The 49,862-nt window shown below is 60.5% G+C and carries 34 protein-coding genes; 22 read left to right on the forward strand and 12 right to left on the reverse strand.

Annotated elements, in window-relative coordinates:
- Positions 1-356: 356 nt before the first annotated feature.
- Positions 357-1,361 (reverse strand): AraC family transcriptional regulator, encoded by a 1,005-nt coding sequence (locus tag ACWKWM_RS10985; protein ID WP_483846167.1) that lies wholly within the window; start codon positions 1,359-1,361, stop codon positions 357-359.
- A 138-nt stretch (positions 1,362-1,499) separates the two neighbouring features.
- Between ACWKWM_RS10985 and ACWKWM_RS10990 the strand changes: the two genes are divergently transcribed.
- Positions 1,500-1,811: an Mpo1-like protein gene (locus ACWKWM_RS10990; protein WP_483846168.1), complete on the forward strand. Its 312-nt coding sequence runs from the start codon at positions 1,500-1,502 to the stop codon at positions 1,809-1,811.
- A gap of 21 nt (positions 1,812-1,832) precedes the next feature.
- Here ACWKWM_RS10990 and ACWKWM_RS10995 read toward each other — a convergent pair whose 3' ends face one another.
- The 5 genes from ACWKWM_RS10995 to recQ form a co-directional block, all read right to left on the reverse strand.
- Positions 1,833-2,645 carry a UDP-2,3-diacylglucosamine diphosphatase gene (locus ACWKWM_RS10995; RefSeq protein WP_483846169.1) on the reverse strand — a complete coding sequence of 271 codons (813 nt, stop codon included), beginning with the start codon at positions 2,643-2,645 and terminating at the stop codon, positions 1,833-1,835.
- A gap of 205 nt (positions 2,646-2,850) precedes the next feature.
- The gene (locus ACWKWM_RS11000) at positions 2,851-3,150 is read right to left on the reverse strand and encodes an Rdx family protein (RefSeq protein WP_483846274.1); all 300 of its coding nucleotides are present in this window, start codon (positions 3,148-3,150) and stop codon (positions 2,851-2,853) included.
- A complete protein-coding gene (locus ACWKWM_RS11005; RefSeq protein ID WP_483846170.1) occupies positions 3,147-5,471 on the reverse strand; it encodes a FimV/HubP family polar landmark protein in 2,325 nt (774 codons plus the stop codon). Before ACWKWM_RS11005 ends, ACWKWM_RS11000 begins: the two co-directional genes overlap by 4 nt.
- 145 nt (positions 5,472-5,616) lie before the next feature.
- Positions 5,617-6,051, reverse strand: coding sequence for a MarR family transcriptional regulator (locus tag ACWKWM_RS11010; RefSeq protein WP_483846171.1), 435 nt, complete (start codon positions 6,049-6,051; stop codon positions 5,617-5,619).
- 265 nt (positions 6,052-6,316) lie between these two features.
- The gene (gene recQ / locus ACWKWM_RS11015) at positions 6,317-8,446 is read right to left on the reverse strand and encodes a DNA helicase RecQ (RefSeq protein ID WP_483846172.1); all 2,130 of its coding nucleotides are present in this window, start codon (positions 8,444-8,446) and stop codon (positions 6,317-6,319) included.
- Between the two features lie 212 nt (positions 8,447-8,658).
- Between recQ and ACWKWM_RS11020 the strand changes: the two genes are divergently transcribed.
- Both ACWKWM_RS11020 and ACWKWM_RS11025 read left to right on the forward strand, forming a co-directional pair.
- Complete coding sequence (locus ACWKWM_RS11020; RefSeq protein WP_483846173.1) at positions 8,659-9,246, forward strand: UPF0149 family protein; 588 nt, start codon at positions 8,659-8,661, stop codon at positions 9,244-9,246.
- A 10-nt stretch (positions 9,247-9,256) separates the two neighbouring features.
- Complete coding sequence (locus ACWKWM_RS11025) at positions 9,257-9,673, forward strand: YbaN family protein (RefSeq protein WP_483846174.1); 417 nt, start codon at positions 9,257-9,259, stop codon at positions 9,671-9,673.
- Between the two features lie 109 nt (positions 9,674-9,782).
- Here ACWKWM_RS11025 and ACWKWM_RS11030 read toward each other — a convergent pair whose 3' ends face one another.
- Entirely contained in the window at positions 9,783-15,689 is a 5,907-nt protein-coding gene (locus tag ACWKWM_RS11030; protein ID WP_483846175.1) for a retention module-containing protein, read from the reverse strand.
- Positions 15,690-16,111: 422 nt separating this feature from the next.
- On the opposite strand from ACWKWM_RS11030, the gene ACWKWM_RS11035 reads away from it, so the two are divergent.
- From ACWKWM_RS11035 to ACWKWM_RS11045, 3 genes are read left to right on the forward strand one after another with little or no spacing between them, the layout of a single operon-like run.
- Entirely contained in the window at positions 16,112-17,467 is a 1,356-nt protein-coding gene (locus ACWKWM_RS11035; protein ID WP_483846176.1) for a TolC family outer membrane protein, read from the forward strand.
- 24 nt (positions 17,468-17,491) lie between these two features.
- A complete protein-coding gene (locus ACWKWM_RS11040; protein WP_483846177.1) occupies positions 17,492-19,648 on the forward strand; it encodes a type I secretion system permease/ATPase in 2,157 nt (718 codons plus the stop codon).
- Positions 19,649-19,660: 12 nt separating this feature from the next.
- A complete protein-coding gene (locus tag ACWKWM_RS11045) occupies positions 19,661-21,013 on the forward strand; it encodes an HlyD family type I secretion periplasmic adaptor subunit (RefSeq protein WP_483846178.1) in 1,353 nt (450 codons plus the stop codon).
- Between the two features lie 503 nt (positions 21,014-21,516).
- Here the strand turns inward: ACWKWM_RS11045 and pap are convergent.
- Positions 21,517-23,019 carry a polyphosphate:AMP phosphotransferase gene (gene pap / locus ACWKWM_RS11050; RefSeq protein WP_483846179.1) on the reverse strand — a complete coding sequence of 501 codons (1,503 nt, stop codon included), beginning with the start codon at positions 23,017-23,019 and terminating at the stop codon, positions 21,517-21,519.
- A 214-nt stretch (positions 23,020-23,233) separates the two neighbouring features.
- Here pap and mnmC point away from each other — a divergent pair, with 214 nt between their 5' ends.
- The 8 genes from mnmC (at position 23,234) to ACWKWM_RS11090 (ending at position 36,619) form a co-directional block, all read left to right on the forward strand.
- Complete coding sequence (gene mnmC / locus ACWKWM_RS11055; protein ID WP_483846180.1) at positions 23,234-25,210, forward strand: bifunctional tRNA (5-methylaminomethyl-2-thiouridine)(34)-methyltransferase MnmC2/FAD-dependent 5-carboxymethylaminomethyl-2-thiouridine(34) oxidoreductase MnmC1; 1,977 nt, start codon at positions 23,234-23,236, stop codon at positions 25,208-25,210.
- Positions 25,211-26,620: 1,410 nt separating this feature from the next.
- Positions 26,621-27,289 (forward strand): ABC transporter ATP-binding protein, encoded by a 669-nt coding sequence (locus tag ACWKWM_RS11060; RefSeq protein WP_483846181.1) that lies wholly within the window; start codon positions 26,621-26,623, stop codon positions 27,287-27,289.
- A 1-nt stretch (position 27,290) separates the two neighbouring features.
- Positions 27,291-29,771 carry an ABC transporter permease gene (locus ACWKWM_RS11065; RefSeq protein ID WP_483846182.1) on the forward strand — a complete coding sequence of 827 codons (2,481 nt, stop codon included), beginning with the start codon at positions 27,291-27,293 and terminating at the stop codon, positions 29,769-29,771.
- Positions 29,761-30,849 (forward strand): lipocalin-like domain-containing protein, encoded by a 1,089-nt coding sequence (locus tag ACWKWM_RS11070; RefSeq protein WP_483846183.1) that lies wholly within the window; start codon positions 29,761-29,763, stop codon positions 30,847-30,849. Before ACWKWM_RS11065 ends, ACWKWM_RS11070 begins: the two co-directional genes overlap by 11 nt.
- 486 nt (positions 30,850-31,335) lie before the next feature.
- Positions 31,336-33,108, forward strand: coding sequence for an N-acetylglutaminylglutamine amidotransferase (locus tag ACWKWM_RS11075; RefSeq protein ID WP_483846184.1), 1,773 nt, complete (start codon positions 31,336-31,338; stop codon positions 33,106-33,108).
- 3 nt (positions 33,109-33,111) lie between these two features.
- The gene (ngg, locus tag ACWKWM_RS11080; RefSeq protein ID WP_483846185.1) at positions 33,112-34,860 is read left to right on the forward strand and encodes an N-acetylglutaminylglutamine synthetase; all 1,749 of its coding nucleotides are present in this window, start codon (positions 33,112-33,114) and stop codon (positions 34,858-34,860) included.
- 139 nt (positions 34,861-34,999) lie between these two features.
- The gene (locus tag ACWKWM_RS11085) at positions 35,000-36,190 is read left to right on the forward strand and encodes an osmoprotectant NAGGN system M42 family peptidase (RefSeq protein WP_483846186.1); all 1,191 of its coding nucleotides are present in this window, start codon (positions 35,000-35,002) and stop codon (positions 36,188-36,190) included.
- Positions 36,191-36,388: 198 nt separating this feature from the next.
- Positions 36,389-36,619 carry a YheU family protein gene (locus ACWKWM_RS11090; protein WP_483846187.1) on the forward strand — a complete coding sequence of 77 codons (231 nt, stop codon included), beginning with the start codon at positions 36,389-36,391 and terminating at the stop codon, positions 36,617-36,619.
- Between the two features lie 15 nt (positions 36,620-36,634).
- Here the strand turns inward: ACWKWM_RS11090 and csrA are convergent, their stop codons facing one another.
- From csrA to ACWKWM_RS11110, 4 genes are all read right to left on the reverse strand, one after another.
- Complete coding sequence (gene csrA, locus ACWKWM_RS11095) at positions 36,635-36,847, reverse strand: carbon storage regulator CsrA (RefSeq protein ID WP_483846188.1); 213 nt, start codon at positions 36,845-36,847, stop codon at positions 36,635-36,637.
- A 190-nt stretch (positions 36,848-37,037) separates the two neighbouring features.
- Complete coding sequence (locus ACWKWM_RS11100; protein WP_483846189.1) at positions 37,038-37,370, reverse strand: YnfA family protein; 333 nt, start codon at positions 37,368-37,370, stop codon at positions 37,038-37,040.
- Between the two features lie 83 nt (positions 37,371-37,453).
- Positions 37,454-38,269: an SDR family oxidoreductase gene (locus tag ACWKWM_RS11105; RefSeq protein WP_483846190.1), complete on the reverse strand. Its 816-nt coding sequence runs from the start codon at positions 38,267-38,269 to the stop codon at positions 37,454-37,456.
- Between the two features lie 104 nt (positions 38,270-38,373).
- On the reverse strand, positions 38,374-38,751 hold the full coding sequence (locus tag ACWKWM_RS11110; protein WP_483846191.1) for a DUF2784 domain-containing protein: 378 nt from the start codon (positions 38,749-38,751) through the stop codon (positions 38,374-38,376).
- 295 nt (positions 38,752-39,046) lie between these two features.
- Between ACWKWM_RS11110 and ACWKWM_RS11115 the strand changes: the two genes are divergently transcribed.
- From ACWKWM_RS11115 to ACWKWM_RS11150, 8 genes are all read left to right on the forward strand, one after another.
- Positions 39,047-39,205 carry a DUF3309 family protein gene (locus ACWKWM_RS11115; RefSeq protein ID WP_020290439.1) on the forward strand — a complete coding sequence of 53 codons (159 nt, stop codon included), beginning with the start codon at positions 39,047-39,049 and terminating at the stop codon, positions 39,203-39,205.
- A 233-nt stretch (positions 39,206-39,438) separates the two neighbouring features.
- The gene (locus ACWKWM_RS11120) at positions 39,439-40,230 is read left to right on the forward strand and encodes an HpcH/HpaI aldolase family protein (RefSeq protein ID WP_483846192.1); all 792 of its coding nucleotides are present in this window, start codon (positions 39,439-39,441) and stop codon (positions 40,228-40,230) included.
- A gap of 11 nt (positions 40,231-40,241) precedes the next feature.
- Positions 40,242-42,347: a TonB-dependent receptor family protein gene (locus ACWKWM_RS11125; protein ID WP_483846275.1), complete on the forward strand. Its 2,106-nt coding sequence runs from the start codon at positions 40,242-40,244 to the stop codon at positions 42,345-42,347.
- 75 nt (positions 42,348-42,422) lie between these two features.
- The gene (locus tag ACWKWM_RS11130; RefSeq protein WP_483846193.1) at positions 42,423-43,622 is read left to right on the forward strand and encodes an ATP-grasp domain-containing protein; all 1,200 of its coding nucleotides are present in this window, start codon (positions 42,423-42,425) and stop codon (positions 43,620-43,622) included.
- The gene (locus tag ACWKWM_RS11135) at positions 43,619-45,400 is read left to right on the forward strand and encodes an IucA/IucC family protein (protein WP_483846194.1); all 1,782 of its coding nucleotides are present in this window, start codon (positions 43,619-43,621) and stop codon (positions 45,398-45,400) included. Before ACWKWM_RS11130 ends, ACWKWM_RS11135 begins: the two co-directional genes overlap by 4 nt.
- The gene (locus tag ACWKWM_RS11140) at positions 45,385-46,527 is read left to right on the forward strand and encodes an MFS transporter (RefSeq protein WP_483846195.1); all 1,143 of its coding nucleotides are present in this window, start codon (positions 45,385-45,387) and stop codon (positions 46,525-46,527) included. The genes ACWKWM_RS11135 and ACWKWM_RS11140 overlap by 16 nt, the downstream gene beginning before the upstream one ends.
- Positions 46,524-48,284, forward strand: a complete 1,761-nt coding sequence (locus ACWKWM_RS11145) for an IucA/IucC family protein (RefSeq protein WP_483846196.1) — start codon at positions 46,524-46,526, stop codon at positions 48,282-48,284. Before ACWKWM_RS11140 ends, ACWKWM_RS11145 begins: the two co-directional genes overlap by 4 nt.
- Positions 48,281-49,465 carry a type III PLP-dependent enzyme gene (locus ACWKWM_RS11150; RefSeq protein ID WP_483846197.1) on the forward strand — a complete coding sequence of 395 codons (1,185 nt, stop codon included), beginning with the start codon at positions 48,281-48,283 and terminating at the stop codon, positions 49,463-49,465. The genes ACWKWM_RS11145 and ACWKWM_RS11150 overlap by 4 nt, the downstream gene beginning before the upstream one ends.
- Positions 49,466-49,862 lie beyond the last annotated feature (397 nt).

Consider the following 49,862-nt stretch of genomic DNA (forward strand, 5'->3'; position numbering starts at 1 on the left):
TGGCGAGCCAGACGCTGCGGTGTGTCAGGCAAACCGCCTCGCGAACAAGTTCGCTCCTACAGAATTGCGCCGTGCACGCACTCTGTAGGAGACAACTTGTTGGCGAGCCAGACGCTACGGTGTGCCAGGCACGCCGCCTCGCGAACAAGTTCGCTCCTACAGACTTGAGCCGTGCACGCACTCTGTAGGAGACAACTTGTTGGCGAGCCAGACGCTGCGGTGTGCCAGGCACGCCGCCTCGCGAACAAGTTCGCTCCTACAGAATTGCGCCGTGCACACGCTCTGTAGGAGACAACTTGTTGGCGAGCCAGACGCTACGGTGTGTCAGGCAAACCGCCTCGCGAATAAGTTCGCTCCTACAGATTCAACCGCGCCCGGTACTCACCGGGCGTCTCATCGAACCAGCGTCTGAACGCGCGGAAGAAGTTGCTGGGGTCGGCGAAACCTAGCAGATACGCGATTTCCAGCAGAGTCATTTTCGGTTGGGCGAGATATTGATGTGCCAGTTCTCGGCGGGTGTCGTCGAGGAGCATCTGGAAGCTGGTGCCCTCTTCCTGCAAACGCCGCTGCAACGTGCGCTGGGACAGGTGCAGGCTCCGCGCGACGGCTTCACGTTTCGGCTCGCCTTGGGGTAGCAGCCGGCAGAGTACCTGTCGCGCCTGGTGGGTAACTCGATTGCTGGCGAAACGTGCGAGAAACTCCCCGGCGAATCGGTCGTGCAGCTTGGCCATTGCCTCGTCTGCGGTGGGCAGCGGGGCTTCCATGTCGGCACGCTCGAACACCAACGCGTCATAGGGCGCATTGAAGGTCAGCGGTGCGTGGAAGAATTTTTTGTAGGGTTCGACGTTTTTCGGTTGGTCACCCTGAATCATCACCGAACGGGGCTGCAACGGTCGCCCCGTGAGCCAACCGCAGAACGCCAGTGCAAAAGCCAGCGACGCTTCAGCGCTCTGTCGTGTCGGGGGGAGATGGTCGCCGTGCACGGTGAGAATCAGCGCATAACCTTCGGGCAGCAGACGAAAACTCAAGTCAGCACTGTCGGCAATGATGCGCTGATAACGCACCAGTCGCTCGAAGCCTTCTTTGAGTGTGCGCGACGACATCAACGCGTAACCGGCGACGCTGAAAGAAGCGGGCCTCACCACCCGGGCCATGTTCAGCCCGACCGCCGGATTACCGGACAGCTCGACAGCACGTTGCCACAACCGGGTCATGGAATCCTGAGGAAAGCGCGCATCCGGATTTTCCAGATCGGCGTACACCAGCCCCAACTCCTTGAACAACGCCCGGCAATCCAAACCATCCATTTCCAGCGATTTGACGATGCCCATCGCCCAGCTGGAAGAAGTCGTTCTTTCCATGCGCACGTCTTCTTGTTTTCACCCGCCGCCCCCTGCGGCAGATAGCCGAAGGATACTACGTTGGCACCCAATGTCACTGATTGTGTCGAGGGCTCGGCTAGACTGATAGTACGTCATATAAAAAACAGAGATGAGCCTGTGGATAACGTCAAAACCTTTCAGCGTTTCGCCGATTTCTACCCGTATTACCTGAAGGAGCACAGCGACAGCACCTGTCGCCGCCTGCACTTCATCGGTACTACACTGGTCATCCTGATTCTGGCAGTGGCGTTGTTCAGCGCCAGTTGGATGTGGCTGTGGATATTGCCGCTGGCCGGCTACAGCTTTGCCTGGGTCGGGCATTTTTTCTTCGAGAAAAATCGCCCTGCCACCTTCAAATACCCGTTCTACAGCCTGCTTGGAGACTTTGCGATGTACCGCGACATGCTGCGCGGCAAGGTGCCGTTTTAACTCATCGCTAACTCACAGGGTTCACGCGGTCGCCTGTTCCGCCTCTTGACGCGCCTTGGCGCTGATGTGCGCATCGGCCAGTCTGAACAGCTCGATGTGGCCGTCCCAATGCTCGATCAGCGCTGTGCAGGATTCGACCCAATCACCGCAATTTAGATACTCCACCTCACCGACCTTACGGATTTCGGCGTGGTGAATGTGCCCGCAGACCACCCCATCCAGCCCGCGCTTGGCGCATTCGTGGGCGATGGCTTCTTCGAAATCACTGATGAAACTGACGGCAGTCTTGACCTTATGCTTCAGGTACGCCGACAGAGACCAATAGCCATACCCGTAGCGAGCGCGCCAGTGATTGAGCCAGCGGTTGAGCGTCAGAGTGAATTCATAGGCTGAGTCGCCCAGGAACGCCAGCCAGCGGTGGTAGCGGGTGATGACATCGAATTGATCGCCGTGAATCACCAGCAACTGGCGTCCATCGGCCGTGGTGTGGATGGCTTCGTCGACCAACTGGATGTTGCCCAGAATAAGTTTCGAGTAGCGCCGCAGGAACTCATCGTGATTGCCGGTGATGTAGATCACTTCGGTGCCGCGCTTGCTCATGGTCAGCAAACGACGAATGACGTTGGTATGCGCTTGCGGCCAATACATGCCGCCGCGCAATTTCCAGCCGTCGATGATGTCGCCGACCAGATACACCTTGTCGGCATGATATTGCTTGAGAAAACTCGATAAATGCTCGGCCTGACAATCCCGAGTGCCGAGGTGGACGTCGGATATCCATAAGGTTCTGACACGTTGCTTACGACTGGGGCGGGCGTTTTCAGCAATGCTCATGGACACACTCCGTCTGGTTTCAATGAGACTGAACCGGGACGGTTAACTGAACATGACAACTCTATGGCGAAGTGATGACAGCCGGGTATGAAACCTGTGGGAGCGGACCTGTCCGCGAATATTGAGCGTCAGGCCCCAGAAATGTATCGGCTGTACTGACCCTTTCGCGGACAGGTTCCGCTCCCGCGGGACTGGCGGAAATCAATCAGGCGTCAGGCGTAGCATTGCGCTCGTTGTGACCCAGGTCACGCTGCGGGTCGATCTGGTCACGCACCCGCTGCTTGAGCACCTTGGCTTCGGGAAAACCGCCATCGGCCTTGCGCTCCCAAATCTGCACGCCGTCACAGCTAATGTGAAACACCCCGCCGGTGCCGGGCACAAGTGCCACCTTGCCCAGGTCATCCAAGAAGGTGCTGAGCAACTCTTGCGCCAGCCAGGCGGCGCGCAACAGCCACTGGCATTGCGTGCAGTAGGTGATGATGATTTCAGGTTTTGCCGACATCAGCTGATCCCGGCCAGCAAATCACGAGCCGTTTGCTGCGGGCCGTCGTCGCTGCCGGCGATGACCTCTTCCAGCAACTGCCGCGCCTCTTCAATGCTGCCTTCGTCAATCAGCACCTGCGCCTGATTGATCTTGCTCAGCGGTTCCTCTTCCATGTCCAGCAGATCGAATTCCGATTCGTCATCCATGAATCCATCGAGAAACGCATCATCAAGCGCGTCACTGTTGGTTTGCACCGTGGTTTCAACGAGGGGCTCTGGCGTCAGGTCCATGCCCAGGTCAGCGTCCATGTCGATATCCAGGTCCAGATCGAGACCCAAATCCAGCTCATGTTCAGCTATGGCCTGAGGCTCCGGCTCAGGCTCTGCGAAATCACTCAGGAACTGCTCATCCGGCATTTCGAACACTTCGGGCAGTTGCCGCAAATCGGAGGCGAACGCAGGATCCACAGGCTCGGGCCCTTTCGGGACTGGCTTACGCGGTGCAGGGGTGCTTTCGAACGGATCGACCAGATCCCAATCGGAATCCATCGACAGGTCGTCGAGATTGAGCTGAAAATCATCTTCGGTTTTCGGGTTGAGCGCCGCTGCAGCGTTCTCGTCCAGCTGGGCATCGGATCGTGCGGGCGGCGTCACCGCTGCAAGCGTCACGGCAGCTGCAGCGGCCACCACCGCGGGTGCGACAACTGACGCGACGGGTGCCGGCGCAACGGGCGCTGGCTGCGCGGCCAGTTTCAGTTTGGGGTAGCGCGAGCGTATTTCTTGCAGGCGATGTGGCTCGATGCCTTGGTTCAGCAGCACTTTTTCTTCTTCGTCAAAACCGACCAGGTCGCCTTGCTCGCCCAGTAATTCAAGGATTCTCAGGCGTAAATCCGTACGTTGAGGTTGCTTTTGCAGGGCTTCACGCAAGATGGCCAGCGCCTCGGTGAAACGACCGTAAGCGATATAAATGCTTGCGCCGTCCAGCGCATCAGTAGAGGCACCCGCGAGTCGTTGGCCAGATGAGGTCGTCGACGTGGACGAGGTAGAAACTGCAGGTCTAGGCGCAACATCAGGCACCTCGAACACCGGCGTGACTGCCGATTGAGCCGGTTTGACGATGGGTTCAACGGGCTCAGGGATCAGAGCCAGCTGGTTTTTGATCCGGTTGCGGCGCACCGAATAAGCAAGCCCCAACAGCAACAACAAGATCAGTACCGCGCCGAGCAACAAGGGCCACGGCAAATCACTGGAGTCATCTGCCGCAGCGACGGGCGCCGCAGCGACCACTGGCGCAGGCGCGGCTGTCGGTGCAACGGTCGGTGCGCGGTTGCCTGATGAGGATTTCAGCTCGGCCAGTTGCGTCTGGAGTTCGGAGATCTGTTTGTTCTTGCCCGTCACGTCCTCTTCAGCCTTCTGCACCTGGTTTTTCAGGTCATCAACGCTCTTGCTCAGTTGTTGATTTTCCAGAACGGTAGCAGTCAGCTGCTCGGCGACCTGCGGCACGCTGTTATCGGGCGCCGGGGCGCTGGCAGTTGCTGGCAAAACGGGAGCGACGGCAGCGGCAGGTGCTGCCTGAACAGGCGCTCGGGCGGCGTCTGGCAACAGCAAACTCTGCCCCACTTTCAGTCGGCTGCGCTCCCCGCCAGCAAAGGCCTGTGGATTGAGTGCCTGAATGCCAGTGGCCAACTCAGCGAAGGACGCTTTGCTGCCTGGGGCCTGCACCCGTTTGGCTATCGACGCCAGACTGTCGCCAGCAACCACGGTGTAGTGTTTGCCTTGCACCGCAGCGGGCGGCGCGACTGGCATACGCGACTCAGGCGTCTTGGAAGCGGAGCCTGCCAGTGTGGTGGTTCTGCTGCGAGTGGCGGCCAAGCCGGCGGGTGAGTCTGGCGGGTCAAGCAAGACCGTGTATTCGTGCAACTGGTCGCCGTTCGGACGCACCAGCCTGACCAGGAAATTCAGATAAGGCTCGGTGACGGCCTTTCGCGATTCGATATGCACCACACCGCGATTGCCACGGATGATCGGGGTGAAACGCAGGTCGCTGAGGAAAAATACCCGCTCGACCCCGGCTTTGCTGAACGCTTCGGCAGACGCCAGGCTAACCATGATGTCTTCAGGGCTCAGGCCGTTGGCCTCGATCAATTCGATGTCGGCATTGAGCGGCTGGCCCATGGCCGAATGCAGCGTGATATCACCCAGCCCGAGTGCGGCCGCGATGCTGCTGTGTAGCAACGACGCCGATGCAATCGCCATTGTCAGCAAGCCAGCACGAAGACCAGCTTTGACGCGAGGCCCAGACATCGAGACGCGCCTACGATCAGCCCGAAAACTCTTCAGCATGCGAACCCTTATGGAAAACGAGGCAGGCTTGCCTGCTATTCATTGACGTAATGGACGCCATGTCCGGAGTGAAACAAGTATGGGTGCAAATAGAACAGGATGCTGAGGCGCGTACAACGTATTTAAGGCGATGTACGCGCAGGATTCAGGGTTTTTCGAGATTGGCGAGGATTTTCGCGTGAACCCGCATGCAAACGCGCAGTTCTTCTTCATCAATGCCCATGAACAGCTCATGGCGCAAGGCGTTGGCGATGGTTTCGATTTTCTCGATCAACGGACGCGCGGTGTCACTGAGTACGATCTTTTTTGCCCGGCGATCTTCCAGAACAGCCTGACGACGCACCAGCCCCTGATTTTCCAGACTGTCGAGCAAGCGCGCCAGGGTTGGGCCTTCGACACCGACACTTTGCGCCAGCTCGCGCTGGGTCGGCGCCTCAGTGAAGCGTGCCAGATGCAACAACACCAGCCAGCGGGCCTGCGACAACCCCAGATCAGCCAGGCGCCGATCAAGTTCGGCACGCCAGCCACGGGAGGTGTGGGCCAGTTGCATGCCGAAGCGATGTTCTTCAGTTAGGGGCATAAATGACTCTATGGTTGACGGCTCTGCTGATTGATAGGCAGCTAACCATGGAGCTTGAAATCAGGCAAGTATTCGGATGTGGTGATTCGTCGCAGATGGCCGGGGAGTCCGGAGTGCGGCGGGTTTGGCTTGGGATCAGGGCGCCAGATTTGAATCCGTGGGAACGGACCTGTCCGCGAAGACGGCGGTACATTCAATGAAGTTGTGTAGTTTGCACCATTGTCTTCGCGGACAGGTCCGCTCCCACATAGACTTGCCGCGCTCGCTAGACCTCAAACTCAGACTGCAACGCCGCTCGCACGCAATACAGCACGCCTTCGGGCACGCGGCCGACGAACATTTCTGCGATAGCCGCGACTGGCGGCAACTCGCCTTCGCCATCCAGGAAGGCGTCCTGAATTTCACCGAGCAGGTCTTCCGGAAGATCCAGCGCCTGCTCCAGCGACAACTGCTGTTTGCCAATGGCTTCGGCCAGCAGGGTGTAGACATTCTTTTCCGAACACTGCAATTGCCCGGCGATCTGCATCGGCGTCATGCCGGCACGCGCCAGACTGATCAGCTCGTGACGCACATCGGCGACCACCTTGAGCGCCGGCGCCGAGCCACCCAAAACTTCGAGAAACGCTTCGCCGTAACGCTCCAGCTTGCGCGCGCCCACCCCGCTGACACGGCCCATTTCAGCCATGGAGCCGGGCTTGCTGCGCAGCATTTCCAGCAACGTGGAATCCGGGAAAATCACGTACGGCGGCACGCCATGCTCTTCGGCCAGTTTGCGTCGCAGTGCGCGGAGGGCTTCCCACTCCTCGCGCTCTTCGCCGCGCACCAGTTGGCTGGCAGGGCTGCTGCCGGAAGATTTTGCCGTGGTCTGCGGTTTGAGATCGCGGCGCAACTCGAGGGTGACTTCGCCGCGCAACAATGGCCGGCAAGTGTCGCTCAGGCGCAATCCGCCGTAGCCTTCCAGGTCGATGTCGGCCAGACCTCGGGCCACTAGCTGTCGGAACAAGGAACGCCATTCGCTTTCATTGCGGCTTTTGCCGACACCGAACACTGCCAAGTGCTGATGACCAAAGCTCTGGACCTTGTCGTTCGATTTGCCCAGCAGCACGTCCACCAGGTGGCCGACGCCATAACGTTGGCCGGTGCGATAGATCGCCGAGAGCGCTTGTCGCGCAGGCTCGGTCGCGTCCCAGGTCTGCACGCCATCGACGCAGTTATCGCAATGCCCGCACGGGTTGGGCATGTCTTCGTCGAAGTAGGCGAGCAATGTCTGACGACGGCAGCGGGTTTCTTCGCACAAGGCGAGCATGGCATCGAGCTTGTGCTGCTCGACCCGCTTGTGGCGTTCGTCGCCTTCGGAGTTCTGCAACATCTGCTTGAGCATCACCACGTCTTGCAGGCCGTACGCCATCCAGGCGTCCGCCGGCAGCCCGTCGCGCCCTGCCCGGCCGGTCTCCTGGTAATAAGCTTCCAGGGATTTGGGCAAATCCATGTGCGCCACGAAACGAACGTTGGGTTTGTCGATGCCCATGCCGAAGGCGATCGTGGCAACCATGATCAGGCCTTCCTCGTTGAGGAAACGACGCTGGTTGCTGGAGCGGGTCTCGATGGGCAGACCGGCGTGATATGGCAACGCGGGGTAGCCGTTGTCGCTGAGGAACACCGCAATTTCATCCACTTTCTTGCGCGACAGGCAATAAACGATGCCCGCGTCGCTGCGCCGCTCGGACAGGAAAGCCAGCAACTGTTTGCGCGGCTGCTCCTTGGGCACGATGCGATAGAAAATATTGGGTCGGTCGAAACTGGAGAGAAAGCGCTCGGCGTTCTGCAGGTGCAGCCGCTGGACGATCTCCTCGCGGGTGCGCTTGTCGGCGGTGGCGGTCAGCGCGATGCGCGGCACATCGGGGAACAGCTCGGCCAGTTGTCCCAGTTGCAGGTATTCAGGGCGGAAATCATGGCCCCATTGCGACACGCAGTGCGCCTCGTCGATAGCGAACAGGGCGATTTTCAGGTTTTGCAAAAATGCCAGCATCCGTGGCTGAACCAGGCGTTCCGGGGCCAGGTAGAGCATTTTGATCTCGCCCAGACGAATCCGGTTGGCGAGATCGCGCTGCTGTTCGGCATTGAGAGTCGAGTTCAGCGCGGCGGCGGAAACACCCAATTCCTCGAGCGTCGCCACCTGATCGTCCATCAAAGCGATCAACGGTGAAACCACCACCGCCAGGCCATCGCGCAACAGCCCCGGGACCTGAAAACACAGGGACTTGCCGCCCCCGGTGGGCATCAGCACCAATGCATCACCGCCATTGGCTACACGCTCGATAATGGCACCCTGGCGGCCACGAAAACTGTCGTAGCCGAAGATGTCTTTAAGTACGCGCTGAGCCTGGTCGAGCATAGTTACCCCGGTTTGTGCTGCTACAGCGGCGAATCATCCGCTGTCGGAATTTCAAAGCGCCGCAGTATACCGGAGCGTTTCCATTGAAAGGACAGCAGCGACATGAGCGGTCGAAATTAAGCGCAATACCGATTGCATCAGCCTCGCCGCTGGCGCACGCGACGCTCAGGGCCTAGAATTCAGCTTTGTTTATTTCCAAGGTAACTCGTCCAATGTCCTTCGCTGAGCAACTAACCCGCCTGCAAGTCTTCCTCGACGCCGATGAGCTGCATGACGAAGCGTTGGACTACGTGGCCGCTCACGGCTACATGACCGCCTTGTCGATCTGCGCCGAATCCGTGCCAGAGCGTGAGTGGATCGACGCCTTGTTCGCCGAGCCGCCTCCCTACGTTGATGAGTCCCAGCACGCCGAAATCGAAGCCACGCTGGTCCAGCTGCAAGCGCACATCGCGCGCCAGTTGGCCTCCGATGAAGAATTCGAGCTGCCATGCGATCTGGATCTGGGCGATGACCCTGACGATTCCGAACTGCGCGGCTGGTGCATCGGCTTCATGGAAGGCGTGTTCATGCGTGAATCGGCCTGGTTCGCCAACGATGAAGAGGAAGTCAGCGAGATGCTGCTGCCGATCATGGTCGGTTCGGGTCTGTTCGACGAGCAACCTGAGTTCGCTGACATCGCCGCCGACGCTAATCTGATGGACGACATGATCGTGCAGATTCCGGAAGCGCTGACCGCCCTTTATCTGTTGCTCCAAGCACCGGACGAAAAACCGGCGATCCTCAAACCCCGCCACCACTGAGTCGGCGCCTATGGCGCAGTGCAACTCAGGGCAGCCAACACCGCGCACGAGCCGTCACCGGCTCGTGCGCTTTTTTTTGATCGGCGTTGGCTGGCTGAGCGTGGTTTTGGGGGTTATCGGGATATTCCTGCCGGTGTTGCCGACCACGCCATTTCTGTTGCTGGCCGCTGCCTGCTTTGCTCGCAGCTCTCCGCGGTTCTACGCATGGCTGATCAACAACAAACGCCTCGGCCCCTGGATCCGCGATTACCTGGAAGGCAACGGCATCCCGCTCAAGGGCAAGGTTTACGCCGTTGGGCTGATGTGGATCAGCATCGGTTTTTCGTGCTGGCTGGTGCCGTTTATCTGGGCAAGGGTGTTCATGCTGGCGAGTGCGGTGCTGGTAACGATTTATATCGTGCGGCAGAAGACATTGCGCAAGATCTAGCCTCAGATAATCGTTCCCGCGCTCTGCGTGGGAACGATCATCAAGCGCGCTTCTACAGGTCCGTACTACACAAAGTGGTGCGGTGTTTCCGGCACACCGCCAGCCTCCCTCAAACGGTATCGACCTTCATCGAATGATCACCCAGCATGCCGGTGATGATTGATGCGGTGTCCGGCCCGCCCGCCACCATGCCGCCGGCCCCAGGGGCGACGCCGTAGTGTTGGGCGAGGTCGACGCCTGCCAAGTCGATGGTTTGAGTGGTCGCTCCGCCCGCAACAGCGCTGACCGAGATGGTCGAAACCACGCTCGAATCACTGCCGCTGATGCTGAAATGCAGGAAGTTTTCCAGTGAGTTCGCGTCTTCGTGGGCACCTTGCAGCAACTGCGACAGGTCCAGTTTGTCGGCACCGAAGGTGAAGTCGGTGATGGTGTCGTGCCCGGTGTTGCCGGCCATCCACTGGAAGGTGTCATTCCCCGGCCCACCGGTCAGGGTGTTGTTGCCCGGTCCGCCGATCAGCAGGTCATCGCCTTCCATGCCGTTGAGCACGTCATTGCCCAGCCCGCCGTTGAGGACGTTGTGCCCCGCATCGCCGGTCAGGTGGTCGTTGAAGTTCGAACCCACCAGGTTGTCGATATTGACCAGCGTGTCCGTGCCCGCCCCCACTGTATCCTGCGGACCGTTGACGCCAGTGCTGACCGTCACCCCCGCCGTCGCCAGCGAGTAATCGGCCGTATTATTCCCCGCGCCACCGTCGAGCACATCATTGCCCGCGCCACTGAACAGGGTGTCGTTGCCGGCATCGCCGAACAGTTCGTTATTACCAGCGCCCGCCACCAGCACGTCATTGCCGTCGCCGCCGTGCAAGTGGCTGTCCGCTGCGCCGACCAATACGTCATCGCCCGTAGTGCCCAGCACCACCGGCCCGTCCTGATGACTGATATTCACCGCCGCCGTGCTGCTGCCGCCATGGGCATCGGTGGCGGTGTAGGTGCTGTGAACGTCCGGCGTATTGTTGACCGCGCTGGTGTCGATCGACAGGTTCAGCGTGTAGTGCTCGTTCACCGGAGCTGAGGCCTGATTGACCACCACCAGGCGGTAAACGCCGTCTTCGGTCGCCGTGAAAGTGCCGCCGTCAGCGATGCCGTGGAACGCGCCGTTTTCAAACTGCCAGGCCATGCCGAGCACGTTGTTGGTCAGGTTGTGATCGGCGGTGACCGTTTCCCCTGCTTTGAGATGAACGCTGTACAGATCCTGAGCGTTGGATGGCGAGGCATTGACCGCCCCCAGATATCCAGTGATCACCAACAGCGCCGCTGTCGCGCTGGTGTTGAAGAAATCACTGCGCTCCAGATTTTTCAGGTGGTTGATGTCTCTGTCTTTGGTCCCATTGAATTGAATGACCTTCTGCGACGAGGCGGTGAAGTCCGCATTCTTCGCAGCCCAGCCGGTTTCGAACACCGTCGGCGAGGCGCCCAATGAACCGCCATTGGTCGAGATATCGTTAGCGAGCAATGCCGCGGCAGGAATCTCGACGCTGGTGGAGGTGATGTTGGTGATGACGTTGTCCGCCACCGCCGTCGGAGCCTCGTAAACCGGCGGCGCGATGACGTGAATTGTCAGCTGCGCCGAGGCCAGATCACCGTCGAAATCGCTGAGTACGTAGTGGATATTTTCGGTCTGCGGCTGCTGCACGCCCGATGCTGGCGTGTAGGTGTAGGCCCCGCTGTCCATGTTCATCACCAGCGTACCGCCGTGCTCGGTGGTGACGGTGAGCGTATTGCTGCGCGGATCGAAGTTGCCGTGATCCTCGCCGCCGCTGGCAATAACCCCGCCCGAATGGCTGAACGCCCGAGGGTTGTAGCTGTAGGTGGTGCCGTCGACGCTGATGGATTTGATAAAGCCCTGATCAGCACCAAATGTCCCGCCTTCCAGCAGGCTGCCATGCACCCCGCCCTGCACCGTCCCGCTGAGCACCACGTCCAGTTGTCCGAGATCAGTGACGATCACCGCATTACTGTCGGTGCCCGTCGCGCCGTTGTGGGCGACCGGATTGAGGTACGTGCTGCTGACATCGGTGCCCACACCAATCGCGTAAGCATTGATGTGATGGGTGTCGAGGAATTGCGTCCAGGCCTGCTCTTCATTGATGTCGATGCCGTCGCCACGGCCAGGGTTGGGCTGGCTGCCGGGATCGGAATGCTGCGGCGAGAGCGTCGGATTGCCGTCCGAGAAGAAATATGCCAGGTTCTGCGCCCCGCTCAACGCGCCCTTCTCGCCGAACGCCTGCTGCGCGGCGGCCAGTGCTGCGTCGTAGTTGGTGCCGTTGCCCGCCTGAATCGCCGCGATCATGCTTTTGGCGGTGGCGACATCGACCCATTCTTTACTGACCACATCCGCCTGACTGTTGAACGTCACCACCTGCACGCGCACATCGCCCAAAGCGTCGTACTTGTTGAGCAGTTCGATGATCGATTGTTTCTCTAAGTCCAGCCGCGGCAGCCCATTGACCCCGGACGCCTCGTTCATGCTTGCAGAGTTATCGACGATCAGCATCAGGTTGGTATGGGTCTGCTCACTGGTGACGGTCTGATCGATGCACGCCGCGATCGGCTGGTCATCGACGATGTTGACCACGATCTGCGCGGTGGACGAATGCCCCAATGCATCGGTAACCGTGTAGCTGAAGGTGTCATGGGTGATGTTCGGCCCGTCGTTGGCCGCAGGCGTCGTTTGCGGCGCGGAGGTCAGCGTGTAGGTGTAGGTGCCGTCAGCGTTCAGGTGCAGCACACCGTAGGCACCGTTGGCAGTTCCATTTTCAGCGTTGTTCAGACTGAAGGTCAGTGCGCCGTTACCGCCACTGACGGAATCGGCCACCGTACCGCTGCCGGTTTCCGCGGTGGAGCCCGGATTGCTGCCGGTCACTTTGCCGGGCGCCAGATCCTGACCATCCTTGTGCACATCCAGCGCGCTTTCCAGCACCGTGACGTCGTGATCGTTGCAGGCAATCGGCGGGCACGGCGGGTCCACTTTGACCGTGATGGTGGTGGTGCTGGTGTCGCCGTCGGCGTCCTGAATGGTGTAGGTGAATACGTCTTTCCCGCCGTGAGCACCGACCAGATCCGGATTGCTTTGATAGGTCGCGTTTCCTTGGGCATCGACGATCAACGTGCCGTACATCCCACTGATCACCGTGTTGACGCCGCCGGACACCGAATGTGCCGTGTCGCCGCCCGCTTTCACGCCGACTACCAGCCCTGCCGGACCTGGGCCGTCTGCGCCTGCCGTGTCGTTGAGCAGAATGTTGCCACTGACCGCGCCGCCCGCTGCCACACCCGCCAGATCAGCTTGGGCATGGGGCGTGTCATCGACGATCCTGACGCTGACATTGCCGTCCGCCACATCGCCGTCGCTGTCCACGGCATGCACCGGGATCTGATCAGTGATCGACGTGCCGTTGCCCTGATTGTGGGTTTCTGGCGTATTGAGCGTGTAGCTGTAACTGACCTCGCCCGTGGCCGGGTTGTAATTGCTGATGGTCAGAGTGCTGCCGGACGGCAAGGTGATCGACTGCGGATTGGCCAGTGCCACGCCGTCGACGATCACGCTGATGCCGCCCACAGTGAGGGTTTGCAGGCCGTCGGGGGCGTTGATTTTTACGGTGCCGGTTTGGGTCAGCGCATCGTGATCGGGATTGGAGCCGCCGGGCAGATTGGCTTCGTTGACCGTGCAATCGCCCGGCTCGATGACCACGCCGCCATCAGGTTTACCGGGCACGACATTGACCGTGACGGTGGTGGTGCTGGTATCGCCGTCGGCGTCGCGGATGGTGTAGGTGAAAATATCCTGCGTGCCGTCGGGCACCACGCCGGGGTTGGCGGTGTAAACAGCATTGCCCTGGGCATCGACGATCAGCTCGCCGTACAGGCCGACGATCACGGTGTTCAGCCCTGTGGTCACTGCGGTGGACGTGTCGCCGCCCGCCTTCACGCCGATAATCAAGCCGCCAGGCCCTGCACCATCAGCACCCGCCGTGTCATTGAGCAAAAGGTTGCCACTGGTATCGCCACCCGCCGCGACCCAGCCAATATCAGCGCCAGCATTCGGCACGTCGTCGAGCACCACGACGTTGATGTTGCCATCGGCCACGTCGCCATCGCTGTCGACTGCATGAACCGCGATCTGCTCGTTATTGATCGTGCCATCGCCCTGGTTATGGGTTTCCGGATTGTTCAGCGTGTAGCTGTAACTGACCTCGCCCGTGGCCGGGTTGTAATTGCTGATGGTCAGCGTGCTGCCCGACGGCAAGGTGATCGACTGCGGATTGGCCAGTGCCACGCCGTCGACGATCACGCTGATGCCGCCCACGGTGAGGGTTTGCAGGCCGTCGGGCGCATTGATTTTGACGGTACCGGTCTGGGTCAGCGCGCTGTCGTCAGGGTTGGAACCGCCGGGCAGATTGGCTTCGTTGACCGTGCAATCGCCCGGCTCGATGATCACGCCGCCATCAGGTTTACCGGGCACGACATTGACCGTGACGGTGGTGGTGCTGGTATCGCCGTCGGCGTCGCGGATGGTGTAGGTGAAAATATCCTGCGTGCCGTCGGGCACCACGCCGGGGTTGGCGGTGTAAACAGCATTGCCCTGGGCATCGACGATCAGCTCGCCGTACAGGCCGACGATCACGGTGTTCAGCCCTGTGGTCACTGCGGTGGACGTGTCGCCGCCCGCCTTCACGCCGATAATCAAGCCGCCAGGCCCTGCACCATCAGCACCCGCCGTGTCATTGAGCAAAAGGTTGCCACTGGTATCGCCACCCGCCGCGACCCAGCCAATATCAGCGCCGGCATTCGGTACGTCATCGAGCACCACGATGTTGATGTTGCCATCGGCCACGTCGCCATCGCTGTCGACTGCATGCACCGCGATCTGCTCGTTGTTGATCGTGCCATCGCCCTGATTGTGGGTTTCCGGGTTGTTCAGCGTGTAGCTGTAACTGACCTCGCCCGTGGCCGGGTTATAATTGCTGATGGTCAGCGTGCTGCCCGACGGCAAGGTGATCGACTGCGGATTGGCCAGTGCCACGCCGTCGACGATCACGCTGATGCCGCCCACGGTGAGGGTTTGCAGGCCGTCGGGCGCATTGATTTTGACGGTACCGGTCTGGGTCAGCGCGCTGTCGTCAGGGTTGGAACCGCCGGGCAGATTGGCTTCATTGAGCGTGAGCTGGCTGTTGCCCAGTGTCACTGCGTTGTCCACCGGCGGCGGCACCACGACAGGAGGCTCGACAGGGGGTGGCGGTTCCACTGGCGGGGGCACTACGACCGGAGGCTCCACCGGTGGCGGCTCGATTGGCGGCGGCACCACAACAGGTGGCTCGACCGGTGGTGGTTCAACCGGAGGCGGCTCGACAGCAGGCGGCACAACCGGCGGTGGCTCGACGGGCGGCGGTTGCACCGGCGGCACGGTGACGGGTGGCTCTACCAGCGGCGGCAGCGAAAAGTCCGGCGACCCATCGTCCCCGTAAATTCGCCCCAGCGGGAATTCGGGCACGCTGCCCAGGCCCGCAGTCGGGAAGCCAATCACCGGCACGACCACGCCTGCGGTTTCCGTCAGCAACACCGCGGTGTGCCCACCGCCCAGCGCGCTCGGCGTTCCACCGGGGTTGGCACTGCCTGCGGCCGGGGGGTCGGTGACTTGCGTCGGGTCGGCGCCCGCCGCGATGGCCTGCTGCGCGGCAGTGAGTTGGCCCTGGCTCGGTACGGTCGGGTCAGGCGTATCGATGGGAGTGGCGTGGTTGGCGAGGATTTCCGGGGTCAACGGCATGCGGCTGTCGCGACCCAGGGTCAATTCGCCGCCCTTGGCCAGATGCACAGCGACGGCTCCTGTCGCCCCCGTCTGCAACTGCTCTCCGGCATACACCTTGTCGCCTTCGATCAACAAACGTTTGGTGCCGTTGCTCGCGACCGCGAAAACATCGCCCACCACTTGCCGAACCGTACCGATCAAACTCGCCATATCCACTCCCTTTTGCTGCAATCCCGACTCATAAATGTTACGAATCCAACAAAATATGTTTGATCAAAGTAACAAGGTGGCTCAGAGCTAGCATCAAACGACAATTTTATGTCGCTGAATCTTTTCAAGTTTTTCGCTCTAAAAATCGCCTGATCAAACGCTGTCAAATTTTTGCTGATTCTTGATAAATCTGTCTTTACCACCCGTAAACCAATGAATAAGCGCGATTACGTGAATCAACAATCGCTTGAAATCAGAAAACGACATAAGTTTTTTTTGGAATAACGCTTATGAAAAAATCGTCTGAGCAATCCCGAAAGTTGTTCTTAGCTGTGATGTTACAAACCTGATACGGTTTTGGTCGCATAGGTCGTCGGTTTTTTGGCGAAAGCAGCAGGACATCATTCCAGGGAGAAGTACTCATGCGCGATTTGACCCCGCTCTACATAGCAGTCGTGTTGGCGGTGGGCTGCGCTCAAGCGCAAGCCATGTCGCTGACTCAAGCGATACAGAACACGATCGATTACCACCCGGAGATTCGCTCGAACGTGAATAACCGACTGTCCGCCGACGAGGACGTGAACTTCGCCAAAGGCGGATATCGCCCGGTGGTGGATCTGAACGCCGCTTACGGCCGCCAGCACACCGACAGCCCGACCACTCGCTTTGTCGGCAATCACAACGAAGAAACCCTGAATTACACCCAGTCGGAACTGCGTCTGCGGCAGATGCTGTTCGACGGTTTCAATACCAAGAATGAAGTGGGCCGCACGGAAGCAGTGGTCAATTCCCGCGCCTATTACCTGCGCGGCACCTCCGAAGACTTGGCGCTGCGGGCCATCGAGGTCTATCTCGAAGTGCTCAAACGACGCGAGCTGCTGGACCTGGCGAAGAACAATCTCCAGGCGCATTTGCGCATCAACGACCAGATCGGTCTGCGCAGCAATCAGGGGATTGGCAGCAACGCGGACCGCGATCAGTCCAAGGCCCGTCGTGCGTTGGCTGAAAACAATTTCTATACCGCGCAAGTGGACTTGCAGGATGCCGAAGCCAACTTCTTCAGCGCCGTGGGCAAGATGCCCGACGAGCTGGAAGCGCCGCCGTCGATCAAGGGTGAGGTCTCCAAATCCCTGCCCGATGCCAAGCAAAGCATGCTCAACAACAACCCTTACTTGAAGTCGGCACAGGCCGATGTGCAGGCCGCCGAAAAGCAATACGAAGTCGCCAAGTCACCGTTCTATCCGCGCTTTGACGGCGAACTGGCCGTCGGCGCCAACAACAATATCCAGGGCGAAGAAGGCCATGACAACGAGTGGCGCGCCGCCGTGGTGATGAATTACAACCTGTACAACGGCAACCGTGACCAAGCGCGCCTGAGGTCCGATTCATACAAAACCGGCCAGGCGATGGACATCCGCAACAACGCCCTGCGCATGCTCAACGAGAACCTGTCGCTCGCCTGGAACGCCATGAACAACGCGCGCACCCAGACCCCGATTGCTCGGGAATACGCGGAAACCACCACCCGTGTGCGTGCGGCCTATCAGGATCAGTTCGGGCTCGGCCAACGCACCCTGCTCGACCTGCTGGACAGCGAAAACGAGCTGTACAACGCCTCCCGCCGTTACACCGAGCTGCGGTACACCGAGGAATACTCGATGTATCGAGTACTGGCCACTGAAGGCGAGCTGTTGCGCAAGGCCCGCGTCGTGCTGCCCGCCGCGGCGGTCGCCATGACAGAAGTCAAAAACGAAGCACGCCTGCCTGAGATGAAGTAGCGCGACTGCGCCGGGGAGAAGTCTGTGACCAGCATGGAATTGCCGCACCCGATTGACCCACGTTCGAATTTCGACGACCCGCTGCTCGACGGCTTGCTGATCTTGTGCAAGCTGCACGATTGCAGCGCCAGCCGCACCAGCCTCAGCGCCGGACTACCGCTGGCGCAGCAGCGCCTTGATGTCGATCTTCTGCCTCGCGCCGCTGCTCGCGCAGGTTTGCAGGCGCGCATGTTGCGCCGCGACCTGAGCGCCATCGACGGTTTGAATCTGCCCGTACTCCTGCTACTCAAGGGCAATCGATGCGCGGTGCTCAGACGCTGGGAAGAAGACGGTCGCGCGCTGATCCTGCCGAGCGAGGCTGAGGGCGGTGAACAACACGTCACCCGTGAAGAACTGCAAGCGATCTACACAGGTCAGGCGTTATACGCCCGCCCCCGCCATGAGCTGGAAAACCTGCGCGCGCCGTTGGTGCCTCGGGTGCAAACCTGGTTTCGCGACACCCTGAAACTGTCTCGCGGCCTATATGGCGATGCGATTCTTGCCAGTTTTCTGATCAACCTGCTGGGGCTGATGGTGCCGCTGTTCGTGATGCAGACCTACGACCGCGTGGTGCCCAACCAGGCAACATCGACCTTGTGGGTGCTGGCCATCGGTCTGCTGATCGGCACGGCGTTCGAGCTGACCCTGCGCCTGGTGCGGGCGAATTTGCTGGATCAGGCCGGCAAGAAAACCGATGTAATTCTGTCGGCGACCTTGTTCGAGCGCATCACCGGCATGTCGATGAAAGCGCGCCCGGCCAGCATCGGCGGCTTCGCCCAGAGCATTCATGACTTCCAGGGACTGCGGGAATTTCTCACCGCCGTCACCCTGACCAGCATCATCGACCTGCCGTTCGCCGTATTAATGCTGGCAGTGATCGGCATGCTCGGTGGCTGGCTGGTGGTGATCCCGCTGGTTGCGTTTCCGATCACCATTTTGTTCGCCTGGCTGGTGCAGATCCGCCTGCGCGACACCGTGGAAAAAAGCCTCGCGCTGGGCGCTGAACGCCAAGCCTTGTTGGTGGAAACCCTCGGCGGGCTGGAAACCCTCAAAGCGTGCAGCGCTGAAAGCGAGCGCCAGCACAAATGGGAATCGACCCACGGCGCCCTCACCCGTCTGGACAGCCACGCGCGCGATCTCTCGGCGCTAGCCAGTAACGGCACGTTGTTCATCCAGCAGTTCTCCGGCATGGCAACCATCGTCGCCGGGGTTTACATCATCATCGCTGGCAATCTGAGCGTGGGCGCGCTGGTTGCCAGCTACATGCTCGGCAGCCGCGTGTTGGCACCGCTCGGACAGATCGCCGGGCTGATCACTCGCTATCAACAGGCGCAAGTGACGATGAAAAGCACCGACGCCTTGATGGCCTTGCCACAAGAGCGTGACGGATCAAAACGTGCGCTGGAACACGTGCGGCTCAAAGGCGCGATCAACGTGGTCAAGGCCAGTTTCAGTTATGGCGGCCAGGGCGCACAGGCGTTGACCGAGATCACGCTCAACATCCGGCCCGGTGAGCGCATTGGCATCATCGGCCGCAGCGGCTCGGGGAAAAGCACCTTGGCGCGGCTGCTGATGGGTTTCTACACGCCGGATGAAGGGCAACTGTTATTGGACGGTCTGGACTTGAGGCAGGTGGACGTGGCCGATCTGCGCCAGCAAGTGGGCTACGTCGCCCATGACCTGCCGCTGCTGGCAGGCAGCTTGCGCGACAACCTGACGCTGGGCGCGCGCTACGTCAGCGATGCCCGGATGCTGGAAGTGGCAGAAATCACCGGCGTGGGCGATCTGGCGCGGCATCACCCACTGGGTTATGACAGGCCGGTTGGCGAGCGCGGGCAGTTGCTGTCTGGTGGTCAACGCCAAGCCGTCTTGCTCGCGCGGGCGCTGTTGCTCGATCCGCCGATCATGCTGCTGGACGAACCCACCAGCCATATGGACAACAGCAGCGAAGACGTACTGCGGCACAAACTGGCGACGCTGATGCAGGGCAAAACCCTGCTGCTGGTGACCCATCGCATGTCGATGTTGAGTCTGGTGGATCGGCTGGTGGTGCTGGACAACGGCAAAGTGGTTGCCGACGGCCCAAAAGAGCAGGTCATCGAAGCATTGCGCAAAGGCCGTGTCGGCCAGGCCCTGGTTTAAGGAGCGTTACCCATGTCATCCGCTCAGAGCTATAACAGCTACTTTCGCCCGGGCAATCACGTCGATCACGAGTTCATGCCCGAGGTGGCCGGCGTGGTCGCGCAGGATTCCTCCCGGCGTTCGCGACTGACCGTGTGGATCGCTGCCGCGTTAATTGTCAGCGCTTTGGTTTGGGCCAAATTTGCCGTCATCCAGGAAGTCACCATGGGCGAAGGCAAGGCCATTCCGTCGAGCAAGGTGCAGGTGATTCAGAATCTGGAAGGCGGGATCGTCACCGAAATATTCGTGCGTGAGGGGCAACTGGTGAACAAGGGCGACACGCTGCTGCGCCTGGACGACACGCGGTTTCTGTCGAACAAGGGCGAGAGCGAGGTGGACCGCTACACGTTGACCGCGCAAGTGGAGCGGCTGTCGGCGGAGGCTGAAGGCAAGCCGTTCAAACCCTCAGCCGAAGTGCTGGCCAAAGCACCGCAAGTGGCTGCTGATGAGCAGTCGCTGTACGACTCGCGGCAACGGCGACTGGCCAGTGAGCAGCGCACCTTGCAGGAGCAACTGCGGCAGAAGCAGCAAGAGCTGGCGGAGTTTCGCTCCAAGCAGGATCAGTACCGCAATTCGCTGGGGTTCATCCAACAGGAACTGGCGATGTCGACGCCTTTGATTGCCAGCGGCGCTGTGTCGCCGGTAGAAATCATTCGTTTGAAAGGCAAGGCGGCTGAGGCAAGAGGCTCGCTCGACGCGACGTCGCTGGCGATTCCTCGCGCCGAATCGGCGATTAACGAGATCAAGAGCAAGGTCCAGGAATCTACTGACAGCTTCCGCTCCGATGCCTCCAAAGACCTCAACGACAAACGCGCCGAGCTGTCGAAAGCCAGCGCCACCAGCATCGCTATCAACGATCGCGTGACCCGCACCACCGTCACCGCGCCCATGAAAGGCATCGTCAAAACGCTGAAGGTCAACACTATTGGCGGCGTGGTCCAGCCGGGTAGTGATCTGGTAGAAATCGTACCGTTGGAAGACAACCTGCTGATCGAAGCCAAGGTGCGGCCGCAGGATGTGGCGTTTTTGCATCCTGGGCAAAAGGCGATGGTCAAGTTCAGCGCTTACGACTACACGATTTACGGCGGGCTGCCGGCGAAACTGGAACTGATCGGCGCTGATACCGTGACCGACGACAAGGGCAACAGCTTCTACCTGATCCAGGTCCGCACCGACAAAAACCACTTGGGCGGCGACGCCAAACCTTTGCTGATCATCCCGGGTATGGTCGCTACCGTGGACATCATGACCGGCGAGAAAAGCGTGATGGATTACCTGTTGAAACCGGTGTTGAAGGCCCGGACCGAGGCGTTGCGGGAGCGGTGAGTTCTGATCTGCCAAGACGCAGGACATCCGGAGCGCGGCAACCGTCAAATTTCTTCGGATATACCGAGGCGGCTGGTTTAGGGCCTCTTCGCAACCCATCGCTGCCGTCGTAACCTCCGAGAGCTCCTACGCCTTCGGCAGAAGCGGGACGGCGTGGCAAAAATCGCGTTGATTCTGCCCGACGGCCGCAGCCCTGATTCCGGGCTGAAACCGGCGATTTCTGATGCTGGGCGGAGTGCCGCCGGCTTTTGATTCTGGGCGAAGCCCGTAGGAGTCCAGCTTGCTGACGATCTGCCGGGAACCGGCAGCGAAACCTGACGCCTCGGTTTGTCTGACATACCGAGGCGTCTGGTTTAGGGCCGCTTCGCAACCCATCGCCGGCAAGCAGGGCTCCTACGCCCTTCGGCCAGAAGCCAGATCGCGGCGCCGCATGCCAATAAAATATTTCGGGCATTGCGCAGAACCCGTGGGAGTGGACCTGTCCGCGAAGTGGTGGTGGCTCATCACTTCCCCTTCTTCTTATCCTTCTCAAACGCCGCTTCCAGCGCGTCATTGATCGTGCGAAGCACTTTCACGCGGGCCCAGCGTTTGTCGTTGGCTTCGACCAGCGTCCAAGGGGCGATTTCGGTGCTGGTGCGGTCGACCATGTCGCGCACGGCCTCGCGGTACATCGGCCATTTCTTGCGATTGCGCCAGTCGTCTTCGGTGATCTTGTAGCGCTTGAACGGGATTTTCTCCCGCGCCTCGAAACGCTCCAGCTGGGTCTTTTCATCAATCGCCAGCCAGAACTTCACCACCACGATGCCGGCATCGGTGAGCTGTTCTTCAAAGTCATTGATCTCGCTGTAGGCGCGCAACCAGTCAGCTTCAGAACAAAATCCCTCGACCCGCTCGACCAGCACCCGGCCATACCAGGAGCGGTCGAAAATCGTGAACTTGCCCCTCGGCGGGATCTGCCGCCAGAACCGCCACAGATACGGCTGTGCGCGCTCGTCTTCGGTAGGCGCGGCGATCGGCACGATGTTGTACTGGCGCGGATCGAGCGCGGCGGCCACGCGTTTGACCGCCCCGCCCTTGCCCGCCGCATCGTTACCCTCGAACACCGCTACCAGCGCGTGCCGACGCATGCGTTTGTCGCGCATCATTCCCGACAGACGCGCTTGCTCGGCGATCAGCTGCTTGTCGTAGTCGTCCTTCTCCAGGCTAAGGGTCATGTCCAGGCTGTCAAGCAGGGTCAGCTCACTGCCATCGCCAGGCAAAGGGCCCAGGTTGACCAGATGGGCGTCGCCGTCAGGTGTTTTCAGCGCGTTTTGCATGCCTTCGAGTAACAGCCGGCCCACCGTCAGGCTGCGGTAGTTGGGGTCTACGCCTTCGATCACATGCCACGGCGCGTAATCGCGGCTGGTGCGGCGCAGCACGCGCTCGCCGACGCGCACGAACTTGTCGTAGGTTTTGGACTGCTGCCAGTCCAGCGGGCTTATGCGCCAGCTGTGCAGTGGGTCGTCGCGCAGGGTTTTGAGGCGCAATTTCATGTCTTTCTTGGACAGGTGAAACCAGAACTTGAAGATCACCGCGCCTTCATCGGTAAGCATCTTTTCCAGGCGCTCTGCGCCATTGATCGCCTGATCCAGCACCGGCCCTTTGAATTGCCCGTGCACGCGCCCTTGAATCATCTGGCTGTACCAATTACCGAAAAATACGCCGATTCGGCCCTTTGGCGGCAAGCAGCGCCAGTAACGCCACACCGGAGGATGAGCCAGTTCTTCATCGGTCTGCTGATCGAACGTGCGCACTTCTATATAGCGCGGGTCCATCCATTCGTTGAGCAGCTTGACGGTTTCGCCTTTGCCCGCGCCCTCAATGCCGTTGATCAACACAATGACCTGGCGCTTGGCTTGCTCGTGTAGTTCGTACTGCGCTTCAAGCAGCGCCTCGCGCAGGGCGGGGACTTCGGCGTCGTAGGTGTCGTCGTCGACGGTGTGACCGATTTCGGCAGATTCAAACATGCGTGACTCCCGTGACAGTGACACAAGCCTGGCTGGCGGCCAGGAAATGAAGGGGTGCGATGGGGCTAGTGAAGGTAGGACCATCGCCACCGCAGATCAATCCATGCAAACACAAATCGCTCCGTTGATGCTGCACGAGGCAACGCTTGCCGGTCGGCCTCGCGCCTGTCAAGGCACGGGGTTAAGATTGCCGCCTCTTTGCTCCGAGCCCACCATGACCATCACCCATCACGCCCAGATAGACTGGGACGATAACGGCAACCCGCACTCCCGGGCCTTTGCCGACGTCTACTTTTCCACCGAGTCGGGGCTCGCCGAAACGCGTCATGTGTTCCTGACCCAGAACGAGCTGCACGAACGCTTCAGCGCATTGGCGAGCAATGGTCGTCTGGTGATTGGCGAAACCGGTTTTGGTACGGGCCTGAATTTTCTTTGTGCCTGGCAGCTGTTCCAGGCGTGCGCCGCGCCCGGTGCGCGAATGCAGTTCGTCAGTGTCGAGAAGTACCCGCTGAGTTTTGATGACCTGCAACGCGCCTTGGCCTTGTGGCCGGAGTTGAGCGAGTTCGCCGAGCAGCTATTGACGCAATACGTGGCGGTGCATGAGGGCTTTCAGCGCCTTGTGTTTGACGAAGGCCGCGTGACCCTGACGCTGCTGATTGGCGATGCGCTGGAGATGCTGCCGCAAGTGGATGGGCAGATCGATGCCTGGTTTCTCGATGGCTTTGCGCCGGCGAAGAACCCAGACATGTGGACCCCGGAACTGTTCGCTGAACTGGCAAGGCTGGCCGCGCCGGACTCGACCATCGCCACCTTTACCAGCACCGGCTGGGTCAGGCGCGCGCTGAACGCCGCGGGCTTCAAGATGAAACGCGTGCCGGGCATCGGCCACAAATGGGAGGTGCTCAAAGGCAGGTTTCTCGGGTGGCCTGAAGATGCCGCCTTGGCTGCGCCAGTCAAACCGTGGTTCGCGCGGCCTGAGCCATTGCCGGGCGAGCGCAAGGCCCTGGTGATCGGCGCCGGGCTGGCCGGTTGCGCCACGGCGGCGAGTCTGGCGGCACGGGGTTGGCACGTCAGCCTGCTGGACCGTCATCACGACGTGGCGCAAGAGGCGTCGGGCAATCTGCAGGGCGTGCTTTATCTCAAGTTATCGGCCCACGGCACCGCGCTGTCGCAGTTGATCCTCAGCGGTTTCGGCCACACGCGACGGCTGCTTGAGCGTTTGCAGCGTGGGGTCGATTGGGATGACTGCGGCGTGTTGCAGTTGGCTTTTGACGAGAAGGAAGGCGAACGTCAGGCGCAGTTGGCAACAGCGTTTCCGGCCGAGCTGCTGCAGCTACTGGATCGCCCAGCGGCTGAAACCCGAGCCGGTATCGCCCTGAAATCGGGCGGCCTGTTTTATCCCCAGGGTGGTTGGGTTCATCCGCCCACCCTTTGCAGGCATCAGGCCTCCTCGCCCAAAATTCAATTGCTGCCGCATCACAATGTGGTCGAGTTGCGCCGCGAAAACGGGCTTTGGCAAGCGTGGGATGGCGAACGCCTGCTGGACTCGGCGCCCGTGGTGGTGCTGGCAGGCGCGGCTGACGTGAAACACTTCCCCGGCAGCGCCGAATTGCCGCTCAAACGCATTCGCGGGCAGATCACCCACTTGCAGCAGACCGAGGCCAGTCATGCGCTGGGGACGGTGGTGTGTGCAGAGGGCTACGTAGTGCCGGCGCGGTTGGGTGAACACACCCTGGGCGCCAGCTTCGATTTCAAGTCGGATGACCTGACACCGACCACGACTGAACATCTGGGCAATCTGGACATGCTGCGCGAGATTTCAGAAGACCTGGTGGGTCGCTTGAATATCGGCGCGCTGGCCAGTGATGCACTGGAGGGTCGCGCGGCGTTTCGCTGCACCAGCCCCGATTACTTGCCCATCGTCGGGCCCTTGGCAGACCGCTCAGCGTTTCTGAACAGCTACGCGGTGCTGCGCAAGGACGCGCGGCAAATCCCGGACATCCAGTGCCCGTGGATCGAAGGCTTGTACATCAACAGCGGCCACGGCTCACGCGGATTAATCACTGCGCCGTTGTCGGGAGAGCTGATCGCCGCCTGGCTGGACAACGAACCCCTGCCGCTGCCCCGCGCTGTGGCCGAGGCCTGTCACCCGAACCGGTTTGTGCTGCGCCAGTTGATTCGCGGGAAGTGACGGGAACTGTGGGAGGGAGCTGCCGACACGAAATCCCACACTCATACGGTCTGCTTCTGCCGAAGGCGTAGGAGCCCTGCCGGGCGGTGTTCCGTTTGCAGGCGATCTGCCGGGAACCGGCAGCAAAACCGGCGCACTGGATTGGTCAGATATACCGAGGTGGCTGGTTTAGGGCTGGTGCCCAGCCCATCGCTGCCGTCGTAACCTCCGAGAGCTCCTACGCCTTCGGCAGAAGCAGGACGGCGGCGCGGCATACACCTCAATCGATTTCGCCGTAGGCTCTTGATTCTGGGCGGAGCCTGTAGGAGCCCTGCTTGTAGGCGATCTGCCGGGAACCGGCAGCAAAACCGGCGCACCAGATTGGTCAGATATACCGAGGTGGCTGGTTTAGGGCTGGTGCCCAGCCCATCGCTGCCGTCGTAACCTCCGAAAGCTCCTACGCCTTCGGCAGAAGCGGGACGGCGGCGCGGCATATACCTCAATCGGCTTCGCCGTAGGCTCTTGATTCTGGGCGGAGCCCGTAGGAGCCCTGCCGGGCGGCGTTCCGTTTGCAGGCGATCTGCCGGGAACCGGCAGCAAAACCGGCGCACCGGATTCATCAGATATACCGAGGTGGCTGGTTTAGGGCTGGTGCCCTGCCCATCGCTGCCGTCGTAACCTCCGAAAGCTCCTACGCCTTCGGCAGAAGCAGGACGGCGGCGCTGCATACACCTCAATCGATTTCGCCGTAGGCTCTTGATTCTGGGCGGAGCCCGTAGGAGCCCTACTTGCAGGCGATCTGCCGGGAACCGGCAGCAAAACCGGAGCACTGGATTCATTAGATATACCGAGGTGGCTGGTTTAGGGCTGGTGCCCAGCCCATCGCTGCCGTCGTAACCTCCGAGAGCTCCTACGCCTTCGGCAGAAGCGGGACGGCGGCGCGGCATATACCTCAATCGGCTTCGCCGTAGGCTCTTGATTCTGGGCGGAGCCCGTAGGAGCCCTGCCGGGCGGCGTTCCGTTTGCAGGCGATCTGCCGGGAACCGGCAGCAAAACCGGAGCACTGGATTCATTAGATATACCGAGGTGGCTGGTTTAGGGCTGGTGCCCAGCCCATCGCTGCCGTCGTAACCTCCGAGAGCTCCTACGCCTTCGGCAGAAGCAGGACGGCGGCGCTGCATAATCGCAGTCGATTTTGTCCTTAGGCAGGTGATTGGCGCAAATCATAGGCTTTTGATTCTGGGCGGAGCCCGTAGGAGCCCTGCTTGCAGGCGATCTGCCGGGAACCGGCAGTAATACGGTGAATGCGGTGAATGCGGTGAATGCGGTGTGACAGATTGAACGCCTCGCGAACAAGTTCACTCCTACAGCAGGTCTGCTCCAGACGAATCCGCTATCCTCGGCCACACCCCACTTCAGGCGAATTTCCGAATGCTGCAAGTCCAAGGCGTGTTTAAAAGCTATGCCACGGCGCAAGGCCCGCTGGCGGTGTTGCGAGGGGCGGATCTGCATCTGGAACAGGGCGAAAGCCTGGCATTGATGGGCGAATCGGGCAGCGGCAAAAGCACGCTTTTGCATCTGGTCGCCGGTCTGGACCAAGTGGACAGCGGCACCATCGAAATCTCGGGCCAGCGTCTGGATCAGATGAATGAAGCGCAACTGGCCAACTGGCGGCGCACGCAAATCGGTCTGGTGTTCCAGCAGTTCAACCTGATCGGCAGCCTGAAGGTCGAAGACAACCTGGCGTTTCAGGCGCGACTTGCCGGGCGTTACGAGCCGCAATGGCAAGCGCAATTGGTCGAGCGTCTGGGCTTGGGGGATTTGCTCAAGCGATATCCGGAACAGTTGTCGGGCGGTCAACAGCAACGTGTTGCCATCGGCCGCGCCCTCGCCTCTCGCCCCGCGTTATTGCTGGCGGACGAGCCCACCGGCAACCTTGACGAAGCCACCAGCGATGACGTGCTGCAATTGCTGCTGGACTTGCTCGCCGACAGCCCAACCAGTTTGCTGATGGTCACCCACAGTCCTCGCGTAGCAGCGCGCCTGTCGCGGCAAGCCTTGTTGCGTCTTGGGCGTCTGGTCCCAGAAGGCGAACGCTGAGATGCAGGTGTTCTACTGGACATTGCGCGCCTTGCTCAGCCATTGGCGCCGTCATCCCGTGCAGTTTTTCAGCGTGCTCACTGGCCTGTGGCTGGCGACCAGCTTGCTGACCGGGGTGCAGGCGCTGAACAGTCAGGCGCGGGACAGTTACGCCAAGGCCAGTCAATTGATCGGCGGCGAACCGCAGATCAGCCTCGCGTCGGCCAATGGTGCGCCGTTCCCCCAAGCACTGTTCGTCAGCCTGCGTCGCGCCGGATGGCCTGTCTCCCCGGTTCTGCGCGGACGAATCGCGCTCAAAAGCCACCCCGATCAGCGCCTGCAACTGATGGGCATCGAACCGGTGTCGATGCCCAACGGCACGGCGCTGGCGGGCCAGACGCTGGACACTGCGCAGATCGTCAGTTTCTTCACCCCACCTGGCAGCACCTGGATCGCGCCGCAGACCCTCAAAACTTTAGGTCTGAACGAGGGCGATCAACCGCTCACTGAGTCCGGCGCAGCCCTGCCGCCATTACACGCGCAACCCGACATGGCGCCCGGTTTGCTGCTGGTCGACATCGGCTTCGCTCAGCAACTGCTGAACCTGCCGCAGCAGGTCTCGCAGCTCTTATTGCCCAAGGATTTCGCCGCCCACGCACCGCCGCTACCGGATGACATAGCGCGGCAATTGGTGCTCAAAAAAAGCGGCGAAGAAAACGATCTGGCCCGGCTCACCGAAAGCTTCCACCTGAACCTCGATGCATTGGGGTTCTTGTCGTTCGTGGTGGGGCTGTTCATCGTTCACGCCGCCATCGGTCTGGCCCTGGAACAACGGCGCGGCTTGCTGCGCAATTTGCGGGCGTGCGGTGTCAGCGCCCGATTGCTGATCACCAGCCTTGCGGTCGAACTCGGCGCGCTGGCGTTGCTGGGAGGTATAGCCGGGGTCATCAGCGGGTATTGGCTGGCGAGCGTGTTGCTCCCCGATGTCGCCGCCAGCCTGCGGGGTCTGTATGGCGCCGAAGTCGCCGGGCAACTGACGCTCAGCCCACTGTGGTGGCTCAGTGGTCTGGGCGTGAGCCTGCTGGGCGCTTTTCTTGCCGGTGCCAACAGTTTGCTGCGCGCCGCCCGCCTGCCACTACTGGCGCTGGCCAACGCGCAGGCCTGGCACGAGGAGCATTCGCGCTGGCTGCGCCGTCAGGGATGGATTGCCTTGGCTGCGATCATCATCGCGCTGTGTGCCGTGCTGTTGGGCGACAGCCTGGCGATGGGTTTTGTGCTGATGGCCAGCCTGCTGCTGGGTGCGGCGCTGGGTCTGCCGGTGTTGCTCAATGGGCTGCTCAACGGGTTGTTGGGCCGCAGCCGTTCAGTGCTGGGGCAATGGTTTCTCGCCGATTGCCGTCAGCAACTGCCCGCGCTGAGTCTTGCGTTGATGGCATTGCTGCTGGCGATGGCGGCCAACATCGGCGCAGGCAGCATGACCTCGGGTTTCCGTCAGACCTTCAATAACTGGCTTGAGCAGCGCCTGACTGCCGAGCTGTATATCAACCCCACCGATGCTGCTCAGGCCATACCGCTGCAAACATGGCTGAGCCAACAAGGATTGATTTCTGCCGTGCTTCCCAACTGGCAGGTGTCGATCCAGCTCAATGGCTGGCCGGCTGAACTGTACGGCATCATCGACCACCCCAATTACCGCCAGCACTGGCCGCTGCTGGAATCGGTAAGCGGCGATGCCTGGGCGCAACTGGCCAAGGACGACACGCTGATGCTCAGCGAACAACTGGCGCGGCGCCTCAAGGTTGGGGTCGGCGACGAGGTGAAGCTGCCAGCGCCGGACGGTGAATGGCCGCTAAAGGTGGTGGGCATTTACGCCGACTACGGCAATCCTAAGGGCCACATTCTGGTCAACGCCGAGCACCTGTTGGGTCACTGGCCGCAACTGACGCCGAACCGTTTCAATCTGCGCATCGATCCCCCTGCCGTGCCGCAGCTGCTGCGTTTGCTGCACAACAAGTTCCAGCTCGACGACAGCCATATCATCGATCAGCGGCAGCTCAAATCCTGGTCCAGCCAGATATTCGAACGCACCTTCGCCGCCACGGGCGCACTCAATAGCCTGACCCTGGGCGTGGCGGGAGTGGCGTTGTTTATCAGCCTGCTGACACAAAGCCAAAGCCGTCTTGGACAGCTGGCGCCGCTGTGGGCATTGGGGGTGACGCGGCGCCAGTTGATGCTGCTGAACCTGGCGCAAACCTGGCTGCTGGCGGTGTTGACGCTTGTGTTGGCGCTGCCGCTCGGGCTGCTGCTGGCGTGGTGTCTGGACACGGTGATCAACGTTCAGGCCTTTGGCTGGCGTCTGCCGTTGCAGGTGTTCCCGCTGCAACTACTGCAGTTAATGGCGCTGGCGTTACTGGCCACATTGCTGGCGTCGGCGTGGCCGCTGTATCGGCTGTTTCGCACGCAACCGGCCGACTTGCTCAGGACATTCGCCAATGAGGATTAACTGGGCGGGCTTTTTCCTTGCCGCGCTGATGCTGGGCGGTTGCGACGACAAGTCCGCTGACGAAAAAGGCTTTGCCGGGCTGGCTGACGATGCGGCCAGCTACGCGCAAGTCACGCCGGGCAAGCGCTTTGTGTTCCCGGATGATCACGGTCCCCACGATGGGTTTCGAATCGAGTGGTGGTACATCACCGCCAACCTCAAGGACGACAAGGGCCAGCCTTTCGGGGTGCAATGGACGTTGTTTCGCAGCGCCCTGCCGCGCGCGTCGGTGGCGGTCGGCAACGATCAGGGTTGGCAAAATCGCAACCTGTGGATGGGCCATGCGGCCGTGACCTCGGCTAACGCGCACCACGCCACTGAACGCTATGCGCGAGGCGGCGTTGAGCAGGCTGGGGTGACGCTTTCGCCCTTCTCAGCGTGGATTGATGAGTGGGCGTTAAGCAGCCAGGCCAGCGCAGAAAATCCATTGGCCGATATGCATTTGCAGGCCAGCGGTCCGCAATTTAATTATCGGCTGCACCTGACTTCCAGCAAGCCGCTGGTGTTGCAGGGCAATCAGGGTTTCAGCCAGAAATCCGAAGAAGGCCAGGCGTCGTATTACTACAGCCAACCGTTTTTCGACGCCGAGGGTAGCGTGACGATTGACGGAAAAACCTATCAGGTGACTGGTTCGGCCTGGCTGGACCGGGAATGGAGCAGCCAGCCGCTGACCGCCCATCAAACGGGTTGGGACTGGTTTTCGGTCCATCTGGAGGACGGCGCACAAGTGATGCTCTACCGCATGCGCCAGAAACAGGGTGATCCGTACCTGACCGGGACCTGGATCAATGCTGATGGCAGTACCGAACAGCTCGCGGGCAAGGACATCAGCCTGACGCCAACCGCCACCACCGACGTAGCCGGCCACAAAATGCCAACACGCTGGTCGGTGAAAATCCCCGGCAAGGGTCTAGACATCATCACAACGGCGCTCAACCCAAATGCCTGGATGAACCTGCGCATACCGTATTGGGAAGGACCGGTGACGTTGAGTGGCAGTCATAAAGGTGTGGGGTATTTGGAGATGACGGGGTACTAACAGAGCTAAACCTGAGCACTCAATGTGCTCGAAGGCGGTGGTACACCCGATACATCTCTATCGTCTGAACCACCGTCTTCGCGAACAGGTCGCTCCCACATTTGATCGGCGGCGCCGCTGATACTTGCATGCTACGCATATCCGGTGGGAGCGAGGCTGCCGAGAATCCGCCGAAATCTGTTGGCGATGACGGCCGTGGCGTCGGACACAAAACCCGTGGGAGCGGACCTGTCCGCGAAGAGGCCGGTGGGGCCGACACACCTACAGCGCGTGGAAATCTATCGCGAGCAAGCTTACTCCTACTAGTTTTGCGTCAGGAAACCAAATTCGCGGACGAGTCCGCTCCCGCATGTATTGCGCGTTCCTCCAAGGAGCGTTGCGCGCTTATAACCGAACGTTCTAAAACTCTCACAAATCCTGTAGGTCAGTCTTTGGGTGGCCGGACTCCCCGTCCACGTTCCCCAACGGAAAACCGGTAAGGATTTTATGTGCGGACTAGCTGGCGAATTACGCTTTGACAATCAACCTGCGGACCTCGCCGCAGTAGAACGAATCACCCATCATTTGGCGCCTCGTGGGCCGGATGCCTGGGGTTTCCATAGCCAAGGGCCGATTGCCCTGGGCCATCGGCGCCTGAAAATCATGGACCTGTCGGACGGCTCGGCGCAGCCGATGATCGACAGCCATCTGGGCCTGTCCCTGGCCTTCAACGGCGCGATTTACAACTTCCCGGAATTGCGAGCCGAGCTTGAAGCGCTGGGCTACACCTTTCATTCAGGCGGCGACACCGAAGTGCTGCTCAAGGGCTATCACGCCTGGGGCGCCGACATGCTACCCAAGCTCAACGGCATGTTTGCCTTCGCCATCTGGGAGCGTGACAAGCGCGAGCTGTTCATCGCCCGCGATCGCTTGGGCGTCAAACCGCTGTACCTGTCGCGCACCGACAAACGCATTCGCTTCGCCTCGACCCTCCCCGCCCTGCTCAAAGGCGGCGACATCAGTCCGATGCTTGATCCGATTGCGCTGAACCACTACCTGAACTTCCACGCCGTGGTCCCTGCACCGCGCACGTTGCTGGCAGGCGTTGAAAAAGTGCCGCCTGCCACCTGGATGCGTGTTCAGGCCGATGGCAGCACCGAACAGAAAGTCTGGTGGACGCTGCCTTACGGCCCTCATGCCGACGAGCAACACCTGACGCTGGAAGACTGGCGCGACCGCGTGCTCGACAGCACCCGCGAAGCAGTCGCCATTCGTCAACGTGCTGCGGTCGATGTCGGCGTGCTGCTTTCCGGCGGCGTCGATTCGAGCATGCTGGTCGGTCTGTTGCGTGAAGTCGGGGTCAAGGACCTGTCGACCTTCTCCATCGGTTTTCAAGATGCTGGCGGCGAACGCGGTGACGAGTTCCAGTATTCGGACCTGATCGCCAAGCATTACGGCACCAATCATCATCAGCTACGCATCAACGAGAGTGAGATCATCGAGCAACTGCCGGCGGCATTTCGCGCCATGAGCGAGCCGATGGTCAGCCACGATTGCATCGCGTTTTACCTGCTGTCGCGCGAGGTGGCCAAGCACTGCAAAGTGGTGCAGAGCGGTCAAGGCGCGGACGAACTGTTCGCCGGTTATCACTGGTATCCACAGGTCGATGGCGCGAGCGATCCCTATGCCGCGTATCGCGATGCGTTTTTCGACCGCAGCTACGACGAATACGCCGCTACCGTCACCCCGAAATGGCTGACGCCGAACGACGCAGCAGGCGACTTCGTGCGTGATCATTTCGCCATGCCCGGCGCCGATGCGGCGGTGGACAAAGCCCTGCGTCTGGACAGCACCGTGATGCTGGTGGACGACCCGGTCAAACGCGTGGACAACATGACCATGGCCTGGGGCCTTGAAGCCCGCACCCCGTTTCTCGATTACCGCTTGGTCGAACTGTCGGCCCGCGTGCCAGGCAAATTCAAGCTGCCTGACGGTGGCAAGCAGGTACTTAAAGAAGCAGCGCGGATGGTCATTCCGTCGGAAGTGATTGACCGCAAGAAAGGTTATTTCCCGGTGCCAGGCCTCAAGCATTTGCAAGGTGACACCCTTAATTGGGTGCGTGATCTGCTGCTCGACCCGAGTCAGGACCGTGGCGTGTTCAACCCGGACATGCTCGACAAGCTGTTGACCGATCCCCAAGGTCAATTGACCCCACTGCGCGGCTCCAAACTGTGGCAGCTCGCAGCGCTGAACCTGTGGCTCAGCGAACAAGGACTCTGACCGATGAAAGCCAACGCCTCTTTTCATAACCAACGTTTGTTGCGCGGCCAGTCGCCGTCTTATGAACGACTGCAGGCGCGCCTGGCTGAAGACGGCAGTGATCAGAGCGCCGAGCCCTTAGCGCTGCACTGCGGCTGGGGCCGGCTGCTGATCGGCCACACGTATCCCGATCCGGCCTCGCTGGCCAGTGATCTGCTCAACGAAAAGGCTGGCGAACGCGACATCGCTTTGTATGTCGCAGCCCCCCAACAGGTGCTGGCGCAATCGCCGCAGCAGCTGTTTCTCGATCCGTCGGACACGCTGCGCCTGTGGTTCAGCGACTACCGTCCAGCGCAGCGGGTGTTTCGCGGCTATCGCATTCGTCGTGCGCAAAATCAGGCCGACTGGGAAGCGATCAACAATCTGTATCTGGCGCGCGGCATGCTGCCCATCGACCCAGCGCTGCTGACCCCGCGTCATTTGGGCGGCCCGGTTTACTGGATCGCCGAAGACGAAAGCAATAACGCAGTGATCGGCAGTGTAATGGGCTTGAATCATCAAAAGGCCTTCAACGACCCGGAACATGGCAGCAGCCTGTGGTGCCTGGCCGTTGATCCGAAATGCACACGGCCTGGCGTCGGCGAAGTGCTGGTGCGGCACCTGATTGAGCATTTCCAGAGCCGCGGCCTCGCTTATCTGGACCTGTCAGTGCTGCACGACAACGAGCAAGCGAAAAACCTCTACGCCAAGCTGGGTTTTCGCACTCTGCCGACCTTTGCGATCAAGCGCAAAAACGGCATCAACGAGAAGTTGTTCCTCGGCCCCGGCCCGCAGGCGGACTTCAATCCCTATGCGCGGATCATCGTCGATGAAGCCCATCGTCGTGGCATCGAAGTGCAGGTGGATGATGCCCCTGCCGGGCTGTTCACGCTGATTCACGGCGGGCGGAAAATCCGTTGCCGTGAGTCGTTGAGCGACCTGACCACCGCTGTCAGCATGACGCTGTGCCAGGACAAAAGCCTGACCCACCGTTGCTTGAAAGCGGCGGGCCTTGAAATGCCAGCTCAGCAGCTGGCGGGCGAGCCTGATGACGTTCAGGCCTTTCTTGATGCGCACGAAAAGATCGTGGTCAAGCCGCTGGATGGCGAGCAGGGGCACGGGGTCGCAGTCGACCTGCGGGATATTGATGAGGTGCAGGCGGCCATTGAACGCGCCAAAGCGTTCGATACCAACGTGCTGCTGGAAAGCTTTCACCAGGGTCTGGATTTGCGCATCGTGGTGATCGGTTTTGACGTGGTGGCAGCGGCCATCCGACGCCCCGCCGAAATCATGGGCGATGGCAAGCACACCATCGCGCAACTGATCGAGGCGCAAAGTCGCCGTCGTTCGGCAGCTACCGGGGGCGAGAGCAAGATCCCGGTGGATGAAGAGACTCGGCGCACCGTTGCCGATGCCGGTTTTGACTTCGACAGCGTATTGCCTGCCGATCAAAAACTGGCAGTACGGCGCACGGCCAATCTTCACACCGGTGGCGTGCTGGAAGACGTGACCGCGATTTTGCACCCTGTGCTCAAGGACGCAGCCATTCGCGCCGCCCGAGCGCTGGACATCCCCGTCGTCGGCCTGGACCTGATGGTCCCCGCTGCCGATCAACCCGAATATGTGTTCATCGAAGCCAACGAACGCTGCGGCCTGGCCAACCACGAGCCGCAGCCTACAGCCGAGCGCTTTGTTGACCTGTTGTTTCCTCATAGCCTGCCTGTGCATGGCTGATCTGCCGCGCTCCCTGTAGGAGCGAACTTGTTCGCGAGAACGTCGCTGGCCTCGCCATCGTTGTAGCGCCTGTTACCGCCTCGCGAGCAAGTTCGCTCCTACAGGAGTTGTGCCGTTTTCCGAATTCAGGAGTATCCCCATGACCACTGCAAAACAGAAAATCCTTGAACCGGATATGAATTACCTGCAGAAAGTCCTGCTGGAAATGCTCGCGATTCCGAGCCCTACAGGCTTTACCGACACCATCGTGCGCTACGTTGCCGAGCGTCTGGAGGAGTTGGGCATTCCGTTTGAACTGACTCGGCGCGGGACCATTCGCGCGACCTTGAAAGGCAAGCAAAACAGCCCCGATCGCGCGGTGTCTGCTCACCTGGACACCATCGGTGCCAGCGTGCGTGAAGTGAAAGATAACGGTCGTCTGGGCCTTGCTGCAGTGGGTTGCTGGTCAAGCCGCTTTGCCGAAGGCAGCCGCGTCAGTGTCTTCACCGACACCGGTGTGATCCGCGGCAGTGTCTTGCCGCTGATGGCGTCCGGGCACGCCTATAACACTGCGGTCGACACTCTGCCGATCAGTTGGGACCACATCGAATTGCGCCTGGACGCCTACTCCGCCACACGCGCCGATTGCGAATCGCTGGGCGTCAACATCGGTGACTTCGTAGCCTTCGATCCATTGCCGGAATTCACTGACAGCGGGCATATCAGCGCGCGCCACCTGGACGACAAGGCAGGCGTCGCGGCACTGCTCGCAGCGTTGAAAGCCATCGTCGACAGCGGCGTGGAGCCTTTGATCGATTGTCACCCGCTGTTCACCATCACCGAGGAAACCGGGACTGGCGCTGCCGGTGGTCTGCCGTGGGACGTCAGTGAATTTGTCGGCATCGACATCGCGCCCGTCGCGCCTGGTCAGCATTCGAGCGAACACGCGGTGAGTGTGGCGATGCAAGATTCGGGCGGGCCGTATGACTATCATCTGTCGCGGCACTTGCTGCGCCTTGGCGCCGAAAAAGAACTGTCCGTGCGCCGCGACCTCTTCCGTTACTACTACAGCGATGCGCATTCGGCGATTGCTGCCGGTTACGACACCCGCACTGCCCTGCTCGCTTTCGGTTGTGATGCGACCCACGGTTATGAGCGCACGCATATCGATAGCCTGAACACCCTCAGCCGTTTGCTGACCGCTTACATCATGAGCCCGCCGGTGTTCGCCAGCGATGCGCAGCCGGCCAATGCGTCACTGGAAAACTTCAGCCATCAGCTTGAGCACGACGCGCAGATGGAAACCGACACCAGAGTGCCGGCGGTGGATACGTTGGTGGGGCACCGCTGACCTCAGAACTGTAGGAGCGAATTCATTCGCGAGGCGATAAACCCGACACCACGCTGAACCGCCTCGCCAACAAGTTGGCTCCTACAAGTCAGCGTGTGGCCGAATAATCGTGGGAAAGGTCCGTAAGGCGGGTAGCCTCACACCCCGCCTCGCGCTAGCATCGCCCACCTTCGCTCCCGCCATCGCCACGAGAACTTTATGCTGATCCCCTACGACCAACTCGAAGCCGACACACTGACGCGCCTGATCGAGGACTTCGTGACCCGTGACGGCACCGACAATGGCGATGAAACTCCCCTTGAAACCCGCGTACTGCGCGTGCGTCACGCCCTGAGCAAAGGCCAGGCGGTCATCTTCTTCGACCTCGACAGTCAGCAATGCCAACTGATGCTCAAGCGTGATGTGCCCAAGGAATTTTTCGAGTCATGATCACCGCTCTCGTGGTCACTTGGGCTGTTGCCCTGCCGCCGCTTGCTGTGCGGCCATTTGCTCAAGCTTGGCGGCAATGCGCCTGAAGACTTCAGTGCGATGAATCTTGATATGGATCGGCGCGTCGATGCCTAGCCGCACCTGATGCCCGTTGATCCCGAGAATCTGGATGGTAATGTCATCACCGATTGAAAAGGTCTCACCCACTTCCCGCGTCAGTACCAGCATTTTTCCTACTCCCTTGTTCACTAGCAGGAACGCAGGTTGCCGCGCTGGCGGGGACGCTTCAATGCACCGCACCAAAATCAGTAATGCCCTTCAAACCTTATCGACCGCGCCTGACAGACCCGTCCTACAAAAGCGGGTTTGCGTCAGCAATCCGTCGAATCCGTGTAGGGTTTTTCACCTTACGGTTAGCTCAGGAAGCCGACCAGCGCGGCCCGAACAGGATGATGGTTGCGCCTATGATGCAGAAACCGACGCCAAGCCAGTCCGAACTCAAAGGACGAACCCGCTCGATCAGGCCCAGCCAGGCAATTGAAGCGATGATGTAGATGCCGCCGTAAGCGGCGTAAGCACGTCCGGCGTAGGTGGCTTCGACGCGGGTCAGCAACAAAGCGAAAAGTGTCAGGCTGATCAGCGCGGGGATCACCCACAAAGCACTTTTGCCTTGGCGCAACCACATCCAGAACGCATAACAGCCCGCGATCTCGAACAGCGCGGCGAGAAAAAACCACAGGTAATTGAGCACGATGATTCTCTTGAAGGACTGCAGGCAGATGCCGACAACCCTATCAGAAATGGCGCAGGTTCAAGCACATCTAGCGAAGCGTCTTACGCTCTCCCCTGTCTCGCCTTGGCGCGCATCTTTTCGGCCATGGTCGCCATTTCGTCGTAAATCAATTGGGGATTTTTCTGTTTGACCTGCCAGGCCATGCGCCCCTGCTCGTGGGGCAGAATCATGAACTCGCCCGCGCCGACCTGTTGATAAATGTAGTCGGCGATCTCGCTGGCGCTGATCGGTGAGCTTTCCAGCAACTTGCCAACCTGCGCCTTCATCGCCGGCGTAGGCCCACGGAACGAATCCATCAGGTTGGTCTGGAAAAACGACGGGCAGACCACGTGCACGCCTACTTCCTGCTCACGCAATTCCACCAGCAGGCTTTCGGACAACGCCACCACACCGGCCTTGGCCACGTTGTAGTTGCTCATCGCCGGACCCTGCATCAGCGCAGCCATCGAGGCGATGTTGATGATCTTGCCTTTGCTCGCTTCGATTAATGGCAGGAACGCCTTGCAGCCTTTGACCACGCCCATCAGGTTGATCGCGATCTGCCAATCCCAGTCCTCCAGCGACAGCTCGCCAAAAAAGCCGCCCGACGCGACCCCGGCGTTATTGACGATGATGTCGATGCCACCGAGCTTTTGCTCACATGCTTGTGCGAATGCGGTGAGCTGGCTGTAATCACGCACATCACAACGCTGTACGAATCCTTCACCACCGGCTTCGCGCGCCAATTTCAGGGTGTCCTGAAGGCCTTCATCGCTGATGTCCGAGAGCGCCAGCCGCCAGCCCTCCCGCGCCCAGCGCAGTGCGATTTCGCGACCCAGGCCTGAGCCGGCGCCAGTGATCATGATGCGATTTTGCATGAGGATTGCCTTGTGAGTGCGATGAAGTGAGTGCCAGTTTAACCAGAGAGATTGTCCTACAACGCATCCATCAGCCCGCTGAATATGCAAGGCAAACCGAAGGCTCAGCTACCCACCCGATGACGTTTCCAACGCCTGAGCAACACGCCGTAAACCAGCAGATTGACCAACAGCACACTCGCGCCCAACCACACTTGAATGGCTGGCGTCAGGCCCACCGGGTAGATCAGCGCAATCAGATAATGCTCAATGAAGCCACCGGAGTATCCGCTCTCGCCGGCCCTGTTTCGCAGCAGATTTTCCAGCGGCGTCAGCGGGCAGTAGAGATGCAAAAACTCCACGCTCATCCCCCACGCCATGGCGGGTAGATGAAGTACGATCAGCCATTTCCAGCGCAGCGCGAAAAGTCCGCCGAACATGACAAACACTATAAATAGAAGATGGAACACGACCACAGTGTCAGCGGCCAGACGATAACTCATAGCGTGCTACCTATTTGTGGCCAGACCGGACCCGTGGCCGATTTTTTAGTTCCGCTGGAAACCGCAGTAAGTTGCAGTTTAAAGCAGCGATAATTTGATATTTCCGTCATGGCAATCTAGTTGCAAGCATATGATTTTGTTCGATATTTATAGAATGTTAATTTTTATTTCAACCGTTAAGAACTTTTCTCGAACGCGCAGAGTCGGATGTTTCAGGCGGCAAAACTTTTAGCAGTATTCGCGGAAAGTTTGCACGTATCGCTATCTACCAAGTGCAAAAGAAGGAACTCACGACATGGGCATCGGCACAATTCTTATCATCATCCTGATCTTGCTGCTAGTCGGCGGTCTGCCAGTATTCCCACACTCCAGAAGTTGGGGTTATGGCCCGTCGGGCATCATCGGCACCATCCTGGTGATTCTGCTGATTCTGGTATTGCTCGGCAGGATATGACCGCCGGCAACACCTGAAAAAAACCTCGCCACGTGGCGGGGTTTTTTTATGCCTGGAATCTGGGCTGCCTTGTCAGCAGGATGCGGCAAACAGACTACCCCTTCCCGGTAATCGCGTGAGGTTCGCTGGCCGAAGCCATCATCAGCGCCACCATTGGGTAACAGAAAAAACATTTACTTACATTCAAGAATGATTATCATTGGCGCCGAATCCGACCATAGGGATCTGTGTCAGTGATAAGAAACTCTCCCGTTTTTGCCCGGTTGCATGAAGGGAAAAACGTCTACGGCTTACTCAATTCGTTGCCGTCGCCACTGCTCTGCGAAATGATCGCGTTCGCAGGCTACGACTTCGTGATCCTCGATGTGGAGCACCTGCTGCGCTCCGAAGAAGACATCATGCACTGTGTTCGGGCCTGCGAAGCCGCCGGAATTTCGCCTTGGCTGCGCATACCCCAGGTCGATGAAAAACTCATCGGCAGAGCACTGGACGCCGGCATCGAAGCCATTGTCCTCTCACGCGCCGAAAGCGCGACGCAGGTTCAACGCGCCATCGACGCCGCTTTCTTTCCGCCCGTTGGAAAACGCGGAATCACTGGCGGACGCATCACCGGATTCGGACAGTTGTCACTGACCGAATACATCGATCTTGCCAACCGTCAGACCCCCATCATTCCCATGATCGAAAGCCGCGCCGGCGTTCAGGCGCTGGGCGAAATCCTGCGCCTGCCTGGCGTCGGGATGATCATGGAGGGCGCGCTGGATCTGTCCCTCGATCTGGGTCTTGGCCCTGACCCGCTCAACGAACACGTCTGGCAAGCGCTGCAAGACATGGCTGATGCCTGCCGCGCTGCCGATCTGCCTTTCTGCGCCAATCCACGCACGCCCGAACAGAACGCGGTCTGGCGTGCTCGCGGGGTCCGCAGTTTTCTGGCGGGTGAAGACCGGGGTTTGCTGTTCAACGCGTTGAAAACCCGCTTGCACTCTCTCTCCAACAGCAATAACGAGCCAACGCATCCGCTATGAAAACAAGAATGATGAAAACACCCCTGTCACTGCGCTTTTCACTGAGCTTTTTGACACTGGGTATTTGCCACAGCGCCATGGGCGCCGATCAGCCGCTGGAGTTGTCCGGCGGCGCTGCCAACGATGTCACGCTGGCCCCCATCACGATTCAAGGCGACGTGCTTGGACGTGCCAGCGATCAGGAGGTGCGCACCTACGCCGGCAGCCGCAGCGTGGTCGACTCCAGCGAACTGCAAAAAGCCAGCGCGCGAGGCCTGGACGACGCATTGCAGCGGGTGCCGGGCGTGAAGATCTTCGACGAAACCGGCACCGGCGCCTTGCCGCAGATTTCAGTACGGGGCTTGTACGAGAGCCGCAGTGGCCGGATTCAAGCCTTGTCCGATGGCATTCCACTGGCGCTGGCGCCATACGGTCAGACCGGCCTTTCGCTGTTCCCGATGACCATGGCGACGGTCGATCGCATCGATATCGTGCGCGGAGGCGCAGCGGTGCAATACGGTCCAAACAACGTTGGCGGTGTGATCAACTTCATCAGTAAGCCCATTCCTCACAAGTGGGAAACCACCCTGCAGGAAAAGACCACCTTCAACGCGGGCGGTCGCCAGCTGTGGGACAGCTACCTGGGCACCGGTGGCTATCTGACTGAAAACTTCGGCCTGCAACTGGACCTCAACACCCTGAGCGGTGAATCCGCTCGCGAGCATTCCGACACCGACGTGCAGAACTACCGTCTGCGTGGCCAGTGGAACATCGACGAGGACCGCGACCTGAGCTTCGGTGTCCAGCGCTACAAGGCGGACATGGACCTGGCGGGCGCACTCAGCGTGCAGGATTACAAACACGATTCACGGCAATCGACCCGGCCACTGGACCGCTTCGAAGGCGACACCAATCGCGTCTGGGGCACTTACACCCAACGTCTTGGCGCTATGGGGCCGTTTGACTCGGTGGAAGTCAGCTGGACCAACTTCGCCCACGACAGCTATCGCAATTTCGTGGTCGGCCTGCCGTTTACTCCGGACGGCGCCTCGGTGACCAAACAGGATGGCCCGCGGGACTTCAAAGTGTGGGGCACCGAACCGCGCATCAGTGCGACCGTCGACGGCGATACCGTCGGGCAAACCTGGCTGCTGGGCGCTCGTTATGTCAGCGAAGACATCGACTACAAGGTCAACCGTCAGAGCCTGGCCACCGGTAACACCACGCCGTTCCGGGACTGGAAATTCGACGACGACGCCCGCGCGTTCTACCTCAGCAACGCCATCAGCCTGATGGATCATCGCCTGACCATCACGCCCGGCGTGCGCTACGAAAACGCGCGCATGGACTACAGCGACGGCATCACCGGATTCAATCGCGAGAACAAATCCGAAGAGTGGCTGCCGGGGCTGACCGTAGGTTATCAGGCGACCGACGCCTGGTATGTCTACGGCAACGCGCAGAAGTCCCTGCGCCCGCCGCAAGTCACGCAGATCGTCAAGGAAGGCGATGTCGGTGCCGAGCTTGCGTGGAACTACGAGACCGGCGTGCGCTACACCCCATGGGACGGTCTGCGCGTGGACTTCGATCTGTACCGCATCGATTTCGATGACCAGATCGTCTACAACGCCACGACCGATCGCTTCGACAACATCGGCAGCACCCGTCATCAGGGTTTTGAAACCGAAATCTTCTGGACCCCGCAAGCCCTACGCGACCTGGAGCTGCACGCCAGCTACGCGTACCTCGACGCCAAACAACGCAAGGGCACGTACAAAGACAACGAAGTGCCGTACTCCTCGCGCAATCAGTTCACGGTTGACGGCCGCTATCGGTTTGCCGAGCACTGGACCTACAACCTCGATGGCCTGTACGTCAGCAGCGCCTACACCGATGCCGCCAACTCCGGCGATGAAGACGCCACTGCCAGCGTGGGCAGACTGCCCGCGTATTGGGTCTGGAACACCGCCATTGCCCGTGAATTCAAACTGGCAGACAAGAGCGTCCTGACCGCGTCGGCCGGCATCAGCAACCTGTTCAATCGCGAATACTACTTCCGCGGCATCGACACCAGCCCTTGGGGTCGTCAACCCGCGCCAGAGCGCTCGCTCACCTTAGGCGTCAACTACCGCTTCTAAATCGCGCATTTGCGCTCCTGTAAACCAGTTGCCCGATCCTCAGGGACGGGCAACTGCTGCCCCCGGGAAACTGCCATGCAACGTCCATTCGTCATCCTCGCCCACGTCGCTCACCCCGCCATCACCGAAGGTTTTCTGCCTGCTGCGCTCAGGCGCGGTCTGAAGATCCTGATCATTACCGATCATGCCCAGGAACATCGGCGCCTGCTTTCAACGTCGTCCATCTCACCGCAAGACCTGCAGGTGATCGAGTGCGATGTGTTCAATCCGCTGGCCGTGATCGAGACGCTCAATGGACAAGGCGTGCAACCGGCTGCGGTGTTTTCCAACAGCGACCACCTGCAGACCGCGACGGCGATCGTGGCTCAGGCGTTTGAATGTGCGGGCAAGGACTGGCAGTTGTGCCATGCGGCAAAAAACAAAGCGGCCATGCGTGAGCGCATGCAACGCCTGGGGTTGCCCGGCCCTTGGTTTCAGGTGCTGACAGCCAACGCCGAACTGCCGAGCGACGCGCCCTGGCCGATTGTGGCCAAACCCCGTGAGGGTGTTGCCAGTCTGGACGTGAAACTTTGCTACAACGCTGCCGAGCTGAGCGCCTACTGCGAGCAGTTCTGGCAGCAACAACCGGACCGGGCGCTGCTGCTTGAGGCGTACATGGAAGGCTCGTTGTTCACCCTTGAAACCCTGGGCGACGGACGCAGTTTTCAAGCCGTCGGCGGCTTTGACGTGACACTGTCGCCGCCGCCCTATTTCGTTGAACTCGCCGCGCGCTGGAACGGCCAGCTCAGCCGCTCACAACGCGCCGTCGCCCTGGCCCAAGTCGCCGCGTTCGGCATCAACTTCGGCGTCTGCCACAGCGAATTCATCCTGACGGCTGACGGCCCGGTGCTGGTGGAAATCAACTATCGCAGCATCGGCGACGGTCGTGAGTTCCTGCTGGATCGGTTGCTGCCACAAGGCTGGTTTGACCGAATCATTGCGCTGCACCTGGGCGAGCCTCTGGTGGACGCGCAACCGGCACACGCAAAAGCAGCCGTTCATTACCTGGTTGCCGATCGCTCGGGTCGTCTGGATCAGGCCGCCGCCAGCTTCAATCTGGAACGTGACGGCCACTGGTGGGATTACCGCGCGCTGCACAACGCGGGCGACACCCTCACCATCAGCCACTCCAACAAGGACTACGTCGGCGTGCTGCGCTTGATCGCACCGGATGACGCCAGCCTGGAAAACCAACTGAATGAGACACTCAACGACCTGAAGTGGGTCGTCGCATGAGCCTGCATCCAGAGCACGCCGATCAGGCGTTCATTACTCGGCGCATCATCGATTGCTGCCTGCGCGAAGACATCCGGGGGATCGTCAGCAAAGGACAGCTCGGCCCGCTGCCCGAACACCTGAAGCCGTTGTTACCCGGTCAGCCGCACGCCCATTGGCTGCGCATTGCCCATTTGGGCATCGATGAGCTGTGGTTGCCGGTGAGCAAAGCCTATCCGCTGCAGGACTGGACCGGCGCCGGCGACACTTGGCTCAAGATATCGCCCGACAACAAACCTGAGGTTCAGCGAGGTTATCGCCTTTGGCTGGAGCATCTGAGCCATGGCCTGGACGAAGAAAGTCTGGGCCTGTTCGCGGCGTACCTGAAAGAAGCCGACTGCGCGACCGAACACCGGACCCTGTGTAATCAAGCGTATCGCCAACACTGCGCGGCGCTGGCCGATGTACCCAACCTTGCGCACTGGTCGCAGCGGCTGCTCAAAATCGATCAGTTGGCGAGCTATCTCGATCACCCGTTCTACCCGACGGCCCGGGCCAAAAGCGGCTTCGATAGCGCAGCGCTGACAGGCTACGCGCCAGAGTTTGCGCCCCGCTTTGAGCTCAACTGGCTGGCGATTCCCAAGGACGCCCTGACCCTGACCAGCCCACAGCCTGCGCACTGGCCGGACTTTGCGGACGTAGGTTTGTTGCCGACGCTGCAAAACAGCCACTCATTACTGCCCGTGCACCCGCTGACCTGGAGCGCTCTTGCGCACTACGGGCTGCCCGACGGCACGCTAAAGGCGCCACGCACTGCCATGCTCGTGGAGCCGACACTGTCAGTGCGCACGGTGGTTTGCAGCGATCATCCTCAATGGCACATCAAACTGCCGTTGCTGGTCAGCACCTTGGGCGCGCGCAATCTGCGCCTGATAAAACCGAGCACGCTGTATGACGGGCATTGGTTCCAGACCACCCTTCAAACGCTGGCCGAGCGCGACCCGCAGCTGGGTAAACGCTATGTGCACGTTGATGAAAAACACGGCGGGCATGCTGCAGACAGTCGCCACCTGGCGTACATCGTGCGGCGCTACCCGACCGGTCTGGAGAACACCACGCTGGTGCCCGTCGCAGCGCTGGCCAGCCCGCTCGCCGATGGCCGGCTGCTCGTCGAGCAACTGGTGGAACACTTTTATGGGGGATCGCTGCAAACCTGGCTCGACGAGTATCTAGATGTGCTGCTGCAGACTCATCTTCGGCTGTGGCTGCGCTACGGCATTGCGCTGGAGGCCAACCAGCAGAACGCCGTATTGATGTTCGAGCAGGGTCAGCCCCTGCGCTTGCTGATGAAGGACAACGATGCCGCCCGCCTGTGGCCGCAACGCTTCGCTAAGGCCTGCCCCGATCTTGCCGATTTGCCGAGGGCGTTGCACGACGAGCGCATTCGCGTGGACAGCAGCCAGCCGCTGGCCGAGATGTTCTGCACCATCACCTTGCAGCTGAACATCGTGGCGATCCTGGAGGCGATCGCTGCTGCGGGTCTGGCGTCGCAAACCGATCTGTACAGAACGTTGCGCCAGCGATTCAACAGTTGCCTCCTGCAACTGGAAGCCTCAGGCATCGACTGCGACGATGCTCGCCGTTGGTTGCTGGACAGCCCGAAACTGCCCGTCAAATACCTGCTCAGCGCTGGCAGCCTGTTCAGCAAAGCGCATTCCGGTGCCAGTGATATCAACAAGTTCTACGGCTACAGCGCGGCGAACTTCCTGCTGGAGGACGCGCCATGCAGCGGCGTCTGATTACCAGCGTTTTGCTGGGGCATTACCTGTCGGCGTTTACTGCGCTGGGTATCCCTATTTACCTGCCGCGCATCCTGGCCGATCTGGCACCCGACACACCCGGCTGGGCCATCGGCGTGCTGTTCGTGCTGCCGACTTTGTGTACGGCGCTGGCCGCGCCGGTCTGGGGGCGCTGGGCTGATCGCAACGGTTGTCGTCTGTCGTTGCTGCGTGCTCACGCCGGTCTGTTCGCAGGTTTCCTGCTGGCAGGGTTCAGCCCCAATCTGACGGTGTTCGTTGTGGCGTTGATCATTCAGGGCACGTTCGGCGGCGCGATGGCGGCGTCCAACGCCTACCTTTCAACTCAGCTCAAGGACGGCGATCTGTCTCGCGCTCTCAACTGGACGCAGTATTCGGCGCGACTGGCAATGATCAGCGGCCCGATTTTGCTCGGTCTGCTGACCTCACATGGCTTGGGGTTGAGTTTGTACAGCTATCTGGCGTGGCTGCCACTGCTGGCGTTCGTGCTGATTCTGGCACTGCCGGATGACACACCGAAACACGCCCTGAACGGCAAGAAAGCCGCAGCCCTCGGCGAGCTTCCCCAAGACATGCCGCGGCTCTTGGCGGTGCAGTTTCTGTTCAGCTTTTCGATGGTCGTGACCTTCCCCTACTTCGTGCCCTTCGGCGAACACCTGGGTATCGCCAACGACACATTGATTGGCCTGCTCTACAGCCTGCCGCATCTGGTTTATCTGCTCGCACTGCCTTGGGTTCAGAAGCATCAGGGCAATCTGCTGCTGCCGGGGCTTGCGCTGCTGGCGATCAGCAACGGGCTGCAGTTCTGGAGTGCTCAGGCCGACTCGCTGTTCGTTCTGCGCCTGCTCAGCGGTGCGGGCATGTTGCTCGGTTTTGTCGGGCTGCATCGCTGCCTGAGCCAGCGCAGCCGCCGAGGCAGTTCCGGCCGGATGTTCGGCTGGTTCGATTCCAGCGGCAAATGGGCCGGTACCGCTGCCGGTGTCAGCGCCGCGCTGGTCAGCCAGACCTGCGGCATCGCGTCACCTTTCCTCGTTGCGTGCCTTGCGGCCATGGCGGCCCTGCTGCTGGCGCGCCCTCTTTTGATAACTGCCCGGGAGATTCCAGCATGACACTCACTCTGAATACCCTGTCCCTGCAAGACCGCGCACTGGATGGCGAAGCCCAGCGCCACGCCATCGAATGCCTGCTCAATTGTTATCTGCGCGAGTACGCACTGCCCCGCAACGAAGCCAGCCTGGACGATCAGACGCCAGATCTGCCGATGAGCCTGCGCCAGGCCCATGGCCGCTGCATCAGCATTCGGCTGCCGGCTGGTCGGCTGGTCGTACGCATCGATCGCGCCAGTCTGTTGGGTCGCTGCCACTACATCAGCGCGCCATATTTCAAAGGCAACAATCAGAGTTGGCGCCCACTGGACGCCGAGGATCTGGCGCGCCTGCTGTGCACGCCATTGAGCGGCGCCGAGCGGGTAGGTGAAATGCTGGAGCAAGTCGCCAACAGCCTGCACATCACCCGGACTTTTTTGCGCCATGCGCGTCCGGCCAACGAATCCACAGACAGCCTGCTGTCCTCCGAGCAACATCAATTGTGGGGGCATGCCCTGCATCCGACGCCCAAATCGCGGGAGGGCATTTCTCATGAGGATTTGCTGGCCTGCTCGCCGGAAGTCGGTGCGCGTTTTCAGTTGCACTGGTTCAAGGTCGATCCGGCGCTGATTCGTCATCAGGGCAACGACCCACGCGCGTCTTTGCGTCAGCTCTCGGGACGCGACGATGCTTATCCCTGCCACCCGTGGGAAGTCGCTCGCGTGCTCGCCGATCCACTGGTGCGCCGCGCGCAGGAACAAGGCTTGATCGAGTACCTCGGTCCGCTGGGCCAGCCGATGTACCCAACGTCTTCGGTGCGCACGCTGTACCACCCGCAACTGGCGTATTTCATGAAGTTCTCCATGCACGTGCGCCTGACCAATTGCGTGCGCAAGAACGCCTGGTATGAACTGGACAGCGCGGTGGCGCTGACCCGTCTGCTCGCGCCGATCATGACCGAGCTTGAGACCGAACAACCGGGCTTCAAATTAATGGCCGAACCCAGCGCCACCAGCCTGGACCTCAGCGCGCTGGGTACGCTGGACGAGGCGCGGGAGGTCACCGAGTGTTTCGGCATCGTGTACCGGGAAAACCTGCCCGTCGCTGACCGCGAGCGATACCAGCCCCAGGTGGCCATGGCGCTGTTCACTTGGGATCAGCAGGGCACAAGCGTTTGCAGCCAACACGTCCAGCGTTACGCAGACAACGCGGGCCTGAGTCTCGAGCAGGCCACGCTGAACTGGCTGGACGCCTACGCCAGTCAAATGCTCGGCGGCGTGCTGTATTGCCTATTCCGTCAGGGCGTGGTGCTGGAGCCGCATTTGCAGAACACGGTGATCGGCTTCGCTGAAGACGGGCTACCGACCCACGTGTGGATTCGCGACCTGGAAGGCACCAAGCTCGTCCCGGAAATCTGGCCCGCCAAGCGTTTGATCGCGCTGGATGAACGCACTCGCAGCTCGGTGTACTACAGCGCCGACAAGGCCTGGCAACGAGTGGGCTACTGCGCACTGGTGAATAATCTGGGCGAAGCCATCTTCCATCTGGCCAACGGCAGCGCCTCGCTGGAACGACAACTGTGGGCGAGCATTGCAGCGCTGTTGCAGGCGCAAGCCGTTCGTCTCGGCCAACCGCCAGAACTGCGTGAGCTGTGCGCTGGCGCGCCGTTCCCGAGCAAGGAAAACTTCATGACGCGACTGATGAAACGCGCCGACCGCGACGCCGGTTACACCTCCCTGCCCAGCCCGCTGGCAATCACGGCAAAGAGGATGCGCGCATGAACCTGCCTGCCTCTGTCACGCAACGCCTCGAACAACTGAAGGCACAACAGCAAACGCCGCTTTGCGCCTATCTCTACGACCTGTCCGCCCTTGAGCAGCACATCAAGACGATGCGGCAGGTGCTGCCTGCAAACTGCGAATTGTTCTACGCCGCCAAGGCCAACCCGGAAGCCCCAGTGCTGAAAACCCTGGCGCCGTGGGTCGACGGTTTCGAAGCCGCGTCCGGCGGTGAACTCAAGTGGCTGCACGATCAATGCCCGGACCAGCCACTGATCTTTGGAGGCCCCGGCAAGCTCGACCATGAGCTTGAGGTCGCCATGGAGTATCGGATTTCGGCTTTCCATGTAGAAAGCGTGAACGAGTTGCGAAGTCTGGCGCGCATTGCCGGTGAACGTGGGGTGCGAGCGCCGGTGATGCTGCGGCTCAACCTGAAGCTGGCGCAGGTGCCGCAGAGCCGGTTGGTCATGGGCGGCAAACCCACGCCGTTCGGCCTGGATGAAGACGGTCTGGCCAGCGCGCTGACAGTGCTGCGCGAAGAGCCGTCGCTGGAGCTCAAAGGGCTGCATTTTCATTTGCTGTCTCATCAGCTGGATGTCGATGCACACCTTGAGTTGATTCGCAGCTATTTCCTGACTTTCCGCCAGCTGTGCGCCGATCACGACCTGCAACTGCCGGTGCTGAATGTCGGCGGTGGGATGGGCATCAATTACCAGGACGTGGCGCAGTCTTTCGATTGGGCGAGGTTTTGTCAGGGTCTGGACCAACTGATCGACGAATACGGAATGGGCGCGACCCGCGTGCGTTTCGAGATCGGGCGGTTTATCAGCGCGGCCTGCGGCTACTACGTCATGCAGGTGCTGGACATCAAGAGCAGCCACGGTGAGTTCTTCGCGATTGGACGCGGTGGGACGCATCACTTCCGCACGCCCGCCGCCCAAGGCCACGATCATCCGTTCACGGTGGTGCGCGGCGACAGTGCGGCGCAGATCAGCGATCAACGGGTCACGCTGGTGGGGCAGTTATGCACGCCCAAGGATGTACTGGCCCGGCAACAACCGGTGGCGCAGTTGGCCATAGGTGATCTGTTGGTGTTCACCCTGGCGGGGGCCTACGCCTGGAACATCTCGCACCAGAACTTCTTGATGCACGAGCCGCCGCTGAAGGTGTTTATCGAGGGCTAAGCAAACGTTCTCCCATCCCGTATCGGTGTGTCAGGCACGCCACTGCCTCTGTAGGAGCCAACTTGTTGGCGAGCCGGACGACGCGGTGTGTCAGGCCAGCCGCTGCCTCTGTAGGAGCCAACTTGTTGGCGAGCCAGACGCTGCGGTGTGTCAGGCCAGCCGCTGCCTCTGTAGGAGCCAACTTGTTGGCGAGCCAGACGCTGCGTTGTGTCAGGCCAGCTGCTGCCTCTGTAGGAGCCAACTTGTTGGCGAGCCAGACGCTGCGGTGTGTAAGGCCTACCGCTGCCTCTGTAGGAGCCAACTTGTTGGCGAGCCAGACGCTGCGGTGTGTCAGGCCAGCCGCTGCCTCTGTAGGAGCCAACTTGTTGGCGAGCCAGACGCTGCGGTGTGTCAGGCC

The sequence above is a fragment of the Pseudomonas rosaeacicularis genome (genome assembly GCF_057128745.1).

What these genes read in the sequence shown, in the direction of transcription:
- ACWKWM_RS11125 (WP_483846275.1), top strand. Translation starts at nt 40,242, where the DNA reads ATGAAAACACCCCTGTCACTGCGCTTTTCACTGAGCTTTTTGACACTG.
- ACWKWM_RS11105 (WP_483846190.1), bottom strand. Translation starts at nt 38,269, where the DNA reads ATGCAAAATCGCATCATGATCACTGGCGCCGGCTCAGGCCTGGGTCGC.
- ACWKWM_RS11045 (WP_483846178.1), top strand. Translation starts at nt 19,661, where the DNA reads ATGTCATCCGCTCAGAGCTATAACAGCTACTTTCGCCCGGGCAATCAC.
- ACWKWM_RS11115 (WP_020290439.1), top strand. Translation starts at nt 39,047, where the DNA reads ATGGGCATCGGCACAATTCTTATCATCATCCTGATCTTGCTGCTAGTC.
- ACWKWM_RS11005 (WP_483846170.1), bottom strand. Translation starts at nt 5,471, where the DNA reads ATGCTGAAGAGTTTTCGGGCTGATCGTAGGCGCGTCTCGATGTCTGGG.
- csrA (WP_483846188.1), bottom strand. Translation starts at nt 36,847, where the DNA reads ATGCTGGTACTGACGCGGGAAGTGGGTGAGACCTTTTCAATCGGTGAT.
- ACWKWM_RS11065 (WP_483846182.1), top strand. Translation starts at nt 27,291, where the DNA reads ATGCAGGTGTTCTACTGGACATTGCGCGCCTTGCTCAGCCATTGGCGC.
- ACWKWM_RS10995 (WP_483846169.1), bottom strand. Translation starts at nt 2,645, where the DNA reads ATGAGCATTGCTGAAAACGCCCGCCCCAGTCGTAAGCAACGTGTCAGA.
- ACWKWM_RS11140 (WP_483846195.1), top strand. Translation starts at nt 45,385, where the DNA reads ATGCAGCGGCGTCTGATTACCAGCGTTTTGCTGGGGCATTACCTGTCG.
- ACWKWM_RS11110 (WP_483846191.1), bottom strand. Translation starts at nt 38,751, where the DNA reads ATGAGTTATCGTCTGGCCGCTGACACTGTGGTCGTGTTCCATCTTCTA.
- ACWKWM_RS11090 (WP_483846187.1), top strand. Translation starts at nt 36,389, where the DNA reads ATGCTGATCCCCTACGACCAACTCGAAGCCGACACACTGACGCGCCTG.
- ACWKWM_RS11145 (WP_483846196.1), top strand. Translation starts at nt 46,524, where the DNA reads ATGACACTCACTCTGAATACCCTGTCCCTGCAAGACCGCGCACTGGAT.
- ACWKWM_RS11060 (WP_483846181.1), top strand. Translation starts at nt 26,621, where the DNA reads ATGCTGCAAGTCCAAGGCGTGTTTAAAAGCTATGCCACGGCGCAAGGC.
- ACWKWM_RS11150 (WP_483846197.1), top strand. Translation starts at nt 48,281, where the DNA reads ATGAACCTGCCTGCCTCTGTCACGCAACGCCTCGAACAACTGAAGGCA.
- ACWKWM_RS11010 (WP_483846171.1), bottom strand. Translation starts at nt 6,051, where the DNA reads ATGCCCCTAACTGAAGAACATCGCTTCGGCATGCAACTGGCCCACACC.
- ACWKWM_RS11075 (WP_483846184.1), top strand. Translation starts at nt 31,336, where the DNA reads ATGTGCGGACTAGCTGGCGAATTACGCTTTGACAATCAACCTGCGGAC.
- ACWKWM_RS11030 (WP_483846175.1), bottom strand. Translation starts at nt 15,689, where the DNA reads ATGGCGAGTTTGATCGGTACGGTTCGGCAAGTGGTGGGCGATGTTTTC.
- mnmC (WP_483846180.1), top strand. Translation starts at nt 23,234, where the DNA reads ATGACCATCACCCATCACGCCCAGATAGACTGGGACGATAACGGCAAC.
- ACWKWM_RS10985 (WP_483846167.1), bottom strand. Translation starts at nt 1,361, where the DNA reads ATGGAAAGAACGACTTCTTCCAGCTGGGCGATGGGCATCGTCAAATCG.
- pap (WP_483846179.1), bottom strand. Translation starts at nt 23,019, where the DNA reads ATGTTTGAATCTGCCGAAATCGGTCACACCGTCGACGACGACACCTAC.
- ACWKWM_RS11085 (WP_483846186.1), top strand. Translation starts at nt 35,000, where the DNA reads ATGACCACTGCAAAACAGAAAATCCTTGAACCGGATATGAATTACCTG.
- ACWKWM_RS11135 (WP_483846194.1), top strand. Translation starts at nt 43,619, where the DNA reads ATGAGCCTGCATCCAGAGCACGCCGATCAGGCGTTCATTACTCGGCGC.
- ACWKWM_RS11020 (WP_483846173.1), top strand. Translation starts at nt 8,659, where the DNA reads ATGTCCTTCGCTGAGCAACTAACCCGCCTGCAAGTCTTCCTCGACGCC.
- ACWKWM_RS11130 (WP_483846193.1), top strand. Translation starts at nt 42,423, where the DNA reads ATGCAACGTCCATTCGTCATCCTCGCCCACGTCGCTCACCCCGCCATC.
- ACWKWM_RS11025 (WP_483846174.1), top strand. Translation starts at nt 9,257, where the DNA reads ATGGCGCAGTGCAACTCAGGGCAGCCAACACCGCGCACGAGCCGTCAC.
- ngg (WP_483846185.1), top strand. Translation starts at nt 33,112, where the DNA reads ATGAAAGCCAACGCCTCTTTTCATAACCAACGTTTGTTGCGCGGCCAG.
- ACWKWM_RS11070 (WP_483846183.1), top strand. Translation starts at nt 29,761, where the DNA reads ATGAGGATTAACTGGGCGGGCTTTTTCCTTGCCGCGCTGATGCTGGGC.
- recQ (WP_483846172.1), bottom strand. Translation starts at nt 8,446, where the DNA reads ATGCTCGACCAGGCTCAGCGCGTACTTAAAGACATCTTCGGCTACGAC.
- ACWKWM_RS11035 (WP_483846176.1), top strand. Translation starts at nt 16,112, where the DNA reads ATGCGCGATTTGACCCCGCTCTACATAGCAGTCGTGTTGGCGGTGGGC.